We start from the raw sequence: 57,671 nt of genomic DNA, 5'->3' as shown, positions 1-57,671 counted from the left end.
CGTAGGTGTTCTGCGGCTGGCGCTTGTACTGCTCGGGCTCGCACACCGTTTTGATCACCCCGGCCGGCACCAGCGCCTTGATGTGGGCGATCTGCTGCGGATCGAAGCCGGGCTGCTGGCGAATCAGCACCGCGGCATCGGCGCAGGCATGGGTGAAGTGGCAGGCCGGCAGCGGCTTGACCGAGACGTTCTCGATCTCCCAGCGGCGCCCCAGGCCTTCGGTGGCCAGGGTGTAGTCGCAATTTTCCTCGAGCGGCCCGAGGTGGCTCTTGAACAGCCCGAAGCGCCCTTCATAGACCGCCTTCGGGCCGACGAAGCCGTGCCGCGCCAGGGTCGCCGAGGTGATCCCGGCGACGCCGGCCCAGCCCGGGTGCATGCGCTTGGTCCAGGCGCCGTCCTGGAGGAATTCCATGCTGCCGCTGGCGGTGCTCAGCGCGATGCCCTGGGCCATCGCCAGCTGCGCGGCGTTCTGCCCCTGCAGGCGGCCGGCGATCAGGGTACAGGCGAAGGCGCCGACCAGCCCGGTCGGGTGGAAGCCGATCTGGTGGAAGCCGCCCTTGGCCACCGAGCCCAGCCGGGTGCCGATCTCCATGCCGAGCACGTAGGCGGTCAGCAGTTCGCGGCCGCTCAGGCCGAGGTGCGCGGCGACGCCCAGGGCGGTCGGCAGGCAGCTGGCGGTGGCGTGGATGATGCCCGGCCCGTGGGTGTCGTCGAAATCCAGGCCATGCACCAGGATGCCGTTCATCAGCACGGCATCGCGCAGGCTCAGCCTGGCCGAGAACCCGATGACGTCGCTGTCGCCCTGCCCCAGCTCGGTGACCGCCGCCAGCGAGCGGTGGGCGAAGTCGTAGTGGGTCGAAGCATGGGCGATGCCGACACCGTCGAGCATCAGGTGCCTGGCGCGCTCGCGGACTTCTTCGGGGATGTCTTCGTAGCGCAGGTTGGCGGCGAAGTCAGCCAGCGCGCCGGCGATGAGTTGGGTTGCGTTGGATGTGTCGAGTGCGATGTTCATGTCGTTTTCCTCAGCTGATCAGCGCGAGCGAGATGGCCGGAACGAAGGTGATCAGCGTCAGGCCGATCAACCGGACCAGGTAGAAAGGCAGTACGCCACGGGCGACCTCGTGCACCGGCTGCTTGGTGATGCCGCTCATGACGAACAGGTTGAGGCCGATGGGCGGGGTCAGCGTGGCGATCTCCACGTTGGCCACCATGATCACGGCGAAGTGCATGGGGTTGATGCCCAGGTGGGTGGCCACCGGGAACAGCAGCGGCGCGGTGAGCACGATCATCGCCACGCCGTCGAGGAACATCCCCAGCACCAGCAGCAGCAGGTTGGCCAGCAGCAGGAACTGCCAGGGCTGGATGTCCATGTCGGTGATGAAGGACACCAGGCTGGCCGACACCCCCATGCGCGCCAGGGCGAAGCCGACCAGGCTGCCGCCCATGACCACGGCGAAGATCATGGTGGTCTGCAGCAGCGAGTCCTTGGCCACGTCCCAGATGCCGCCGAGGGTGACGCTGCGGTACACCAGCAGGCAGAGGAACACGGCGTAGGCGGCGGCGAAGGCCGACACCTCGGTGGGCGTCAGGTAGCCGGTGTAGATGCTGCCGAGGATCAGCACCGGCATCAGCAGCGCCGCGCCCGCGCTCGGCAGCTTGCGCGAGAAGGCGCCCCAGTCGGCCTTCTGCACCACGCCGCCGTAGCCGCCGCGACGGGAGAAGACCATCACCGCGATCATCAGCAGCGCCGCTTCCATCAGGCCCGGCAGCACGCCGGCGATGAACAGCTTGTCGACCGGCAGCCCGACGATCGAACCGATGAGGATGAAGCCCAGCGACGGCGGGATCATCAGCCCGAGCGTGCCGCCCACAGCGACGATGGCGGCGGAAAAGCGCCGGGGATAGTTCTCCCGATCCAGGCCGCCGACCGTCGAGGCGCCGATGGCCGCCGCCGAACCGACACTGGAGCCGGACACCGCGGCGAAGAACACGCTGGCGATCATCGCGGTCAGCGCCAGCCCGCCGCGGATCGCCCGTACCACGCTGCCGACCAGTTGGATCAGCAGCTCGGCGATGTTGCCCTTCATCATCAGGTTGCCGGCGAGCACGAACATCGGGATCGCCATCAGCGGGTAGCTGTTGACCGACTTGAAGGCGGTCTGCGCGATCACCGTGGTGGGGACGCCGGCGGCGAACAGGATCAGCCCGGTGGTCACCAGCCCGAGCGCCACCGCCACGTGGGTGCCGATGGCCAGGAACAGCAGCATCGTCACCAGAGCAAGCACAATCAGCATGGTGCTCTCCTAGAGGGGCGAACCCTCGGCCTTGTCGGGGTTGGAGAAGGGGTCCTCGCCGCGCCAGGCGCGCACCGTGCAGCCGATGTAGTAGGTCAGGTACAGCAGCGCCCCCAGCGGCATGATGAGGAACAGCAGCCACACCGGCAGGTCGAGGTTCGACTCGGTCATCATCCCCATCGTGTAGTAGCGATGGACCTGCGGCAGCGAGGCGTAGAACAGCAGGCCGCAGAAGGCGATGCCGACCAGGCTGGCGAGCAGGTGGCAGGTCTTGCGCAGGCGCGGGCCGAGGTGGTCGACCAGCAGCTCGGTGCGGATGTGATGCCCGGCGCGGCCGGTGACCCCGAGGGTGAGAAAGAACGCCCAGACCATCAGGTAGCGCACGCTCTCCTCGGCCCAGAACCAGCTGACGTCGAAGATCGCCCGCGACAGGCCCTCGAACAGCATCACCGCGATCGACACCAGGAACAGGCAGGTGGAGACGTTGTGCAGCGCCCGGCTGCCGAGCAGCCGCCAGCCGGTGCGGGCGGGACGCAGGACCGGCTGGGGCACGGGCGCGTGGGCCTTTTTCGTCGGCACGTATTCAATTCCCATTGCCACACCTCTGCGCGAGTTCGTCGACCTTGGGTTGAACCTCCGGATGCGCCTTGGCGAAGCGCTCGAGGTTGCTTTGCGAGAGCTCCTTCCACTTCTGGACGTCTTCCGCCGAGGCGGTGTGGAACTCGGCGCCCTCGGCCACCATCTTGTCGATCAGCTTCTGGTCCTCGACCGCGACCTCCTGCCACTGCCGGGGAATCATCTCGTCTAAAGCCGCCTCGATCGCCTTCTGCTGCTGCTCGGGCAGGCCCTCGAACCAGCCGCGGTCGACCACCACCGCGTAGGTGCTCATGGACAGGTTGGGCACGTAGTAGGCGTACTTGCCGGTCGAGCCGATCATCTCGGCCCAGCCGGCGGCGGAGGTGAACACGCCGTCGATCGCGCCTTGGGCCAGCGCCGTGCTCATCTCCGAGGCGGCCATCGACACCGGGCTGGCATCGACGCTGCGGATGGTGTCGAGGAACACCCGGCCGCCGGTGACGCGGATCTTGCTGCCCTTGAGGTCCTCGAGCTTCTGCACGTTGCGGTCGCTGAAGATGAAGAACAGGTCGGCGGTGCGCAGCAGCCCAAGGATCTTCAGTTGGCGCGGCTCGACGTAGGACGACAGCAGCTCGGTGAGGCCGTCGGCGTAGCACTGGTTGGCCATGCGCTCGGCGTCGAGGGCGAACGGCAGGTTGATGACCCCGGCCCGCGGATCGATGGACTCGACCCGCACCGACACCGGCCAGACCATGTGCACCGCCCCGGTGCCCAACGCGGCGAGCGCGTCCTGGTCGTTGTAGAGCTGCCCGGCGGGGAAGATCTTGACCTCCAGCTCGCCATCGGTGCCCTTGTCCACCGCCTCGGCGAACTCCTTCATGTAGCGGGTCTTCCAGTGGCTGGCGGCCACCTCGCTGGGCAGCACCAGTTCATCGGCGAACAGGCAGGTCGGAAGGGTGGATAACGAACAGCACGCGACCGTGGCCGCGATAAGGCGCTTGAGCTTCATCTGGGTGTCTCCCCGAATTGTTTTTGTTGAGGAAGTGCGTTCTACAGCTGCAGCGTTGTGTCGGGCCGGCACGCGGTGCCGTCGGCTCGGTCAGTAACCGGCCGCTTCGTCGAGCGTATTGCCCTCGCGTTTCTGGATGAGCGCGGTGCGCTCGAAGGTCATGAACACCGTTCCGTCGGCCTTCTTGCCGGTGGTACGCACCCGGACGATGCCCTGGTTCGGCCGCGAGCGGGACTCACGCTTCTCCAGCACCTCGGATTCGGCGTAGAGGGTGTCGCCGCAGAACACCGGCGCGGTGAGCCGGATGTCGGTCCAGCCGAGGTTGGCGATGGCCTTGCCGCTGACGTCCGGCACGGTCATGCCGAGCACCACCGCCACGGTCAGGCCGCTGTTGACCAGCAGCCGGCCGAACTCGCTTTTTTCGGCGTAGGCGGCGTCGCAGTGCATCGGGTGGTAGTTCATGGTCAGCAGCGAGAAGTGAATGTTGTCGGTCTCGGTCAGCGTCCGTCCGGGGCGATGCTCGTACACGTCGCCCACCTGGAAGTCCTCGAAATACCGGCCGATCTGCCCGCGATAACGGTTCTCGCCCACTTGCTTGACGCCCATGGCAGCTCTCCTTCTTGTTTGTGCAGTTGTATGGATGTCATGTTGTCCGGACAAACTATGGTGAGGAAATCCCGGGGCGTCAAATCGAAAATTCAAACGGCAGTTTGGTCAGGTTTTCGGGGGAAACGGGCACTCCCTGCCCTGCCGGCAGTCCATTGCAACGAGCATCGTGAATTCCCGCCGGCTGGACCGGCGCCATCAGGAGGTAGCCATGCGACTGATCCATCTAGCCCCTGCCGCCCTCGGCCTGCTGCTCATCGGCTGCGGTGCGGACGAACCCGACGAACCCCAGACACCCCCGGCACCGACCACCGAGCAGCCGGCTCCGGCCCCCGCGCCGACCACCCCGCCGCCGGCCGGCGGCACCACCGGCGAGACCGGCCCGGCCAGCGGCGACATCCAGATCGGCGAGCCGGTGAGCCCCGGCAACAGCCCCGCCACCGAAGACATGGAGAATTCCACCGGCGGCGCAACCGGCGGCACCACCACGCCCCCGGCCTCCGGCTCCGGCGGCGCCACCCAGTAACGGCGCCTGGCTCAGGTCTCGCCGGGCAGCGCGCCCGGGGGACCTCGCCCGCCGGAAGCAACCGACGCCCCCGGCGGCTTACCCACCCCTAGGCCGAACGTTGGACAATCTTCGTCCAACGTTCGCCATTCCGTTTCAGCCGAGCAGCCCGGCCCAGGCCGACAGCGCCAGCAGCATCGCCATGCCGCGGTTGAAGCGGCGCATCGCCGCCGGTGAACGCAGCACCCGCGCGGCGCCGCGGCCGAGACAGGCCCAGAGCGCCAGGCAAGGCACCGCCACCAGCAGGAACAACAGCGCGTAGAGGGCGTACTGCCGGGGCCCTGCCTGCTCGCCGGCGAACACCCCGACCACCGCCAGGGCCATCATCCAGGTCTTCGGGTTGACCACCTGCAGCGCCGCCGCGCCGCGCAGGCCGAGCGGCGTCGAGGCGCTTTCCGGCGCCTGCCCGGCGCTGCGGTACAGCTGCCAGGCGAGCCAGGTCAGCCAGGCCGCGCCGACCCAGCCCATGACCTGCTGCGCCAGCGGATGGGCCAGCAGCAGCCGGCCGACGCCCAGCCCCACCAGCAGCACCAGGGTGGCGGCGGCCAGGCTGGCGCCGGCGATGATCGGCAGCGTCGCGCGCCAGCCGTAGGCGGCGCTGTTGCCAAGCACCAGCAGGTTGGTCGGCCCGGGCGTGATCGAGGCGACGAAGGCGAACAGCAGGTAGGGCCACAGCGTGTTCATCGCCGGCCGCCCGGGCGCTGGGGTTGGAACGTGACGAACACCGTCGGCGATCTCCTGACTGACTTTGCGCCAGTCTCGCCGGCCCTCCTTCAGGTGTCTGGAAGGTTCTTGCACTGGCGCCGGTAGGCGGCCGGGGTCAGGCCGTAGGCGCGACGGAACCAGCGTCCGAGGTGGCTCTGGTCGGCGAAGCCGAGGGCCGCCGCCACGTCCACCGCGGCGATGCCGGAGGCCAGCAGCTGGCGCGCGCGAGCCAGCCGCAGCTGCACCAGGTAGGCGTGCGGGGCGAGGCCGAAGGCGGCCTTGAAGGCACGCGTCAGGCGAAAGCGATCCACCCCGCAGGCGAGCGCCAGGTCGTCCAGGCCGATGTCCTCGTCCAGCCGCGCGTGCAGCAGCTCGCGCGCCCGCAGCGCCACCTGCGGGATGCGCGGGTCGTCCTGCATGCGCGACTGCCAGGCCAGGTGCCCGACCATCCGCCCGAGCAGCGCATCCAGCGCCGCCTGCCGCAGCATGCGCGGCTCCGGCCCGCGCAACGCGTGGAAGGCATCGGCGATCAGCGGCACCAGGCGCGGGTCGTGGGTGAGGTTGCGGGCGAAGGTGGGCAGGCAGTCGGCGGGCGCGTCCTCGTACAGCGCGCGCAGTTCGCGTTCCAGCCAGTGCGGATCGAGGTAGAGCATCGAATAGGTGAAGCCGCCCTCGGTGGGCGCGTCGCCGTCGTGGATGTCGCCGGGCTCGAGCAGGAACACCTGGCCCGGGGTGCTGTTGTGCAGCACGCGGCGGCAGCGGAACTGCTGCACGCCCTGCTCGGTGAAGCCGATCAGGTAGCTGTCGTGCCAGTGCGGGTCGTAGGCGTGGCCCTTGAAATGGGCACGCAGCGTCTCGATGCCCGTCTCGCCGTCCCGCGCAATGTCGATCCAGTGCTGGGCGCCCATGCCCCGTCCATCCAGAAGAACCTCGGACCGGTCATCTTAGCGCCGGCGACGGCACGATCTGGAACATTCGTGCACGCCGCCGATCACCCTAAAGCTTGGCGATCGAGACCTCGGTGGACTTGACGAAGGCGATCACCTCGCTGCCCACCTGCAGTTCCAGCTCGCGCACCGAGCGGGTGGTGATCACCGAGGTGACGATGCCGGCGGCGGTCTGCACGTCGATTTCCGACAGCACGTCGCCGGTGATGATTTCCTTGATGGTGCCCTTGAACTGGTTGCGGACGTTGATGGCTTTGATGGTCATGGCATTTCTCCTGGGGGTCGAAAAATGAGCTGGAGGCTGGAGGCTGGAAGTCAGCGCTTTCGCTTTCAGCTTCAGGCTTCAAGCTTGCGGCTGCTTTGCGGCTCGGCGCCGGGCTGGGCGAGGACGCGGTCGAGCACCTCGGCCTCGAGCGCGGCCAGCCGCGCCGAACCACGATGGCGCGGGCGCGGCAGGTCGACCGCCAGGTCCAGGCCGATGTGGCCGTCCTCGATGAGGATCACCCGGTCGGCCACCGCCACCGCCTCGGCGACGTCGTGGGTCACCAGCAGCACGGTGAAGCCATGCTGCTGCCATAGGCGTTCGATCAGTTGCTGCATCTCGATGCGGGTCAGCGCATCCAGCGCGCCGAGCGGTTCGTCGAGCAGCAGCAGGCGCGGCTGGTGGATCAGTGCGCGGGCCAGGGCCACGCGCTGTTTCTGCCCGCCGGACAAGGCCGCCGGCCACTCGTTGGCGCGATCGGCCAGGCCGACCGCGGCCAGTGCCTCGCGCGCCCTGGGCCGCCAGTCGCCGGACAGGCCCAGGCCGACGTTGTCGATCACCCGCTTCCACGGCAGCAGGCGGGCGTCCTGGAACATCAGCCGGGTGTCCTCGCGGGCTTCGGCCAGCGGCACATCGCCGCCCAGCAGACGACCGGCGCTGGGCTGGTCGAGCCCGGCCAGCAGGCGCAGCAGCGTGCTCTTGCCGCAGCCGCTGCGGCCGACCACCGCGACGAACTGCCCGGCCGGGATCTGCAGGTCGATGCCCTTGAGCACCTCCCGCGGGCCGAACGCCTTGCCGATCCCCTCGATGTCCAGCGGCAGGCCGCCCGAGGGCGCGCCCTGGCCGATGCTGTGCAGCGCGGTCATTGCGCACCTCCCTTGGTCTGGTAGGCCGGGTGCCAACGCAGCCAGACGCGTTCCAGCCCGCGAGCGGCGAGGTCGGCCAGCTTGCCGAGCACGGCGTAGAGCAGGATGGCCAGCACCACCACGTCGGTCTGCAGGAACTCGCGGGCGTTCATCGCCAGGTAGCCGATGCCGGAGCTGGCGGAAATGGTCTCGGCGACGATCAGCGTCAGCCACATGAAACCGAGGGCGAAACGCACGCCGACCAGGATCGACGGCAGCGCGCCGGGCAGGATCACCTGGCGGAACAGCGCGAAGCCGGACAGCCCATAGCTGCGCGCCATCTCCACCAGCGCCGGGTCGACGTTGCGGATGCCGTGGTAGGTGTTCAGGTACACCGGGAACAGCGTACCCAGTGCCACCAGGAAGATCTTCGCGCTCTCGTCGATGCCGAACCACAGGATCACCAGCGGGATCAGCGCCAGGTGCGGCACGTTGCGGATCATCTGCACCGAGCTGTCGAGCAGGCGCTCGCCCCATTTCGACAGCCCGGTGACGAAGCCCAGCAGCAGGCCGAGGCCGCCGCCGATGGCGAAGCCGATGCCGGCGCGCCAGCCGGAAATGGCCAGATGCGTCCAGATTTCGCCGCTGACCAGCAGCGCGCGCCCGGCCTCGAGCACCGCGCTGGGCGCCGGCAGGATACGGCTGGAAAGCCAGCCGGTGCTCACCGCCAGTTGCCAGGCGGCCAGCAGGGCCACGGGCAGGAGCCAGGGGGCGATGCGCGTAGCGAGTTTTCCGTTGACGGTTGTTGCAATCATCTTCGTATTCCTGGATCGACGGTGCTTGCCGTTGATTGGAGCCCCTCACCCCAGCCCTCTCCCGGAGGGAGAGGGAGCCTGACGGTGTGGTCGGCCAGCTCGGTGCCAAACCGAAGCTTGGCCAGTTCCCCTCTCCCTACGGGAGAGGGGCTAGGGGTGAGGGACGGACCCGACCTCAACTCGCCGACGTCGCCTTCGGCAGTATGTCGCTGGAGATCATTTCGCCGAACGGGCTGACATAGCCGCGGCTTTGCGGGCGTTCCGGCTGGGCGATGTCCAGGTGCGGGAACAGCAGCTCGGCGACGCGGTAGGCCTCTTCCAGGTGCGGGTAGCCGGAGAAGATGAAGGTGTCGATGCCCAGGTCGGCGTACTCCTTCACCCGCGCGGCCACCGTCGGGCCGTCGCCGACCAGCGCGGTGCCGGCGCCGCCGCGCACCAGGCCGACCCCGGCCCAGAGGTTGGGGGCCACCTCCAGCCGGTCCTTGCGACCGCCGTGCAGTGCGGTCATGCGCTGTTGCCCCACCGAGTCGAAGCGCGCCAGCGAGGCCTGGGCGCGGTCGATGGTGTCCTGGTCCAGGTGGCTGATCAGGCGCTCGGCGGCGGCCCAGGCTTCGTCATTGCTCTCGCGCACGATCAGGTGCAGGCGAATGCCGAAGCGCACCGTGCGCCCAAGCCTGGCGGCCTTCTCGCGCACCTGGGCGATCTTCTCGGCCACCGCCGCCGGCGGCTCGCCCCAGGTCAGGTACAGCTCCACCTGCTCGGCGGCCAGGTCCTGCGCGGCATCCGAGGAACCACCGAAGTACAACGGCGGGCGCGGTTGCTGGAGCGGGGGATAGAGCAGCTTGGCCCCCTTCACCTGGATGTGCTTGCCGTCGTAGTCGACTGTCTCGCCCTCCAGCACCCGGCGCCAGATGCGGGTGAACTCCACCGAGGCCTCGTAGCGCTCGGCGTGGCTCAGGTGCAGGCCGTCGCCGGCCAGTTCGTCCGGGTCGCCGCCGGTGACCAGGTTGAACAGCGCCCGACCACCCGACAGCCGGTCCAGGGTCGCGGCCTGCCGCGCGGCCACGGTGGGCGAGATGATCCCCGGGCGCAGCGCGACCAGGAACTTCAGCCGCTGGGTGACCGGGATCAGCGAGGCGGCCACCAGCCAGGAATCCTCGCAGGAGCGGCCGGTGGGAATCAGCACGCCGCCGTAGCCGAGACGGTCGGCGGCCTGGGCGACCTGCGTCAGGTAGCCGTGATCGACGGCGCGGGCGCCTTCGGCGGTGCCGAGGTACTTGCCGTCGCCATGGGTGGGCAGGAACCAGAAGACGTTCAGGCTCATGTACGTTGCTCCGTGGGGTTGCGAGGCTTACTCGGGGTGCGTGTTCATTCCGGGTACTGGGCGAGGTTCTTCGGCGGCGTCCAGATGACGTCGCGCACGCTCAGGGTCCGGGGAATCAGCTTGAGTTCGGTGAAGGTGTCGGCGATCGCCTGCTGCGCGCGCACCACCTCGGGGCTGATCGGCCTGGCGCCGTAGCCCTGGCGGATCACCGCGAGGCGGGTGATGTCGGCCGGCAGCCCGAGCAGCGGTGCCACCTGGGCGGTGGCCTCGTCCGGGTTGGCCTCGACCCAGGTGCCGATGTCGCGGATCTCGTCGATCAGCGTGCGCAGCACCTCGGGATGCCGTTCGGCGAAGGGGCGCGCGGCAAGGTAGAACTGGTGGTTGCTGACCAGGCCCTGGCCGTCGCGCAGGGTGCGTGCCTGCAGCTGCGCCTCGGCGGCGGCCTGGAACGGGTCCCAGATCACCCAGGCATCCACGCTGCCGCGCTCGAAGGCGGCGCGCGCGTCGGCCGGCGGCAGGTAGACCGGCTGGATGTCGCCGTAGGCCAGGCCGGCCTCCTCCAGCGCGCGCACCAGTAGGTAGTGCACGTTGGAGCCCTTGTTCAGCGCGACCTTCTTGCCCTCGAGTTCCTTGACCGAGCGGATCGGCGAATCCTTTGGCAGCAGGATCGCCTCGCCGCTGGGCGCTGGCGGCTCGTGGGCGACGTAGAGCAGGTCGGCGCCGGCGGCCTGGGCGAACACCGGCGGCGTCTCGCCGGTCACGCCGAAGTCGATGGAGCCGACGTTGAGGCCTTCCAGCAGCTGCGGGCCGCCTGGGAACTCGGTCCATTGCACGCTGACGCCCTGCCCCGTCAGCCGCTTCTCGAGCGTGCCGCGGGCCTTGAGCAGCACCAGGGTGCCGTATTTCTGATAGCCGATCCGCAGGATGGTGTCCTGCTTTGATTGGGCCTGTGCCTGGGTCAGAGCGCCGAAGGAAAGGGTCGCGGCAAGCAGGGCGACCAGTCCTCGACGCAAGGTGTTGGTGCGCATGGCACGCTCCTTGAAGTCTGGGTTGGGTTCACGACCTGCTTGCCCGTTGGCGGGCGAGTAAGGGTTTTCTTTTAGCGGCAAGCTACAAGCTGCAAGCGGCAAGAAAAGGCGCCGCCGGTCCGGCTCGAGGCTTGCCGCTCGAAACTTTCAGCTGCTTTCAGATGCTCCATTGCGCGCTGTTCAGGCGCTCCGGCAGGAGGCCCGGATCGATGGGGCCGGGGCGACGCGCCAGCGCCGCGTGCAGTTGTTCCAGCCCCTCTTCCAGCCGCGCACGCAGCTCCGGCTCCAGGCTCGAGGGACGGCCCGGCTCGCCGTAGTGGATCTGCGCGTCGACGGCGTACACGCCCTGCAACATCTCCTGCGCCTTCAGCGCGGCAAGCACCGGCTTGAGCGCGTAATCGACCGCCAGCATGTGGGCCACGCTGCCGCCCGAGGCCATCGGCAGCACCGCCTTGTGCGTCAGGGCACGCTCGGGCAGCAGGTCCAGCAGCACCTTGAGCGCGCCGGCGAAAGACGCCTTGTAGATCGGCGTGGCGATCAGCAGGCCGTCGGCCAGCGTCACGTGCTCGACGAAACGGCGCACCAAGGGGCTGTCGAAGCGGGCGTGCAGCAGGTCCTCGGCGTCGAAGTCGCGAACCCGGTAGCTCACCACCTCGATGCCCCGGCGCTGCAGCCAGTCACGCCCGTGCTCCAGCAGCACGCCCGAGCGGGAGCGCTGGCTGGGACTGCCGGCGAGGGATACGACCAACATCGGTATGTCCTTTTTCGGCTGCCGGATCAGCGGTTCGGTTGCGGGGTCAGGCGCAGGTACGGCTTGACCGCACGGTAGCCCTTGGGGAAGCGCTGTTTGATTTCGTCCTCGTCCTTGAGCGAGGGCACGATCACCACCTCGTCGCCGTCCTGCCAGTTGGCCGGGGTGGCGACCTTGTGGTTGTCGGTCAGCTGCAGCGAGTCGATCACCCGCAGGATCTCGTTGAAATTGCGCCCGGTGCTCGCCGGGTAGGTGATGGTCAGGCGCACTTTCTTGTTCGGGTCGATGACGAACAGCGAACGCACCGTGAGGGTGTCGTTGGCGTTCGGGTGGATCAGGTCGTACAGCTCGGACACCTTGCGGTCGGCGTCGGCGATGATCGGGAAGTTGACGACGGTGTTCTGCGTCTCGTTGATGTCGTCGATCCAGCGGACGTGCGAGTCGACCGGGTCGACCGACAGGGCGATGGCCTTGACGTCGCGCTTGGTGAACTCGTCGCGCAGCTTGGCGGTGAAGCCGAGCTCGGTGGTGCACACCGGGGTGAAGTCGGCCGGGTGCGAGAACAGCACGCCCCAGCTATTGCCCAGCCACTCGTGGAAGCGAATCCTGCCGATGGTGGAATCCTGTTCGAAATCGGGGGCGACGTCGCCGAGGCGAATACTCATGGGTCTTGCTCCTTCAAGGTGTCGGTCGGGGTGGCTCACTATGTGCAGAATCGGACCGGATTAAAAAGAATAAATAACGATTTATTAATAACTGAACAGACTTAAAAAAAGGCCAGGCATCGCCTGGCCAAATCCCCTGTTGCCCGCAACGGTTCATGACGAATGGGAGCGATGCAGCTCGGTCAGAGCCTGCGCGCGCAGCTGCGCCAGCTCGGGGGCACGCCGGTCGCGCGGACGTTCGAGCGGCACCGGCGTCTCGCACTGCACGCGGCTGGGCGTGCCGCGGGCAGCACCGCTTTTCCCTTCTCCCTCGGGAGAAGGTGGCCCGCAGGGCCGGATGAGGGCGATGCGCGGTGCAGGACCGGTTCGCGGCCAAGGCCTGTGTGCGGTCTTGACCGCGAATGGTATCCGGTCGCAGGCAGAGCCTGCTCCTACAGGGGGAGCGTCGTGCCGGTGTGCCGCGGGCAGCACCGCTTTTCCCTTCTCTCACCGGGAGAAGGTGGCCCGCAGGGCCGGATGAGGGTGATACGCGGTGCAGGACCGGTTCGCGGCCAAGGCCGCGGTGCAGGACCGGTTCGCGGCCAAGGCCTGTGTGCGGTCTTGACCGCGAATGGTATCCGGTCGCAGGCAGAGCCTGCTCCTACAGGGGGTCGTCGAAGGCGCGGGCAGCACCGTTTTTCCCTTCTCCCACCGGGAGAAGGTGGCCCGCCGGGTCGGATGAGGGTAATGCGCCGTGCAGGACCGGTTCGCAGCCAAGGCCCGCTTCTACAAGAACGGGTGCCCCTCCCTGGCCGCCGCCCAGCGTCAGGCCAAGCTTGCCGTTCTGCCAATGGCCAGTCCAACGACCAGTACCCCAAACACAAATAATTCTCATTGCCTCATCCGCACTTTCCGCGCATGCTTTCGGGCCAACCGGTACGCCACGCCGACTGACATCCGATTCACGCATCCAAGGAGGAGCCTTTCGATGAACGTCCAGACGTCGACTGCCGCAGGCAACGAGATCTACCTGGCGTGGCAGGTGCTGCTGCGCGAGGAACCGCGGCTGCGGGCCCGCGAGGCCGCCGAGCGCCTGGCGGTGAGCGAGGCGGAGCTGGCCGCCAGCCGCCTGGGCGTGGATGCGGTGCGCCTGCGGCCGGACTGGAAGGAACTGCTGCCGGCACTCGGCGAGCTCGGTTACGTCATGGCGCTGACTCGCAACGAGCACTGCGTGCACGAGCGCAAGGGCCACTACCGCGAGGTGACCATCGGCGGCAGCGGGCAAATGGGGCTGGTGGTTTCGCCGGACATCGACCTGCGCCTGTTCCTCGGCGGCTGGGCCAGCGTCTTCGCCGTCGAGGAGCAAGGCCGGGACGGCGTCCAGCGCAGCATCCAGGTGTTCGACCGCCAGGGCATGGCCGTGCACAAGGTCTACCTGACCGAGCGCAGCACGATCTCAGCCTGGGCGCCGCTGATCGAGCGCTTCCGCGCCGAGCGGCAGAGCGCCGAACTGGACCTGGAACCCCTCGCCACGCGCGAGCCCGTGCGCCCCGACACGGCAATCGATGCCGAGGCACTGCGCCACGGCTGGGCCGGACTGAAGGACACCCACCACTTCTTCGCCCTGCTGAAGCAGCATGGCGCGGCGCGCACCCAGGCGTTGCGCCTGGCCGGCCGCGATTGGGCCGAGCCCCTGCCTCCCGAGGCGCTGCCGATGCTGTTCGAGCAGGCCGCCGCCGACGGCGTGCCGCTGATGGTGTTCGTCGGCAACCGCCACTGCATCCAGATCCACACCGGCGAGGTGCGCAACCTGCGCGTGTTCGGCGAGTGGTTCAACGTGCTCGACGATGAATTCAACCTGCACCTGAAGACCGCCGCGGTGAGCGAGCTCTGGCGCGTGCGCAAGCCGAGCAGCGATGGCATCGTCACCAGCTGGGAGGCCTTCGACGCCGACGGCGAGCTGGTGCTGCAGCTGTTCGGCGCACGCAAGCCGGGCATTGCGGAGCGCGAGGACTGGCGCGCGCTGGCCGAAAGCGTGCCGGCGCAGGAGCGCTGAGCATGGGCGTCACGAACGTGAGCGTCTCGATCGGTAGACGGCGGCTCGGTCCGGCGCTGGCGCTGCTCGCCGCCCTCGCCTGGCTACCGGGCGCGCGGGCGGACGACGCCCTGCCGCAGCGCTGGGTCAGCGCAGGGGGTTCCATCAGCGAATGGGTGGTGGCGCTGGGCGGCGAGGACCGGCTGGTCGGAGTCGATACCACCAGCCTGCATCCGGCCTCCCTGCAGGAGCTGCCCAGCATCGGCTACCAGCGCCAGCTGGCTGCCGAGGGCATCCTGGCGCTGCGCCCGGACCTGCTGCTGGGCAGCGAGGAAATGGGGCCGCCGCCGGTACTGGAGCAGCTGCGTGCCGCCGGCGTGCGCCTCGAGACCCTGTCGGCCCAGGCCGACCTCGCCACGCTGGAGGACAACCTGACCCGCCTCGGCGCCCTGCTCGGTGAGCCGCAGCGCGCGCGGCAGGCGCTGGCCGCCTTCCGCTCCCGGCTCGAGGCGCAGGAGGCCTGGATCGCCCAGGCGCAGCGCAGCCAGGAGGCCCCCGGCGTCCTGCTGCTGCTCGGACACCCCGGCGGCAGCGCCATGGCCGCAGGCCCCGACACGGCCGCCGCCTGGCTGATCGAACGGGCCGGCGGACGCAACCTGACCACCCACAGCGGCTACAAGGCGCTGTCCAGCGAGGCGCTGCTGGCATTGGACCCGGACGTGGTGATCTTCACCGACCGGCGGCTGCTGGAAGCCGACGAGGCCCGCCAGGCGCTGCTGCGACAGAACCCCGCGCTGGCGTCGACCCGCGCCGCCCGCGAGGGGCGCCTGGTCGCGCTGGACCCGACCCTGCTGGTCGGCGGCCTCGGCCCGCGTGTGCCGGAGGGGCTGGCAGCCTTGTCGGCAGCCTTCTATCCTGCCAGCTCGCCATTGCCCGCCGAAACCACGCCCGCCCGATGACCCCTGCCCTACGACCGCGCTCACTGTTCATCGCACTGGGCCTGCTGCTCGCGCTCGCCCTCTGGGGATCGCTGGCCCTCGGCCCGGTCAGCCTGCCGCTGGGCGAAACGCTGCAGGCCGCGCTGCGCCTGCTCGGCCTGCCGCTGGGCGGCAGCGAGCTGAACCAGGCGCAGCTGATCGTCGGACAGATCCGCATGCCGCGCACCCTGCTCGGCCTGGCGGTCGGCGCGGTGCTGGCGCTGTGCGGCGTGGCGATGCAGGGGCTGTTCCGCAACCCGCTGGCCGACCCCGGTCTGATCGGCGTGTCCAGCGGCGCGGCCCTGGGTGCGGCCATCGCCATCGTCGGCGGTGCCGCGTTCGGCGGCATTCCGGAGGCGATCGCGCCCTACCTGCTGTCGCTGTGCGCCTTCGTCGGCGGCCTCGCCGTCACCGCGCTGGTCTACCGCCTGGGCCGGCGCGACGGCCTGACCAGCGTGGTCACCATGCTGCTGGCCGGCATCGCGCTCAACGCGCTGGCCTTCGCCTGCATCGGCCTGTTCACCTACCTGGCCGACGACGCCACCCTGCGCACCCTGACCTTCTGGAACCTGGGCAGCCTCAACGGCGCCAGCTACGCCCGGCTCTGGCCGCTGCTGCTGGTGGCCTTCGCCGTGGCGCTCTGGCTGCCACGCCGGGCACGGGCGCTGAATGCCCTGCTGCTGGGCGAATCCGAAGCACGTCACCTGGGCTTCGAGGTCGAGCGACTCAAGCGCGAGCTGGTGTTCTGCACCGCGCTCGGCGTCGGCGCCGCGGTGGCCGCGGCCGGCATGATCGGCTTCATCGGTCTGGTGGTGCCGCACCTGGTGCGCCTGCTGGTCGGGCCCGACCACCGCGTCCTGCTGCCGGCCTCGATGCTGGCCGGCGCCAGCCTGCTGCTGCTCGCCGACCTGGCGGCGCGGCTGGTGCTGGCGCCGGCGGAGCTGCCCATAGGCATCGTCACGGCGCTGATCGGCGCGCCCTTCTTCCTCTACCTGCTGATACGGGGGCGCTGATGCTGCAGGCCGAAGCGCTGTCGATCCACCGCGGCGGACGCACGGTGCTGGAAGGCGTCGACCTCGCCCTGCAGCCCGGTCGGGTGCTCGGCGTGCTCGGGCCCAACGGCGCCGGCAAGAGCACCCTGCTCGGTGCCCTGAGCGGCGAACTGGCGCCGGCCCACGGCCATGTCCGCCTGCACGGGCGGCCGCTGGAGCAGTGGTCGGGCAGCGAGCGCGCGCGCTGCCTGGCGGTGCTGCCGCAGAGTTCGACGCTGAGTTTCGGCTTCCGCGTCGAGGAGGTGGTGGGCATGGGCCGCCTGCCCCATGCCACCGGCCTGGTGTGCGATCGGGAGATCGTCGAGGCGGCGCTGCGCGCGGCGGACGCCGCGCACCTGTTCGGTCGCAGCTACCTGGCGCTGTCCGGCGGCGAACGCCAGCGCGTGCACCTGGCGCGCGTGCTCGCCCAGCTGTGGCCGGGCGCGCAAGGGCAGACGCTGCTGCTCGACGAGCCGACCTCGATGCTCGATCCGCTGCACCAGCACAGCATCCTGCAGGCCACCCGCGCCTTCGCCGCCCAGGGCGCGGCGGTGCTGGTGATCCTCCACGACCTCAACCTGGCGGCGCGCTACTGCGACCGCCTGCTCCTGCTGCAGGACGGCCGTCCCCAGGCGCTGGGGTCACCAGACGAGGTCCTCCGCCCGGAACCGCTGAAGCAGGTGTTCGGCCTCGATGTACTGATCCAGCGGCATCCGGAACAGGGCCATCCGCTGATCGTGGTGCGCTGAATCCGGCCCTGCCCTGCCAGTGCCCCCTCGAAGGGGGGCCTGCCAGGATCCGGGATGGCGTCGGCTCAGGCCACCTTGAACCGCCCGACCAGCTGTTGCTGCTGCTCGGCCAGCCGGGCCAGCTCCAGGCTGGTGGCGGCGGTCTGTTCCGCGCCGGCGCTGACCTGGATGACCACGTCGTTGATCTCGGTGACGTTGCGGTTGATGTCTTCGGCGACGGCGCTCTGTTCTTCGGCGGCGGAGGCGATCTGGATGTTGCGGTCGCTGATGCCGGCGACGCCTTCGGCGATTTCGGCCAGCAGGTCGCCGGCGCGCACGATGTTGTCGGCGCCGGCCTGCACGGTGCTCAGCGTTTCCTGCATGGAGCGCGCGGCGCGGTCGGAGCCGGCCTGCAGGTTGGCGATCATCTGCTGGATGTCGCCGGTGGACTCCTGGGTCTTCTGCGCGAGCACGCGCACTTCGGAGGCGACCACGGCGAAGCCGCGCCCGTGGTCCCCCGCCCTCGCCGCTTCGATCGCGGCGTTCAGCGCCAGCAGGTTGGTCTGCTCGGCGATGCCGCGGATGACGTCGAGCACCGAGGAGATCGAGTCGCTCTCGCGCTTGAGGTCGCCGATGATCGCGGCGGTCTGGTCGGCCTGGCTGGACAGCTGGCGGATCAGCTCGACGGTGCCGTCGATCTCGCTCTTGCCCTGGGCGGTGCTGCGGTTGACCCGCTGCGACAGCTCGGCCGCGTCGCTGGTGCTGCGCGCCACCTCCCTGACGGTCGCGCTCATCTCGTTGATGGCGGTGACCACCAGCTCGGTGCCCTCGCGCTGGCGCTCGACGCTCTGGCTGGTCTGGACGGTGACCGCGGAGCACTCCTCGGCGGCGGTCGCCAACTGGCCCGTGGCATTGCCGATGTCCTGGACGACGTGGGTCAGTTCCTCGGCCATGGCGTTCAGGTTGAGGGTGATGACGCCGAATTCGTCCTTGCCCTGGTACGAGGTTCTGGCGGTCAGGTCGCGCGCGGAAAGGGCGACCAGCGCACGGTTCACGTCGTCGACGGCGAGGTTGATGTTGCGGATGATGAGGTAGGAGAGAGCCGACACCGCCGCCAGGGCGAGCAGCGACAGCGAGACGGTCAGCCAGAGGGCCAGCCGCGCCTTGTCCCGCGCCAGGGCCGCCAGGCTGCCGACGCTCTGGCTGAGCGCGTCCTCCACCTGGCCCATCAGGTCGATGCGGCGGGTGGCGGTCTCGAACCAGGCTTCGGGCCGGACCCCGAGCGACTCGCCGAGCGGCACGTCGAACGCCAGTCGCTGCAGCCTGGCCACTTCCTGGGCGCTGGGCTGTTGCAGCGTCTGCTCGAGCTGACGCACGAAGGGCTCGGACGCCGCACGCTCGAAGCTGTCCAGGTAGGCGGAGAACTCGCCCAGGTTGCGGCTGAAAGCGGACAGCAGGGCGGCGTCGAAGCGGTCCTGGTTGAACACCACGCCGAGCATCGCGCGCTCGCGGCCGGCGCGCTCCTTCATCTCGATGAACTGGTTCAGCGAGCCCAGCAGCCGGGACAGCTCGACGTCGCTGACGCTGAGTTCCAGCTGGTAGGTGAAGCCGATCAGGGCCTGGATGATCTCGGTGAAGCGCGCGCCCGAATCGCGACCGCTGATGCTCAGGGCGTCGATCTGGCTACGGGTCGCCTGCAGGCCGCCCAGCGCGGCGACGGCCTTGTCGATCTGGTCGTTGCCTTGCGAAAGCGCGCGCACGGCCTCGAGGGCCTGATCGGTGTCGCGCCGCATGCCTGGCAGGCGGTCCTGCATGGTCTTGCCCTGGCTGCCCAGGTAGACGCCGCTGGCGCCACGCTCGCGTTGCAGCGTGGTGATCAGTTGGCTGACCTTCTGCGCGGCGGCGCTGGCCGCGACGGTGTGCTCCATGTTGCGCAGCGTCCGGTAGCTGTCGGAAACGGATACCCCCGCAAGCCAGAGAAAGCCGATCGAAGGGAGCAGGAGGATCAACACCAGCTTGAAACGCAGTGGGATATTTCTGAGCACGTCGTATATAACCTCGTTCGCTGACGCTGGCGTCGTGCAGCCATCGCCGAATGCCGTTTTGCCCGCCCGTCTTCGTCTCGGGTGGGCGAATGGAAACGCAGGCATGCACCGATGCCTGCGCCACATTGCATATCGACGGCATGCGGCCTTTGGTTAAGGCCGTTTGGTTGATCTGCGTCAATGAACGTGTCGATCCGCGACGGTCGGTCGAAGGCGCCCCGTCTCAGGTCAGCTTCCCGGCGTTCCGTGCGCCTCTTCGAAGAAGTAGTCCTGCCAGGATCCGGCCTTGTTCTTCAGCACGCCCAGCCCGTGCAGTTCCTCGGCGTAGACGTAGGTGCGCTGCGGGGTGATGGTGAAGTCGATCTCCGGGTCCTCGACGATCCTGCGCACGAAGTCCAGCGGCAGCCTGGAGTTCTCCACCCGGATGTAGGCCTCGGCGGCGGCCGCCTTGTCGGCCTTGATGATCCGCTCGGCCTCGGCCAGGGCGTCGTAGAAGGCGCGGTAGGTCCTGGGGTTCTCGTCGTGGAACTTCTCGGTGGCGTAAAGCACGTTGAAGGTGGCCGGGCCGCCGAGGATGTCGTAGCTGCTGATGAGCTTGTGCACCCGGGGATTTTCCAGCGCCTGGTACTGAAACGGCGGGCTGGAGAAGTGCGCGGTGATTTCCGAGCCGCCCTTGGTCAGCGCGACGGTGGCGTCCGGGTGCGGCAGGCTGACGGAGATCCGGTCGAAGCGCTGGAAGTCGTCCTTGCCGAACAGCCTGGCGGTCTCGATCTGCAGGGTGCGCGACTGGAAGCCGACGCCGGCGGCCGGCACGGCGATACGGTCCTTGTCGGAGAGGTCGTGCAGGGTCTTCACCTCCTCGCGATTGCTCAGCAGGTAGTTGGGCAGCGAGCCGAGCGCGGCCACCGCCTTGACGTTCTGCCGGCCACGGGTGCGGTCCGACACGGTGAGCATCGGCGGCACGCCGGCGGAGACCACGTCGATGGCGCCGGCCAGCAGCGCCTCGTTCATCGCGGTGGCGCCGGAGATGGTGCGCCAGTCCACCTCGATGTCCAGGCCCTGGGCCTTGCCATGTTTCTCGATCAGTTGCTGGTCCTTGACCACGTGCAGGATCAGGTAGCCGATGCCGAATTGCTGCGCGATGCTGATCTTGCCTTCGGCCTGGGCGGCCAGCGGCAACGTGAGGGCGCCGAGCAGGCCGAGGGCCGCGCCGAGACGGGACTTTTTCATGGGTATATCTCCTCCGTGCCCGGCCATACATGGTCGGGCGGTTCCTTGGGTGATTGGATCGAAAAGAGGGTGGGCTTCAGCCCACCAATCGTGGCCCCGGATGGTGGGCTGAAGCCCACCCTACGACCTGAGCTTGCCGTCCCCTACCGCTGCATGCCCCAGCGCTTGACGGTTACCCGCTCGACGCTGGCGAACACGAGGTTCTCCACCAGCAGGCCGATGAGGATCACCGCCGCCAGGCCGGCGAAGACCTTGTCGGTGTAGAGCTCGTTGCGGTTCTGGAAGATGTACCAGCCCAGCCCGCCCTTGCCGCTGGAGGCGCCGAACACCAGCTCGGCGGCGATCAGCGTGCGCCAGGCGAAGGCCCAGCCGATCTTCAGGCCGGCGAGGATCGACGGCAGCGCCGCCGGGATCAGGATGAACAACACGAACCGCAGACCCTTGAGGCCGTAGTTGCGCCCGGCCATGCGCAGGGTGTCGGAAACGCCGAGAAAGCCCGCGTAGGTGTTCAGCGCCAGCGCCCAGAGCACCGAATGCACCAGCACGAAGATCAGGCTGTTCTCGCCCAGGCCGAACCACAACAGCGCCAGCGGCAGCAGGGCGATGGCCGGCAGCGGGTTGAACATCGAGGTCAGCGTGGACAAGAGGTCACGGCCGAGCTGGGTCGACACCGCCAGGGTGGTCAGCAGGAAGGCCAGGCCGATGCCGATCAGGTAGCCCTTGACCAGCACCGACAGCGAAATCGCCACCTTTTCCAGCAGCTCGCCGCTGCCGATGCCCTCGACGAAGGCGCGGGCCGTCTGCAGGAAGCTCGGCAGCAGCAGGTCGTTGCCCTGGTAGCGCGCGGCCAGCTCCCAGACCAGCGCGAGAACCAGCAGGATCAGCGACTTGCGCAGCCAGCCCCGCTGCCAGAGGCGCTGGCCCAGCGACAGCTCGCGCTCCAGCGGCAGGTCGGTGAGCGTCTCGAGCAGGTTCTCGTACTCCGGGCGCCGCGCGGGTAGAACGTTCATGTACATCACTCCGTAGCGAAAAGGTCGGTGCCGCTCAGTAGGCGAGGCGCACGTCCTGGAAGGCCAGCTCCGCGCCGGCGTCCTCCGTCCGTCCCTCGAACAGCAACTGATGAATGCGCAGGGCGGCCTGCTGGAAGTCGGCGCCGCCGAGGCTGTGCAGGTCGAACGCATGGGCGCCGACCTCCGCCCTCACCCGCCCGGGGTGCGGCGACAGCAGCAGGATGCGGTTGCCCACCACCAGCGCCTCTTCGATGGAATGGGTGACGAACAGCAGGGTGAAGCGCACCTCGTCCCACAGCTCGAGCAACTCCTCCTGCATCTTGCGCCGGGTCAGGGCGTCCAGCGCGGCGAAGGGCTCGTCCATCAGCAGGATCTTCGGCTGCATGGCCAGCGCCCGGGCGATAGCCACGCGCGCCTTCATGCCGCCGGACAGGGTGTGCGGATAGGCATCGGCGAAGGCGGCGAGGCCGACCTTTTCCAGGTAGTGCAGCGCGCGTGCCTCGGCCTCGCGGCGGCCCAACGTGCGCGAGGCCAGCAGCGGGAACATGACGTTCTGCTTCACCGTCTTCCACGGCGGCAGCTGGTCGAACTCCTGGAACACTACGATGCGGTCCGGGCCCGGCTCGCGCACTGTCTGGCCGTCCAGGCGGATGCTGCCGGCGACCGGCTCGATGAAGCCGGCCACCGCCTTGAGCAGGGTCGACTTGCCGCAGCCGGAAGGGCCGAGCAGGACGAAGCGATCGCTGCGGTCCACCTCGAAGCTGACTTCGTGGGTGGCCCGCACCACGCGCTGCGGGGTGCGGTATTCGAGGCTGACCCGGTCCACCTCGAGGACGGTGTCGAAGGCGGTCGTATTCAGATTGCTGGCCGTGTGGCCTTGCAGAGGCGCATTCATGGATTCAGCTTCCCTGGCCGATGGCGGCGTCTTCGAAGAAGTAGTCCTGCCAGGAGGCCGGCCTGTTTTTGATGGCGCCGACGCGGTGGAGGAAGTCCGCCAGCGGGTAAGTGTTGGTGGGGGTGACGGTGAACTGGAACTGCTCGTTGTCGATGATCTCCAGCAGCTCGTCGCGGCCGATCTTCGCCCCGGTCACGCGGATGTAGGTGTCGGCCGCCGCGCCCTTATCGCTCTGGGCGAAGGCCGCCGCCTCGGCCAGCGCGGCGACGAAGGCCTTGTAGGTCTTCGGGTTGTCCTTACGGAATTTCTCGGTCGAATACAGCACGGTCGGCGAGTTCGGCCCGAGCAGCTCGTAGGTGTCCAGCACCACGTGGACGTTGGGGTTCTCCAGCGCCTGGTTCTGGAACGGCGGGTTGGAGAAATGCCCGGTCAGCTCGGTGCCGCCCGACTTCAGCGAGGCGGTGGCGTCGGGGTGCGGCAATGCCACGGTGTACTTGTCCAGACGGTCGTACTGGTCGTCGCCCCACTGCCCGGCGGCGGCGTACTGGAGGAAGCGCGACTGCACGGAGACGCCCACCGCCGGCACGGCGATGCGATCCTTCTCGGTGAAGTCGGCGATGGTCTTGACGTTGGGGTTGTTGCTCACCAGGTAGTAGGGGAAGTTGCCCAGCGAGGCCACGCCCCTGACGTTCTGCCGGCCCTGGGTACGGTCCCAGACGGTCAGCAGCGGGCCGATGCCGGCCCCGGCGATGTCGATGGCGCCGGACAGCAGCGCGTCGTTCACCGCCGAACCGCCGGACAGCTGCTGCCAGTCGACCTTGATGTCGAGGCCCTCCGCCTTGCCGTGCTTCTCGATCAGTTGCTGGTCGCGCACCACGTTGAGCAGCAGGTAGACGATGCCGAACTGCTCGGCGATGCGGATCCGCCCTTCGGCGTGGGCGACCTGGGTGGTGACCAGGGTGCCGGCCAGCAGGCCGAGGGACAGTCCGATGCCGCCGGCCAGCCGGGCCACGCGGTTATTCAGGAAGCGCTCACCTAGAGACATCTCGAAACTCCATGTACGGGTTGCCGGGATCGGCGAAGGTCAGAACGGGGCGTCGCCCTGGATGGTGGTGCGGTGCATGCGACGGCGCAGGTGACGCGGGCAACCGGTGGCCAGGTGGATCAGCGCGCGGTTGTCCCAGAACACCATGTCGCGGGGCTGCCACTGGTGGCGGTAGACGAACTCGGGGCGGGCGCTGTGGGCGAACAGCTCGGCGAGGATCTGCCGGCTCTCGTCTTCCGGGATGTCGAGGATGTGGGTGGTGAAGTTCTCGTTGACGAACAGGCCCTTGCGCCCGGTCTCCGGATGGGTGCGCACCACCGGGTGCACCACCGCCTTGACCTCGGCCAGCTGGGCGGGCGTCAGGCGCGGCCGCTGGATGCCCTCGAAGACCTCGTCGGCATAGCGCGCGATGTAGGAATGCGCGGCGCGCCTGCCGTCGATGGCCGCGCGCAGCTCGGCCGGCAGCGTCTCGTAGGCCAGCTGCTGCTGGGCGAACAGGGTGTCGCCACCCTCTTCCGGCAGCTCCTGGGCGTAGAGCATCGAGCCCAGGCTCGGCAGCTCCTTGTAGGACAGGTCCGAATGCCAGAACTTGCCGGCATCGCCCAGGCCGATCGGCTGACCGTTCTCGACGATGTTGGAAATGATGAAGATCTCCGGATGTCCGGCCAGCAGGAACTGCTTGAGCACATGGATCTGCAACTCGCCGAAGCGGCGACTGAAGGCGATCTGCTGCTCGGGCGTGATGTGCTGGTCGCGGAAGACGAGCACGCCGTGATCCAGATGCGCCTGGTGGACGCGGGCGAAGTCCTCGGCGTTCAGCGGCGTGCCGAGGTCGATGCCGAGGATCTCGGCTCCCAGCGGGGCGTCGAACGGGCGAATCTCGAACGCCTGCGAAGCGGAGGACGACTGGCGAAGGGATGAAACTGCAGGTGCCGACATGGGAGCTCCATGGAATGCGCCCATACGGCGCGGTCACTGGTTACGGGCGATGAGCCCATGCTTAGTGCGGCGCGCCGATTGGTCGGCAGGTACGCAGGCGATCAATCTAATGGAATAAAAAATCCCAGTTAACTACTTTTATTGAATAAGCTTATTGCCGGGTGATGGAGCATCTTCCGGCGCCATCGAAAAAGCATCGCCCCGAGGGCGTAATGCCGTTCACTTAGGCAAGCTCGCCCCGAGGTCGGGCCTCCCACGAAAGCGGAGTTGCCCGCCGAGCCCTGTGGGAGGCCGCGCCCGTTCCCGACGGGCTTGCGGCATCCACCACATCCCTGTGGGAGGCGCGCCCTCGCGGCGATGCAGGCCGTAGGCCTGCCCGAGGCCAAGGGTCTATCACTTAAGTGAACAGCATTGCGCCCCGAGGGCGGGCCTCCCACACCCGGTGTCCGGGCCGGTCCTTGGTGCCCATGATGCAACCAAGGGTGGGCCGGGCGGCGTTCCGCGTCAGCCCACCAGTGGACACAAGAAAGGTGGGCCGGAGCGGAGCACCACCCGCCCCGCCCTGCCTAGAGCGGTGAAAGCGCGGAGCCATTCGCGAGCAAGCTCGCTCCTACGAGACGACGGGGCGTTCGGCTAGCGTTCGTGATCGGCTATGGTCGGGCGTCCACGCGCACCCGCTGCACTTCCTCCAGTGCCCTTCGCAACATCCCCTCCAGTCCTTCCAGCGACGCGCCGTCAGGTGACCGCAGCTGGCTGTCGAGCTGGCGCTGCAGCGCCTGCAGCGCATCGCGCTCGGGCAGGTTCAGGTGCTCGGGCTCGATCACCCTGCCGTCGCTGACCAGCAGGGCGAAGTGGATGACGTTCTCCAGCTCGCGGGTATTGCCCGGCCAGGCGTGCGCTTCCAGCAGCCGCTGTGCGGCCGGGCCGATGGTCGGGACGGGCAGGCCGAGCCGGTGTGCGTAGACGCCGAGGAAGTATTCGGCCAACGGCAGCAGGTCGCCGGGGCGCTCGCGCAGCGGCGGCAGGCTGACGCGGCCGTCGATCAGGTAGCGATACAGCGGCTCGCTGAACTTGCCCGCCTGCACGGCCTTGCCCAGGTCGATGCTGGTCGCGGCCACCAGGCGCACGTCCACCGGCACGCCCTGCGCGGCGCCGACGCGCAGCACCTCGCCGGTCTCCAGCGCGGCCAGCAGGCGGGCCTGCAGGGGCAGCGGCAGGTCGCCGATCTCGTCGAGGTAGAGCGTTCCGCCATTGGCCGAACCGAACCAGCCGGCGCGGCTGCTAGGGCCGGCGCGGCGTTCGCCGGGGCCGTAGCCGAACAGCTCGGCCTCGGCATGCGCGACGCTGATCGCACCGCAGTTGACGCTGACGAACAGGCCCGCACGCCCGCTCTCGCGGTGCACGTGGCGGGCCAGCAGCTCCTTGCCGGTGCCGGGCTCGCCCTCGATCAGCAACGGCAGGCGTTGCCCGGCCAGGCGCGCGACCTGGTCGCGCAGTCGCCGCGAGCGCGGGTCGATGAACACCAGGGCCCTGGCACGAATGCTCAGTGGCCTGCGTTCGGCGTCGGAAAAGGTCAGCGGCGGTGGATGGTCGAGGCGGTGGTCAGGCATGCGAATCCTCTTCGGTCGGGCCCCGCCCGGTCCATTCCGCCGAAGCGCTGGCTTCAGGCGGTTTCGCGGGCGCGTTGTTCGATGTGGTGCTGCAGGCGGTACAGGTAGGCGAAGCCCTGGTCCCAACGGCGGTGCCCGGACTTGACGTTGATGTGGCCGGCGCCGGCGAGGATGGCGGTCTCGCGGCTACCCCAGGCGCGGCCGAGCGCGATGGCGCGCGCCGCGCTGGCTGCGGAGTCGTTGTCGGAACCCACCAGCAGGCTGGCGAACGGCAGCGGCCGCATGGGGATCGGCGCGAAGTTGCGCAGCGCCTCGGGGCAGTTCGCGCGCTCGACGTCGGCCGGCGCCACCAGCAGGGCGCCGCGCACCCGGCGCAGCATCCCGGGCGAGGCCTGCGCCGCCCAGTGCGCCACGGTGACGCAGCCGAGGCTGTGGGCAACCAGGATGGTCGGCTGGGGGCTGGCCGCGAGGCTGCGCTCCAGTTCCGCCACCCAGTCGGCGCGGCGCGGCGCCAGCCAGTCGCGCTGCTCCACCCGCGCGGCGTTCGGCAGGCTGCGCTGCCAGTGGCTCTGCCAGTGCTCGTCGGGCGAGCCCTGCCAGCCGGGCACTATCAGATAGCGGATCGCTTCGCTGCGCATGGCGCACCTCCTCTCGTTCGATCGGCGCAGTCTAGGCCAGCCGCGATACACCAAAAAAGAATAAGAAATTATTTAGTTATAACCACAGATAAGCCACAGCCTCGAACCGGAAAGGCGTATATCTTATTTCTAAATAATATATAAATGTTCTGAAACAGTATTTTAAAGAATAACCTGACCTTACCTACTATCGGCTCCACGCCTCCCTGGCTGACATGGAGGCTTTACCCAGGAGACAAGAAGAAATGACCGCGCCCCTTCGCCACCTCGAAGGTCAGGACGAAGCCAGCATCCTGCGCGAGATCCAGAGCGCATTGAGCGGCCTGAAGTTCGGCTCGGTGGAGATCACCGTGCACAACGGCCAGATCGTGCAGATCGAACGCAAGGAAAAGTTTCGCTTGCAGCCCAACGGCAAGAACGCCTGACCCAACCGAAAAACACAGCCCGACTGGACCACCGGAGGGCGTGCCATGAGAACGAGAACGACCATGAACACGCACCGGTACTGCAGCTGTCGCCCGCGAATGCGGAGCTGATCGCCCTACCTCCTACATAAGCCAATACCCGAAACAGGATTTTCAGGAGCTGCATCCATGTCCATTCGTCGCTTTGCGCTGGCCGCCCTGGCCGGTGCGCTGATTTCCGGCCCCGTCGCCGCCGCGCAAACGCTGCTCAACGTGTCCTACGACCCGACACGCGAGCTCTACGTCGACTACAACGCCGCCTTCAACAAGCACTGGCAGGCCCAGGGCCACGAGCCGGTCACCATCCAGCAGTCGCACGGCGGCTCGGGCAAGCAGGCCCGGGCGGTGATCGACGGCCTGCGCGCCGACGTGGTGACCCTCGCCCTGGCCGGCGATATCGACGAGCTGCACCGTATGGGCAAGCTGATCCCCGAGGACTGGCAGACCCGCCTGCCGGATGCCAGCACGCCCTACACCTCGACCATCGTGTTCCTGGTGCGCAAGGGCAACCCCAAGGACATCAAGGACTGGGACGACCTGGTCAAGCCGGGCGTGGAAGTCATCACCCCCAACCCGAAGACCTCCGGCGGCGCCCGCTGGAACTTCCTCGCCGCCTGGGCCTGGGCCCAGCAGCAGTACGGCAGCGAGGAGAAGGCCAAGGAATACGTCGCCCAGCTCTACAAGCAGGTACCGGTGCTGGACACCGGCGCCCGCGGCTCGACCATCACCTTCGTCAACAACAAGATCGGCGACGTGCTGCTGGCCTGGGAGAACGAGGCCTTCCTCGCGCTGAAGGAAGAAGGTGGCGACGAGCTGGAAATCGTCGCGCCCTCGCTGTCGATCCTCGCCGAGCCGCCGGTGGCGGTGGTGGACAGGAACGTCGAGCGCAAGGGCACCCGCGAACTGGCCGAGGCCTACCTGAACTACCTGTACAGCGAAGAAGGCCAGCGCATCGCCGCCAAGCACTTTTACCGGCCGCGCAACCAGTCGGTCGCCGCCGAGTTCGCCCAGCAGTTCCCGGAGCTCAAGCTGGTGACCATCGACGACGACTTCGGCGGCTGGAAGCAGGCGCAGCCGAAGTTCTTCAACGACGGCGGCGTGTTCGACCAGATCTACGAGGCGCGCTGAAGCGCGCCTCTGAGGCTTGAAGCTTGAAGGCTTGAAGGCTTGAAGGCTTGAAGGCTTGAAGGCTTGAAGGCTTGAAGGCTTGAAGGCTTGAAGGCTTGAAGGCTTGAAGGTTGGACGGGTTTGGCCGCGCAGGTTCAACACCGTTCGGCTTTTCGTTCAGCCTTCCAGCCTCCAACCTCCAGCCCATTTCTGCCCAGTCCGCCCCTATTGAGGTTTCTATGTCCCGCCCCTCCCCCGTCATACCCGGCTTCGGGCTGACGCTGGGCTACACCCTGGTGTACCTCAGCCTCCTGGTGCTGATTCCCCTGGGTGCGCTGTTCATCAAGAGCACCGAGCTCACCTGGGAGCAGTTCGTCGCCATCGTCAGCGCGCCGCGCGTACTCGCCGCGCTGAAGCTGTCCTTCGGCGCGGCGCTGGCGGCCGCCCTGCTCAATGGCGTGATCGGTACGCTGCTGGCCTGGGTGCTGGTGCGCTACCGCTTCCCCGGACGCAAGGTGATCGAGGCGATGATCGACCTGCCCTTCGCCCTGCCCACGGCGGTGGCCGGCATCGCCCTGACCGCGCTCTACGCGCCGAATGGGCCGATCGGCCAGTTCGCCACCGAACTCGGCTTCAAGATTGCCTACAGCCCGCTCGGCATCGCCCTGGCGCTGACCTTCGTCACTCTGCCGTTCGTGGTGCGCACGCTGCAGCCGGTGCTGGCGGACATTCCGCGCGAGGTCGAGGAAGCCGCCACCTGCCTCGGCGCGCGGCCCTGGCAGATCGCCCGTCACGTGCTGCTGCCGGCGCTGCTGCCGGCCTGGCTGACCGGCTTCGCGCTGGCCTTCGCCCGCGGCGTCGGCGAGTACGGCTCGGTGATCTTCATCGCCGGCAACATGCCGGGCAAGACCGAGATCCTGCCGCTCTTGATCATGGTCAAGCTGGACCAGTACGACTACGCCGGCGCCACCGCCATCGGGGTGCTGATGCTGGTGGTCTCGTTCGTCCTGCTACTCGTCATCAACCTGCTGCAGCGCCGTATCGCGCGTGGCTGAGGAGGCCTCCATGAATACCGCTACCCTCGCCGCCGCGGGCGTCTCCCGCACCCGCCGCGGCGCCCCCTGGGGTCGACGCCTGCTGATCCTGGCCGCCTGGCTGGTGTTCGTCCTGTTCCTGCTGCTGCCGCTGCTGATCGTGATCAACGAGGCGCTCAAGCAGGGCTTCGGCACCTTCTTCGCCGCCATCCTCGAGCCCGACGCGGTGGCCGCGCTGAAGCTGACGCTGATCGCGGTCGGCATCTCGGTGCCGCTGAACCTGGTGTTCGGCGTCGCCGCCGCCTGGTGCGTGAGCAAGTACGAGTTCCGCGGCAAGAGCATCCTGGTCACGCTGATCGACCTGCCGTTCTCGGTGTCGCCGGTGATCGCCGGCCTGATCTACGTGCTGCTGTTCGGCGCCCAGGGCTGGTTCGGCCCCTGGCTGATGGACCGCGACATCCAGATCGTCTTCGCCGTGCCCGGCATCGTGCTGGCGACCCTGTTCGTCACCGTGCCCTTCGTCGCCCGCGAGCTGATCCCGCTGATGCAGGAACAGGGCACCCAGGAAGAGGAAGCCGCGCGCCTGCTCGGCGCCAGCGGCTGGCAGATGTTCTGGCATGTCACCCTGCCGAACATCCGCTGGGGCCTGATCTACGGCGTGGTGCTCTGCACCGCCCGGGCGATGGGCGAGTTCGGCGCGGTGTCGGTGGTCTCCGGACACATCCGTGGGCTGACCAACACCCTGCCGCTGCACGTCGAGATTCTCTACAACGAATACAACCACGTCGCCGCCTTCAGCGTCGCCAGCCTGCTGCTGGCCCTGGCACTGCTGATCCTGTTGCTCAAGCAGTGGAGCGAGGCCCGCATCAACCGTCTGAAAGCCGCCGCGGCGCAGGAGTGAAGCCATGAGTATCGAGATTCGCCAGGTCAACAAGCGCTTCGGCACCTTCCAGGCGCTCAAGGACATCGATCTGACCATCGAGAGCGGCGAGCTGGTCGCCCTGCTCGGCCCCTCCGGCTGCGGCAAGACCACCCTGCTGCGCATCATCGCCGGGCTGGAAGCGCCGGATACCGGACGCATCGCCTTCCATGGCGAGGACGTCTCCAGCCGCGAGGTGCGCGAGCGCAACGTCGGCTTCGTGTTCCAGCACTACGCGCTGTTCCGCCACATGACGGTCTTCGACAACGTCGCCTTCGGCCTGCGCATGAAGCCGCGCCGGCAGCGCCCCAGCGAAGCGGTGATCGCCGAGAAGGTGCACGAGCTGCTGAACCTGGTGCAGCTGGACTGGATCGCCGACCGCTACCCGGAACAGCTCTCCGGCGGCCAGCGCCAGCGCATCGCCCTGGCCCGCGCGCTGGCGGTGGAGCCCCGCGTGCTGCTGCTCGACGAACCCTTCGGCGCGCTGGACGCCAAGGTGCGCAAGGAACTGCGCCGCTGGCTGGCGCGGCTGCACGAGGAAGTGCACCTCACTTCCGTGTTCGTCACCCACGACCAGGAAGAGGCGATGGAAGTGGCCGACCGCATCGTGGTGATGAACAAGGGCGTGATCGAGCAGATCGGCTCGCCCGGCGAGGTCTACGCCAACCCCGCCAGCGACTTCGTCTACCACTTCCTGGGCGACGCCAACCGGCTCGACCTGGCCGGCCAGGCGGTGCTGTTCCGCCCCCACGAGATCTCGCTGTCGCGCCAGGCCGAAACCGGCCACCTGCCCGCCGAGGTTCGCGACATCCGCCCGCTGGGCGCGCTGACCCGGGTGACGCTGAAAGTCTCCGGCCAGGACGACCCGATCGAGGCGGAGGTGGCCAAGAACCACGTTACCCTGGCCGGCCTGAGCCGTGGCGAGACGCTCTATTTCAGGCCGAACGCCGAGCAGCCGGAGCCATGGGAGGAACGCGGGCTTTGATCCGGTGTCTCAGGGCGCCGCGCGCACCGAGTGCGGTGAGCGACCTGGTGGGCTGAAGCGGAGCGCCGCCCGGCCCACCCTACGGTGCTCGGCGTGCAGCGCGGCGAAGCCCGATATGCCGGCGCCCCCGTCAGGCCCGCACCGTCTCAGGGTCCGCTGGCTGGGCGTGGTGGGCTGAAGCCCACCCTACGGGCGAGGGTTCACCAGGGTGGGCTTCAGCCCACCAATGGCTCAAGCCCCGCGCCACAAGCCTCAGACCAGCACGCCCTGGCTGCGCAGGTAGTCGTCGTAGCTGCCGGAGAAGTCGGTGACGCCGTCTTCCGACAGCTCGATGATGCGCGTGGCCAGCGAGGACACGAACTCACGGTCGTGGCTGACGAAGATCAGCGTGCCCGGGTAGTTCTCCAGCGCCAGGTTGAGCGCCTCGATCGACTCCATGTCGAGGTGGTTGGTCGGCTCGTCCATCACCAGCACGTTGGGCTTCTGCAGGATCAGCTTGCCGAACAGCATGCGGCCCTGCTCGCCGCCGGAAATCACCTTCACCGACTTGCCGATGTCGTCGTTGGAGAACAGCATGCGGCCGAGGGTGCCACGCACCAGCTGCTCGCCGCCGCCGGTCCATTGCCCCATCCAGTCGAACAAGGTCATGTCGGCCTCGAAGTCCTCGGCATGGTCCTGGGCGAAGTAGCCCACCTCGGCGCTTTCGGTCCACTTCACCTCGCCGCTCATGGCCGGCATCTCGCCGACCAGGGTGCGCAGCAGGGTGGTCTTGCCGATGCCGTTCGGGCCGATGATCGCCACCCGCTCGCCGGCCTCGATCTGCAGGCCGAGACGCTTGAACAGCGCCACGCCGTCGTAGCCCTGGCTGACGTTTTCCAGCGTCACCGCCTGGCGGTGCAGCTTCTTGGTCTGCTCGAAACGGATGAACGGGCTGACGCGGCTGGACGGCTTGACTTCCTCGAGCTGAATCTTGTCGATCTGCCTGGCGCGGCTGGTGGCCTGCTTGGCCTTGGAGGCGTTGGCCGAGAAGCGGCTGACGAAGGTCTGCAGTTCGGCGATCTGCGCCTTCTTCTTGGCGTTGTCCGAGAGCAGGCGTTCGCGGGCCTGGGTCGCCGCGGTCATGTATTCGTCGTAGTTGCCGGGAAACAGCCGCAGCTCGCCATAGTCCAGGTCGGCCATGTGCGTGCAGACGCTGTTCAGGAAGTGGCGGTCGTGGGAAATGATGATCATGGTGGAGTTGCGCGCGGTGAGCACGCCCTCCAGCCAGCGGATGGTGTTGATGTCCAGATGGTTGGTCGGCTCGTCGAGCAGCAGCACCTCGGGATCGGAGAACAGCGCCTGGGCCAGCAGCACGCGCAGTTTCCAGCCGGGGGCCACCGCGCTCATCGGACCGAAGTGCTGGTCCAGCGGAATGCCCAGGCCCAGCAGCAACTCGCCGGCGCGCGACTCGGCGGTGTAGCCGTCGAACTCGGCGAACTCGACTTCCAGCTCGGCGACCTTCATGCCGTCGTCCTCGCTCATTTCCGGCAGCGAATAGATGCGGTCGCGCTCGGCCTTCACCGCCCACAGCTCGGTGTGGCCCATGATCACCGTGTCGATCACGCTGAAGTCTTCGTAGGCGAACTGGTCCTGGCGCAGCTTGCCCAGGCGCACGTTGGGTTCGAGCATCACCTGCCCGGCCGAAGGCTCCAGCTCGCCGCCGAGGATCTTCATGAAGGTGGACTTGCCGCTGCCGTTGGCGCCGATCAGGCCGTAGCGGTTGCCGTTGCCGAACTTGACGGAAACGTTCTCGAACAGCGGCTTGGCGCCGAACTGCATGGTGATGTTGGCGGTGGAGATCAAGAGCTTTGTCCTGCGGGCGTTATGTACGGTGGTGGATGGCCTTGCACCCTCTCGCGTACCCGCCATTTCGATTCTGGCAGGCCGCTTTTCGGGCTCGCTCCGGTCGGAGGCCGAGCCCGGCCAGCGCATGGGTTGAGAGCGACGGGCGATGAATGCGGGTTCGCGCCAGTCATCGGGCAGGTGGTTGCGTAAGTATGTCGGGCTTCATATTGCCGGCGCTTACGGAAACCAAGGCATCCAGCGCCGCATGAAAGTGTTTGATGGTAACACTCAGCTCCCTGGTTCACAGCCGGCCCTTTCCTGGTGGGAAAAACGAACAGGGCCTTGACACAGGCCTTCTTCCTGAGTCGGCGATGTCGCTAGAGCGCGTCCAATGCTCGCTCATGGAAAACCTGACGTTCGTGCATCCCCCGTTTTCTCTTGCCCACGACCGTACGTCGCACTCTCTGCCTTGTGGATAAAGGAAAAACCGAGCGTGCCGACAATCAACCACAAGGCGGTTTTTCTGGAGCAGGCCGTCATGCGAGCCCATAATCTGGCGCCAATGAAGCGTCGGGCGCAGCCCAAGGCAAAAAGTTAGTTTTCAACTGCACAGGAGCGCAATTGAATGAGTTCCACTGAGTTGCTGCGTGCCCTGACTGAAAATATCGGCCTTGGGGTCATCGTGCTCGATGCCGAGCTCCGCGTCGAACACTGGAACACCTTCATCACGCAGCGGAGCAGGAGCGAACTCGATCAGGCGCGTGGACGACTGTTTCTCGAAGTCTTTCCGGAAGCAGGTGCTGCGCGCTTCGAGCGGATGGTGGCGCTGGTACGTGACAAGGACAGGCATGTGTACAACCACTGGCTGGAATCGCCCCCGCTAGTGGAGCTATCGGCTACGGACGCCGACGAGCAAAGCTCATTGCAGAGCACCCTGCTTTTCCCTTTTCCGACTGCCGACGGTCTCGTCCATTATGCGCTGGTCATGTATGACACCAGCGCAATCGCCCGCTCCAGCGCGCAACTCGAAGCTGCCTTGAGCGCATTGAGCAAAAAACAGGCTGAGCAGCACCAACTGCTGAAAAAGCTCGAAACCGCCAACAGCCAGCTGCTTCAGTCGGAAAAGCTCGCCGCCATCGGGCAACTGGCCGCCGGTGTCGCGCATGAAATCAATAACCCCATTGGTTACGTGTTTTCCAACCTGAAATCATTGGGCGGCTACGTACGCGACATGCTGCGCATCATTGACGCCGTGGACAGCGCCAGCAGCCTGGATGAATTGCGTCAGCTGAAGATAAATCTCGAATATGAATACATCCGCGGCGACGTGGAGGCGCTGATTACCGAATCGGAAGACGGCATCGACCGAGTAAAACGAATCATCAGCGCACTCAAGGATTTTTCTCATATCGAGGAAGAAGAGTTTCGCCTGGCCGACCTGCACCGGGGCCTCGATACCACCCTCAACGTCGTCAACAACGAGCTCAAGTACAAGGCCGAGATCGTCAAGGAGTACGGCGAGCTACCCGATGTGGAGTGCATCCCGTCGCAGATAAACCAAGTAGTGATGAACCTGCTGGTCAATGCTGCGCATGCCATCGAGCAATTCGGCCGGATATCCCTTCGCACCGCCAGCGACGATGACTGGGCCTGGATAGAAGTCGAGGATACCGGCCTGGGAATCGATCCGAAGCTGATGAATCGCATCTATGAGCCCTTCTTTACGACCAAGCCGGTCGGGAAGGGTACTGGCCTCGGCCTGGCCCTTTCCTACAGCATCGTGCAGAAGCATCATGGGCGCATTGAAGTCCAGAGCGAGCTTGGCAAGGGTACGCGCTTTCGCGTCTGGCTCCCCCTAAGACAGCCTGCCGCGCAAGGTCTGGGGGGTTGAGCACGACCATGGCCATGTTGGAAAACGGACCTGTGGCGACTCTCCTGCTGGTCGACGACGAGGAAAACATCCTCAATAGTCTTCGTCGCGTGCTACGCCACGAACCCTATCGCCTGCTCCTCGCCACCAGTGGCGAGGCCGCACTGGATGTCTTCGAGCAGCAGCCGGTCGACCTGGTCATCTCCGATGCCCGCATGCCTGGCATGGACGGCGCGAGCCTGCTGGCGACCATTCAACGGCGCCGGCCGGAATGCCTGCGTATCCTGCTGACCGGCTATGCCGACATCGGCACGACCGTCAAGGCGATCAACGAAGGCCAGATCTACCGCTATATAAGCAAGCCTTGGGAAGATGACGAGTTGCGCCTCATCATCCGCCAGGCGCTGGCCTTCCAGAACTCCGAGCGCGAACGCGAGCGACTGGAACAGCTGACCCGGCAGCAGAACGCAGCCCTTCAGGAGCTCAACTCGACCCTGGAGGAGCGCATCCAGTCCCGCACCGCGGAGCTTGAAGAAACCGCAGACATGCTCGATCTAGCCTATGCCGAGCTACGCCGGAGCTACGTCACCGCCACCGAGGTGTTCGCCAACCTCGTCAACCAGCGGCTGAGCAAGGACCGGCAGACCAACACCCAGGTGGTCGCGCTCATCAAGGGGTATGCCGAACACTACGGGCTCGACGAGCGCACCAGCAACGATCTGGCGATGGCGGCCGCGCTCTACAACCTGGGCAAGCTGACCTGGGACGATCGCCTCCTCGCGATGCCCTCCGATGTCCTTTACAAGGAGGACCGGGCGCGTTACCGCGAATATCCGCAACTCGGCGAAAGCCTGCTGATGGCCCTGGAACCGGTCCAGAACGCCAGCAGCCTGATTCGTCATCACCAGGAGCGCTGGGACGGCAACGGATTTCCGGACAAGCTCGAAGGCGAGGCCATTCCCTTCGGCTCGCGCCTGCTCAAACTGGCCGTGGATTTCATCGAACTGCAGCGCGGCATGATTCTGGAGCGCCGCCTGAATCGTGACGAAGCCCTGCTGCTGCAGAAGAAATTCGCCGGGCGACTCTACGACCCCGAGCTCTGCACGCGCTTCATGGAAGTTTGCACCACCCTCGCCCCGGACCTCGCGCTGGCCGACGCGAGCATTCTCATCCTGGATACCCGTCGAGTGGAGCCGGGGATGGTCCTGGCGCGCAACCTCCACGCCGAAAACGGGATGCTGCTGCTCAATGAAGGCAAGGCACTCACACAGCCCCTGATCAACAAACTGATCGCCTTCGAATCGTCGGAGGGCGCCCGTTATACCCTGTTCGTGCGCAAGCCCGACGCGACGGCCCAAGTTGGAATTCTCAAATGATCAAAATCCAGTTGGTTGACGACGAACCGCACATCCTGAGCGCACTGCAGCGTGTATTACGCCCGCATGGCTGGACGGTGCACGGCTTCAGCGATGCCCAGTCGGCGCTGGACGCACTCTCCGAGCATGAATATGCGGTGATCGTTTCCGACTATCAGATGCCGAGCATCGATGGCGTCACGTACCTGCAGTTCGCCAAGCAGCGCCAACCGCACGCCATGCGCATGGTGCTCAGCGCACACGGCGATCGCCAGGCGATGATGAATGCGATCAACCGAGCGGAGATTTACCGTTTCCTTTCCAAGCCCTGGGAAGACTACGAGATCGAGGCCGCGCTTCGTGCGGCCATCGACCTCTACCTGATGAAGATTCAGAACCAGCGCCTGCTATCCCAGCTGGAACGCCAGCAGACAGCATTGCAGCGCCAGCAGCAGGAGTTGTTGCGCCTGGAAACCGAGCACCCGGGCATCACGCGAGTCAGGCGCGACATCGATGGCGCCGTGCTGATCGATTTCGAGGGGCAGGCGGACTATGGCTGATTATCTGCCGCACGAGCGCAAGCTCACGCTCAAGGTGGTCTATTACGGTCCGGCCTTAAGCGGCAAGACCACGAACCTGATGCAGCTGCATACGCTGCTGCGACCACAGCGCAAGGGCGAGCTGATGGTGCTGGAGACCCGCGACGATCGCACGCTGTTCTTCGACGTGCTGCCGATCGGCCTGCGCGGCGAGCATGGCCTGGACTTGCGACTCAAGCTCTATACCGTGCCCGGACAGGTGCAGCACGACAGCACGCGTAAGGCGGTGCTGTCGCGCGCCGACGGGGTGATCTTCGTAGCGGACTCGCAACCACCGCAGCAGGACAACAACGCCAACGCGTTCGATAACCTTGCCGACAACCTGCAGAAGCTGGGCATGGACATAGAGCAGTTGCCGATCGTCGTGCAGTTCAACAAGCGCGACGTGCCCGGCGCGGTCGACGAAGCCGAGCTGCAGAGGCGCTGGCGCCAAACCCCATGGGCACCGCTCTGCATGGCAGCGGCAATAAATGGCGAGGGAGTGGTCGAGAGCTTCCGGCTGTTGCTCAAGCGCCTTTATCCAGTGCTCGACCGGGAATTCCACCTCGCCGCCGACGAAGGCATCAGTGAGGATGACTTCGTCCGCCGACTCAGCGCCCTGGATGCGGATCATGCGTAGTTTCGAGGACGATCCGACCCTCTCCGAGCTGCTGCCCGGCGACCGCCAGCAACAGCTGTTGCAGTTGCTGCAGGTTTTGAGCGGGCGCCCGCTGGTCTTGAGCGAAACACCGCTGACCGGCGCCCAGGCGATCGAATTCAACCTGGAGACGCTTGGCTGGCTGCATTGTCCCGAGCAGCCCCGGGTGCAGCAGGCAGCTGCCCGACTGCTGGAGTTCGTGCTGTTCTACGTCGGCAAGTACCGTCTGGCCGCCAACCTTCATCACGACAGCACCGAAGCGAGCTTTGCCGAGCTGCAGCGCAAGCACGCCGCGCTACAGGAGTCGGAGGCCCGCTACAAGGCCCTCGCCGAGCAACTCCAGGCACGCGTGCAGGAGCAGGTCCAGGTCATCGAAAAGACCCAGCAGCAGTTGTACGAAACGGCACGCCTGCGCGCGATCGGCCAGTTGGCCGCCGGCGTCGCACACGAAATCAACAACCCGATCGGCTTCATTGCCAGCAATCTGCGGGTCGCTGGGGACTATCTCGGCGAGCTGGAGCAAAAGCTGCCGGCAGACCAGGGCACTGCCTTCCTTCTGGAGGACTTCCGGGCCTTGCTCAGCGAGTCGGCCAGCGGTACCCGCCGGATCGAGACGATCGTCAACGACCTCAAGACTTTTTCCAACATCGATCAGGCCGACTTCGTGCCTTGCGACCTGAATGGTCTGCTGGCCACCACCTGCCACCTGCTGCAAACCGAAGGTCAAGCGCTGGATATCCAGCTCAGACCGGGAACGCTGCCGCGTCTGTCAGGCTATCCGGCCAAGTTGTCGCAGGCCTTCTACAACGTGCTGGACAATTCAGCGAAGTCACTCGGCGAACAGGGCTGCATCCTCGTCAGTACCCGGCAGCTCGAGGACGGAACACCGGAAGTGGTCATCGAGGATAACGGCTGCGGTATTTCCGAGACGGACCTTCCACGCGTGTTCGATCCGTTCTTCACGACCCGGCCGGTCGGCTCCGGCACCGGGCTGGGTCTTACCGTGGCGCGGGATATTCTGATCGCGCATCGAGGCGAAGTTCTGCTGAACAGCCGCCAGGGCGTAGGCACCTGCGTGCGTCTGCGCTTTCCTCGCCGATAAGGAGTCATCGTGGCGAAACGGTATGCATCGCTGTTCGTGGGGGACGAGCCGGCCACAGACAAGGGAGAGACGGCGCCCAGCGCCCCCTATCGCCTACTGCTGGTGGACGACGAACCCAACATTCTCGCGGCGTTACGCCGGGTGCTGCAGCGGGAAAACTACGACGTGCATTTCGCCCGTAACGGTTTCGAAGCACTGAGGATCCTGGAAACCAAACCGATCAACCTGATCATCAGCGACTTCATGATGCCCGGCATGAACGGGAGCGAGCTGCTCGCCAAGGTGCGCGAAGGCTGGCCCGAGATCATCCGCATCATGCTCACCGGGCATGCCAACACCGAGGCGGTGATGGGCTCGGTGAAGGACGGCGCGGTGTATCGCTTCATCCTCAAGCCATGGAACGACGACGATCTGCGCCTGACCATCGCCCTCGCGCTGGAACAGTACGCGCTGCTGCAACGGACTCGCGCGCTGGAGCAGGAAAACCGCAAACAGCACCGCGACCTGGATACGCTGGCCAAGCTCGGCGTCACCAATCGCAGCCAGCTGGCGATCATGTTGCACAAGAAGGGACTGCTCAACGCTCAGCAGATCCAGCTGCTGCACAAGGAGATGCAGTCGCACAAGACGCCGGTCATGCGTCAGCTGATGCAGCACGACTGGGTCGACAGCGGCAAGGTCTTCGAGCTGCTGCGCAAGGACCTGATGTTCGAAGAGGTCGACCTGCGCGAGTTCCAGCTCGACCCCGCCCTGCTCGCCCTGCTTCCGCAGGCGGTCTGCGTCCGTCAGTTGGTGCTGCCGTTGCGCGTGGTCGACCAGCGCTTGCGCCTGGTCATGGCCGATCCGATGGACATGGGGCTGATCGAAGAACTCGGCTTCATGACCGGCTACAGCATCCACCCGCTGCTCTGCGAGCTCGGGCAGATCCAGGCCAAGCTCAACGAACTGTTCGGCGAACCCGGCAAACAGCTGGAAGACCTCGCCACGGTAGTCGGCTCCAGCGATCCTTACGAAGGCATCGAAATCGTCATCGAGGATGAAGGCGGCAGTGAAAGCCTCGAGCAGTTGCTCGGAAGCTCCGAAGAGCCGCCGGCCATCCGACTGGTCAACGCGATCATTCTCGAGGCCCTGCGGCTGGGCGCGAGCGACATCCACATCCATCCGCGAACCAAGCACGTGGTGGTGCGCTATCGCATCGACGGCGTGCTGCAGGACAAGATCCAGATTCCGACTGCCCAGCTGATGTCGCTGGTGTCGCGGATCAAGGTCATGGCCGAGCTCGACATCACCGAGCGCCGTCGGCCGCAGGACGGCCGTATCACGGTGAAAACGCCGATGCGCATCGTCGATCTGCGCATTTCGACGCTGCCGACGATAAATGGCGAGAAGGTGGTCATGCGCGTGCTGGAGCGCCAGTCGGCAGCGCAATCGCTGGAAGACCTCGGGCTGTCGGCGCACAACCTGCGGCGGCTCATGTACGTGGTGAACAAGCCGCAGGGCATCGTTCTCGCCACGGGCCCGACCGGCAGCGGCAAGACCACCACGCTGTTCGCCCTGCTGCAGCACGAAGCCTCGTCCGAGAAGAACTACGTCACCATCGAGGACCCGGTGGAATTCCATGTGGATCTGGCCGGACAGGTCCCGGTGCGCGAACGCATCGGCTTGAGTTTCGCCAGCATTCTGCGGGCCATCCTGCGGCAGGACCCGGACGTGATTCTGCTGGGCGAGATCCGCGACGAGGAAACCGCCGATGTGGCCTTCCATGCGGCGCTGACCGGGCACCTGGTGTTCTCCACCCTGCATACCAACTCGGCGGCGGCGACCATCGCCCGGCTGTTCGATCTCGGCCTGAAACCCTATGTGCTGGCCTCGGCACTCGAGGCGATCATCGCCCAGCGGCTGGTGCGGCGGATCTGCATGAACTGCCGGGAACCGGTCACCCCCCCGCAGGAGCGTCTGCGCAGCCTGGGTCCAGGCTTCCTGGACCCGAACCTCCGCTTCTTCCACGGTCGCGGCTGCAGCCAGTGCCATCAGGGTTACAAGGGGCGTGTCGGGGTGCATGAGGTGCTGACCATGAGCGATGCCCTGCGCGATGCCATCTCCCAGGGAGCCAGCGCCATGCACTTGCAGACCATGGCCCGCGAGGAAGGCATGACGACCCTGCTCGACGATGCACGGGAGAAGATCGATCTCGGCCTGACCACGATCGACGAGGTGCTTCGCCTGCTGGGCCCTCAGGATTTGCAGCCATAATGACGTCGCCGCGCCACCTGGTTTACCAGGCGTACCTTTACGCGCTGGCCTTTACGCTGATCGGCATGGGCGTGGTCGGCCTCGCCGGCTCACTGCGTATCCAGCATTCGGCTCTGCATGCGCTGGTACTGAATCCTGACAGCATGCTGCTCTCCCCTCTGCTCGGCGCCGCGCTCCTCGCCGCCGTGCGGCATCGTGTCAGGGTGCTGCGAATCATCTGCGCGGCGCTGTTGGCGATGACGCTCTACAGCATTCTGGATAACGCCCTGGCCGGCCATTCGGGGGACACCTCCTGGCTCAGCGACAGTCTGCATGCACGCAGCGGACTGGCGCTCACCGGCTTGCTGCTGACGATCGCGATCTGGCTCGTGACCGAGCAACCGCGAATCAGGTGGTTGGGTCAGGTGCTTGGCCTGAGCGCGGCTCTGGTCGACCCCGCAGCCCAAATCATGGGCTGGACACCGATACTCGAGAGCGCCGGCACCCTGTCTTCCGCTTCCAGCCCGGTTGGCATACTGACTGTGCTGCTCGCCATGGCGGTCGTCTTGCTCGCATGGTTGCCGTACAAACGGGAGCGCGAACTGGACAGGCAAGCCATTGTGGCAGGAGCCATCGGCACCCTGCTCACCTGCCTGAGTTTGTATCTGCTGAACCTGCAGACGATCGAATCGGTCAGTCGCGAGAGCGAACTGCTGCTGGAGAAGGTGCAGAGCACCGTCGAGCGCAACGTGCAGGAGCGCCTTGCGCTCATGCAGCGGATGGCCGAACGCTGGCAGGCACTCGGAGCGCTACCCGAGCCCGTGCTCTGGCAGCAGGAGGCCCGCAGTTATCTACGTGACTACCCAAGTCTGCAAGCACTTGCCGTACTTGATGAGAATCTGCGGCCGCTATGGGTCGAGGCTCGTGATGACCAACAGGAGTACTGGCTCGAGCAGTTTCTTGCCGGAACCGGGCAATGGTTCATGCATGTACGCGAGGAACACTTTCCTCACCTGAGCGAACCGCATCGTCTGGCCGATGGACAGAGTCAGGTGCTGGTAGCCGCACCGATATGGTTACCGACATTGCCCAACGGGTTCCTGGTAGCCAGCCTCGATATTCAGAGATCCTTTTTCGAAGCGTTGGCCCCAGACCTGAGCGGCTTTGGGGTTCGCGCTTATGATGGCGGCACCCTGGTCTTCAGTTCTCTGGGCCATGGAGACCTGTCCGTGGGCACGCGCGAACTCCCGCTCCACCACGATGTCAACCTGCTGCTGCAGACCTATGTCGCCAGTCCGGGGGAGCTCTACGCGTCCACGCATTTCTCCACGCTGGTCATGCTGTGCGGTTTGAGCCTCAGTTTTCTACTGATACTCAGCCAGCGCCTGGCTTCATTGGCCAGAATTCGAGCCCGCCGCCTCAAGGCCACCAGCCTCGAACTTGGAAAAAGCCTCGATCGTCAGCTGCGCCTGCAGGCTTTGAACCAGCGGATCATCGACTTCTCCCTCGACGTAGTGTGCTCTGTCGACCGCCAGGGACGCTTTTGCGATCTCAGCCCCGCCTGCGAGGCGGTACTCGGTTACCGCGCGGAGGAACTGATAGGTCGCCCGTTCATCGACTTCGTATTACCAGAGGACCGCTCGCGCACCCGCGAAGAAGCAGCCGCCATCATGAGCGGCCGTGCGACGCGCAGCTTCCATAACCGCTATCGACGCAAAGACGGACGCATCGTCCATATTCTCTGGTCTGCCGGCTGGTCTCCGGAAGAAGAGGTGATTTTCGCAGTTGCGCATGACATCACCCACATGATGCAGTACGAGATGTTCGCCGAGCACCAGAGAGACATCCTCGGCATGGTGACCAGCGACCGCTCGCTGACGCAAACCCTGGAAGCCATATGCCTGATGGTTCAGGCACAGGAACCCAAAGCCCTGGCCTCCGTGCTTCTTGCCGCCGAAGGCGAGCGTCTGGTCACCGGTGCTGCACCAGACCTGCCAGCCGACTACAGCCAGGCCATCGATGGCCTGAAAATCTCGGATGCGCGCGCGTGTGCCGCAGCGGCGTTTCACCGCCGGCTGGTCGTGTCCGAGGATCTGGCTCAGGACCCGCTCTGGCAAGATTTTCGCAGCCTGACGCTAAAGCATGGCCTGCGTGCCTGCTGGGCCTTGCCGCTGATGTCGCATCACGGCACGGTGCTGGGCACGCTTGCCGTATACATGCCAGCGATCCAGACGCCGAACGAGGATCAGATCGGACTCATGGAAGCCGCCGCGCAGCTGGCGGCAATAGCCATCGTGCGAAAGCGCGATCGGCAGCGGCTGCAGGAAAGCGAACAACGGTTCCGCTCGCTTTTCGCCTTCAATCCGGACCCGGTGGTGTCCTTCGACCTTGCAGGCAGGATCCAGAGCATCAATGACGCTGGACTGGCGCTGTCGGGATATGACGCCGGCGAACTCGACGGCCAGCACTTCTCCGGGTTCGTCGCCGACGACGATCGGACTCGTGTCACCCAGCATTTCGCGGCGGCCTGCGCCGGAAAGCCGCAACGCTACGAGCTGCTGGGCCGCGACCGGCAGCACAATCCGCGGATGCTCGACATGACCAATCTGCCGATCGTGGTCGATGGACAGATTGTCGGCGTGTTCGGGATCGCCAAGGACATCAGCGAGCGCAAGCAGGCACAGCAGGAAACACTTCGGTTGGCGGAACGCCTGACCATCACGCTGGAAAGCATCAGCGATGCCTTTCACACCTTCGATAACGACTGGCGATTCACCTTCGTCAACAGCGAGTCCGCGCGCCTGCTCGGCATGTGCGTCCAAGACATGCTCGGTGCCGAAGTCTGGTCGGCCTTTCCCGGCTCGCGGGAAAGTGAAGTCGGCGAGCGCTTCCTGCGCGCGGCCGAACGCCAGGAGGCGGAGCACTTCGAAACCTTCTACGAACCACTGGGACTCTGGCTTGAGGTACACGCCTACCCTTCGGAGGAAGGGCTGGCCGTTTACTTCCAGGACATTTCGGAGCGAAAGCGCACCGAGCATGCTCTGCAAACCACACTCGAAGAGCTCGAACGCAGCAACCGCGAGCTGGAAGAGTTCGCCTTCGTCGCATCCCACGATCTGCAGGAACCGCTGCGCAAGATCCAGGCATTCTCGGAGCGCCTGGAGGCACGAGCTTCCGGACTCGACGACGTCAGCCACGACTATCTCAGGCGCATGACCTCCGCTGCCGCGCGGATGCAGGCGCTGATCATCGACCTGCTCGACTACTCACGGGTCAATACGCGTGGCCAGCCCTTCCAACGGCTGCAGCTCGGAGAAATCGTCAAGGAGGTGCTGCAAGACATGGAAACCACACTGGAACAGTCCCGGGCGCAGATCGAGTGCGCCTGGCTGCCAAGCGTGATGGGCGATCCATCGCAAATGCGACGAGTCGTTCAGAACCTGCTGAGCAACGCCGTCAAGTTCCAGCCCCCCAAGGCCCGTCCGGTAATCCGCATTTATGCCGAGCGCGAGAGCGCCGACGCCTGGACACTCTGTGTCGAGAACAATGGCATCGGCTTCGACGAAAAGTACCTCGACCGCATCTTCAACCCGTTCCAGCGCCTGCATGGCCGCGACGCCTATGCCGGCACCGGCATCGGACTGGCCATCGTCAAGAAGATCGCCGAACGCCATGGTGGAGGTGTGACCGCGAACAGTTCTCCGGGGAGGGGAAGCGTGTTCCGTCTCATCTTCCCGAATATCGATGAGGCTTGCGCATGACTGAACGGCAGCCCATGCACGTGTTGATCGCCGACGATGATCCGGACGATTGTCTGTTGGTACGCGAAGCATTCAGGGAGTGCGGGATCACCAATCCCGTCCGTTTCGTGCATAACGGCCAAGAGCTGCTGGACTATCTTCGGCAGCATCCCCCCTATGACGACCAACGACAATATCCTTTGCCTGGCCTCATTCTTCTGGACCTCAACATGCCACTGAAGGACGGGCGCGAAGCGCTGATCGAAATCAAGTCGGACGCACAGCTGCGTGCCATACCGGTGGTGGTAATGAGCACCACTTCCGCCGACGAAGACATCGTCGGCAGCTACCGCCTCGGCAGCAATTCCTTCATCACCAAGCCGGCCAGCTTCAACGGGCTGCTCGATGTGGTGAAAGTGCTCGGCCGCTACTGGCTGGGGACCGTCAAACTGCCAGGCAATGGGAGCCAAGCATGAGTCCAGCTGCCCGCATGTTGCGCCTGTTGCTGATCGATGACGACGAAGACGATTTTTTCATCACCCGGGCTCTGTTGCGTCAGGCCAGCAGCCAGGCCTTCGAGCTGGAATGGCAGAGCGAATATACGCAGGCGTTGGAAACCGTCGTGAGCCAGGCTCACGACCTGTACCTGGTGGATTACCGGCTGGGCCTCGAGTCGGGGCTGGAACTCATCGGCCAGGCACTGAAAGCCGGCGTCAACAAGCCCTTCATCCTGCTCACCGGCCAGGGAGACGCCCGGCTGGATGCCAGTGCCATCGAACTGGGAGCGGCGGATTATCTGGTCAAGGGGCAGTTCGATAGCCACCAGTTGGTGCGCAGCATTCGGTACGCGGTGGAGAGGCACCAGGCCACTCTCCGCCTGGCCGACAGCGAGATGCGCTACCGGCTGCTGTTCGAATCCAACCCCGAACCCATGTGGGTGTTCAGCAAGGAAACGCTGTGCTTTCTCGCGGTGAACGAGGCGGCCGTTAGCTTTTTTGGCCATCCGAAAGACGAGTTATTGCGAAAGACGCAACTGGACATCCGAGGCCCCGAAGAACAGGCCCGCTTTCTCGCCTGCCTGGCCCCTTCACATCCGTCGTCGATTTCCCAGCCCAATATCGGCATTTGGAAATATCGCCACAAGAACGGTAACGAAATCTTCGCCGAGGTCCTGGCGCACGACATCGACTTCGACAATCAGCCCTGCCGACTGGTACTGGCCACCGATGCCACCGAGAAGGAAAGAGCCAGACTGGAAGCCAGACAACGCGAAAGAAGCTTCCGCAAGCTGCTCGACGATACGCGCGACGCGGTACTGGTAGTGGATGGCCTGGGCACCATCCACTACGCCAACCCCGCTGCCGAAAGTCTGTTTCGTGCCGGTCAGCAGGCGCTTCGACAACAACGGCTCGAGTTGCCCCAGGGGAGCGGCAATCTCTACGAATGGAGCATCCCGACGCCTGACGGCGAGCACGTACAGGTGGAAATCCATCTGTCGGAGACCGACTGGGAGGGGCGCCAGGCGAGCCTGCTGTCGCTACGCGACATTACCGAGCGCAAAGCGTCGGAAGAGCAGTTGCGCCTGCTCAAGCGCAGCCTGGAAGCCAGTTTCAATGGCGTGGTGATCACGGACGCACTCGCACCCGATCACCCCATCATCTACACCAACCCCGCTTTCGAGCGGATCACCGGCTACGCGGAAACGGAAGTGCTGGGTCGCAACTGCCGCTTCCTGCAGGCGGCCGACCGCGAACAGCGAGGGCTCGAAGATATCCGCCAGAGCCTGCCCCAGGAGCGGGAAGTGCATCTGGTATTGCGCAACTACCGCAAGGACGGCACGCCCTTCTGGAACGATCTATACATATCGCCGGTATTCAGCGGCTCCGGCAGGATCACCCATTTCGTCGGCGTGCTGAACGATATCAGCGAGCAGAAGCGCTATGAGAGCGAACTCAGCTTCAACGCCGGGCACGATTCCCTGACCGGCTTGCCGAATCGCTCCCTGCTCGAGGACCGCCTGCTGCAAGGGTGCCAGATCAGTCAGCGCTACAATCGCAACCTCGCGGTGATGTATATCGACCTCGATGGGTTCAAACCGATCAACGACTCGATCGACCACCATTTCGGCGACCGGTTGCTGGTCGAGGTCGCGCAGCGCATGAGCCAACAGGTTCGGCCCGGGGACACGGTGGCACGCATGGGGGGGGACGAGTTTGTCGTGGTCTTGCCCGACCTGGCCCGCGAAGCGGACGTGTTGCAGGTAGCCGAACGCCTGATCAGCAGCATTGCCCAGCCGTATCGCGTGCAGGGCATCGACCTGCATGTCACCGCGAGTATCGGTATCACCCTCAGCGACGGACACACTGACCAGCCGTTGCAGCTCATCCAGCAGGCCGACCTGGCCATGTACAAGGCCAAGCAGGAGGGGCGCAACAATTACCAGTGGTACACCCATGATCTCGATCGGCGGGTCAATGAAAGCGTCACACTGCGCAACGAGCTTCAGAAGGCCATCGAGAACCAGACGTTCATCCTGCACTACCAGCCGCAGATCGACGGTCGCAGCGGCCGCATCATCGGCCTGGAGGCCCTGCTGCGCTGGCAGCACCCGGAGCGGGGCCTGATCCAGCCGGACAAATTCGTACCGATCGCCGAGGACACCGGGCAGATCATTCCGCTGAGCCTGTGGGTACTCGACACGGCCTGCCGGCAGATCCGTCAGCTCGGAGCGCAAGGTATGAGCGGCCCGACGATCGCAATCAATATTTCGCCGACGCATTTCCAGCGCAGCAATTTCGTCGAAAGCATCCGGGCGGCCCTGCACAAGCACGAAATCAGCGCCCAGACACTCGAGCTGGAACTCACCGAGACGGTACTGATGAACAACCCGGAGCGTGCCATCGAAACCATGCATCAGCTCAAGCAGCTGGGCGTCAGGATCGCCATCGACGACTTCGGCACCGGATATTCGAGTCTCAGCTACCTCAAGCGCCTGCCGATCGACAAGGTGAAGATCGACCGCTCCTTCATCAAGGAAATTATCAGCGATCATCACGATGCGGCAATTACCCAGGGCATCATCTCCATGGCCCATCACCTGAGGCTCACGGTAATCGCCGAGGGTGTGGAAACCGAACCGCAGCTTGCCTTCCTGAAGAAAAGTCACTGTGACGAATTTCAGGGCTATTACTTTGCCAGGCCGATGCCCTATGCCGAACTCGAGAGTTTCCTGCGCTCGCGTTTGCTGGTATGCGAACCTGCACTGGCGAAACTGGAGCAGGGGAACCAGATCCAGACGCTCTTGTTGCTCGACGACGAGGAAAACATTCTTCGCGCCCTCGCCCGGGTTCTACGCCGTGACGGCTACCGGATTCTCATCGCCACCCGTGCACAGGACGCCTTCGAGCTGCTGGCCAAGCACGATGTGCAGGTCATCCTCTCCGACCAGCGCATGCCGGAAATGAACGGTACCGAGTTCCTCAGCCGGGTGAAGGACCTGTATCCCGAGACCGTGCGCATGGTGTTGTCCGGTTACACCGACCTGAAATCGGTGACGAACGCCATCAACGAAGGCTCGATCTACAAGTTCCTGACCAAACCATGGGACGACGAGCAGCTCAGGCTGCACATCGCCCAGGCGTTCCGTGAATACGTCGCGGCACAGAGCCGGGAGCCCTGAGGCCGGGGCGTCCCGACCGCTCTCCTCGCTTGCCAGGGGGCTTTGCGCGGCACCGCGGCGGCGATCAGGCGTTATGCTGCATCGAGCCCGGCAGGTTGCCTTCCAGTTGCAGCCGCATGCGCATGTTGTCCCGAACCAGCTCGCGCTGTCTGAACGCTTCGCGAAGCTGCACACGCAAATCCTCGACCTCCCAGGGCTTGGTGATGAAGCGGTAGATCACACCTTCATTGACCGCCTTGAGGATGTGGCTGACCTCGGTGGAGGCACTCAGCACGACACGAATGACATCCGGGTAGAGAACCCTGATCTGCCTGAGCAGCTCCACTCCGCCCATCTGGTGTAGCCGAAGGTCGGTCAGCACCACATCCACCGGATAGGACGCCAGCAGCGACAGCGCCGTGCGCGGGCAGGTGGCGGTCAATATCCGGTAGTTCTCCAGACGCAGCTCGCGCTGCAGCGCATTGAGAATGCTTCGCTCGTCGTCGACCAGCAGCAGGTAGCGTTCATGCTCGGCCAGCATGTGCAGGGGCAGACGCAGGTTCGACTGGCTGGAGACGAAGGCCATGCACTGCTCGGGCGGCAGAGGGCGGGAATAATAGAACCCTTGCAGTTCGTCGCAACCGGCGCGCTGGAGAAAGCCCAGCTCCTCCGCGGTCTCCACGCCCTCGGCGATGACCTTGATACCCAGGTCGTGACCGATGGAAATCATCGAGCGTGTCAGTGACGCACTGTCAGGATCCAGATGCACTTCGTTGATGAAACTCCGGTCGATCTTCAACTGGCTGAAGGGAAAGCGCTTGAGGTAGCCGAGCGATGAATAGCCAGTGCCGAAGTCATCGATGGAAAATTGGATGCCGAGCTCGCATAACGCGGTCATCTTCTCCAGCACCTGATTGGCATCGGCCATGAGGGAGGTTTCGGTCACCTCGAGCTTGAGCAGACCTGGTGTCACCTGGTGCAGGCTTAGCGTGCGCTGGACCCGTTCGACGAAATCCGCATCCATCAGCGTGAGCGCCGAGATGTTCACCGCCATCCCAACGCCCTGCATCACGCCTTCCCAAAGCTTGAGCTGCCGGCACACAGCGTCGAGTACGAAGAAGTCTATGCCCACGATCAGCCCGGTTTCCTCAGCCAGCGGGATGAATTCATCCGGCGCGACCACCTGGCCCTCGCGCTGCCAGCGCACCAGCGCCTCGAAGCCACACAGCCGTCCGCAGGCCAGATCGAGCTGCGGCTGATAAACCACACGGAATTCAGCATTGTGCAGCGCATGGCGGATTTGCCTCTCCAGGAGTAGGCGGCGCTGTATCTGTTCGTTCATCTCCGGAGCGAAGGCACAGACACGGTTGCGCCCCAGGCTCTTCGCCCGGTACATCGCCGTGTCGGCATTACGCAGAAGCGTAACGACATCCCGTCCATTCTCCGGGTAACAGCTGAAGCCTATGCTGCAACTGACCACCAGTTCATGGTCGTCGAGCACCAGGGGCTCGGCAACGCGCTCCTGCAGGCGCTCGAGCCAGCCGAGCCGCTCGCCACACATGCCACTATCGGTCAGCAGAATGACGAACTCGTCGCCGCCGAGCCGAGCGAGCGTATCGGTCTGCCGGGTGCATGCCTGAAGGCGCCTGGCGATCAGTTGCAGCAGACGGTCGCCGACGTTGTGGCCGAGACTGTCATTAACCACCTTGAAGCGATCCAGGTCGATGAAGACGAGCGTAAAGGACTCCTGATTGCGCTCGGCAAAGGCGATCGCCTGCTGGATGCGGTCGTTCAACAGGTTGCGGTTGGCCAACCCGGTCAGCCCGTCGTGGTTGGCCTGATGCTCGAGTTCGCTCTGATACCGCTTGGCCTCTGTGATGTCGTGCAGGATGCCAACGAAATGGCTGACCTTGCCACGGTCGTTCACCACCGGCGATAGCGTCAGTTCATTCCAGAATTCGGAGCCATCCTTACGGAAATTGCGCAGGACCGCGGAGCCTTCCTTTCCGGTCCGCAGGGCCTCGCGGATACCCAGCAGGGCGGCCTGATTCCTGTCTTCGCCCTGCAGGAAGCGGCAGTTCCTCCCCAGCACCTCGTCACTGGTATAACCGCTGATACGCTCGAAAGCCGGGTTGACGTAGACGATCGGCTGGCCGGGTTGCAGGTTGTCGGTAATGACGATCGCATTGACACTGGCTTCCACCGCGCGGGTGCGGATGCGCATTTCGATATTGCGTCGGCGCTCCTGGCTGATGTCCTGGAACACCGAGATCGATCCGAGCGCCTTCCCCGACTCGTCGCGGAAGGGCACCGCCGAGGTCAGGATCGTCTTCTGCTCCCCATCGAAAGCCTCGACGTCGATCACCTGATTGCGCAAGGCCCTGTCTTCCCGGGCGGCGACAAGCAGCGGCCAGTCCTCTTCGCCAAGCCGTTCGCCGGTTTCTGCCCAAACGCCCTGCAAACGGGCCTTGTCGCTCTGGCGAAGCCCGTCGCCGGCATTCCAGATGCGCGCACTCTCCGCATTGCTCATCACCAGCTGGCCTTGCTGATCGGCGACCACCACGCCCACGGGCAAACTCTCGAGAACACCTCGCAGCAGCGACTCGCTGCGGGCCAGCGCCAGAGTGCGCAGCTTGACCTGCTGCTCCATGCCGGCGAACAGCCGCGCCCGCCCGAGCGCCATGGATAACTGCTGGCCGATCGAGGTCAGCGCGTTCAGCGCCTCTTCCGCCCAGTTCGCGCCGTCGTGGCGCAACACGTTCAGCATGCCGATGGTCATGTCGCCGAGCATGAGCGGTATGCAGGCGTGCGAACTGCCACCGGGACGGTCCTGCAGCGCCGGACAAGAAGCCATGTTCGCCGGCGAATACAGACGCCGATTACGCCAAGCCTGCACGCACGGGCAGTCCGCGGCACAACGCTGGAGAAGCTGCGACATCTGCGCCAGACCGTATCCGCGCGCGCCCGCCAACCGTATCGACTGTCGCTCGTCCTCCTCCGCGACCGCCAGCAGCAGCCAGGCACCGCTCGCCTCCGGAAAATCGAGGATATGTGCCAGCGCGGCGTCGACCACGTCTTGCTCGCTCCTGGCATCGCTCAACCCTGCGGTGAAATCGAACAGGCAGTTGAGCAGCAGATTGCTCCGTGCCAGTTCGTCATGCTTGCCTTGCAGCTGGTGGTTGAGCAGGATGCCCTGCTCATAGGTGGAAATGAGCAGATCGAAGATCTGCTGGCGGTCGGCGGTAATGAAGTGCCGCTCGCCCTCCAGCAGGATCTCGACCCCCATCTGCATCCGTTCCCGTGTACGCAACTCCAGATTCACCAGGAAATAGCGGATGCGCGACATCAGGTACTTTTCGTCATAGGGCTTGACGATGAAGTTGTCCGCCCCCGACGCCAGGCCATGGACGACGTCTCGGGCGTCGCTCAGGTGAGTGACGAGGATCAGCGGAATACTGGCGGTTTTCGGGTCGTTCTTGAGATGCCGACAAAGCGTATAGCCATCCATCTCCGGCATGACGATATCGCTGATCACGACGGTCGGCGGCTGCTCGGCGACCAGCGCCAGCGCCTCGATGCCATTGGTGGCGACACGCACCCGGCATCCGGCAGCTTCGAGCAGATATTGCAGTTCGAGCGCCTGTGTGGGGCTGTCCTCGACGATCAGAATGTCAGCGGTATCGTACATGACGCATTCCTGGCGTTTCTCTTTACGACGCTAATTGCTCAGCTATCGAATTGATCATTTCGGCGATACCTCCTGAGGGCAGAACCTCGCAGGCGGCTTGCAGGTCGATGGCTGCACGCGGCATCGAATCGATGACGGCATCGCCGGGATCCTGAACCAGGGTCATCGCGCCTGCCCGCCGAAGCTCGCTCAGACCGGCGGCGCCGTCGCGGCCCATGCCCGACAGCTGGATGCCAATGGCCTGTTTGCCCAGCGCCTTGGCCACCGAAAAAAACAGATCGTCCGCAGACGGGCAAAAGGTCTGCTCCAGCCCGCATTTTTCCAGGCGCATCCGGCAACTCCCGGCGACTCCGGCCTGCCAGCCTTCTGGCGCCAAATAGAGGACGCCAGGATGTAGCACTTCGCCATCACTCGCAATACGCACCGACATCGACGTGACGCTTTCCAGCCATTGAGCGAAACTCGCGAGGAAGCCGGGCGCGATGTGCTGTACCAGGATCAACGGCCAGGGTTGATTCGGCCGCAAACGCTGGAGGAACGTCTTGAGTGCTGCCGGTCCGCCGGCGGAAGCGGCGATGGCCACCAGCCTCGGCGTCGTTGCGATCGCCGCGCCGATCCGCCCGGCGGGGGCCGGCACGATGCGCTGCGCGCTCGATCGGGGGCGGCGAACCACCTTGACCTGCGACATGACGCGCAGGGTTCGCAACAACTCATCGGTACGCTGATCGAAATCGGGCGCGTCGGGGCCTGCCGGTTTCTCCAGCACCGCCACCGCGCCGACTTCCAGCGCCCGCATCGCGGTTGCCGACTCGGAGAGGTTCGTACTGGCAGTGAGTACGACTACTGGCAGGGCGTACTGCTTGAGGATCAGTGAAGTCGCGGTGTACCCATCCATGCCCGGCATGTGCACGTCCATGGTGACGATGTCGGGCGCATAGCGACCGAGGATTTCGAGCGCCTGTGCGCCGGACACGGCCACGCGCACCTCGGCACCGCTGCTTTCGAGCATGGCGCGAAGCAACATGCACACGACCGGTGAATCGTCGACGACCAGCACTCGCATGTTGTGTGCCCTCACTCAAATCAAACGGCGAATGGTGTCGAGCAGGCTGTCTTGCGCGAAGCCGCTTTTCACGAGATAGGCGTTGGCGCCCGCCTCCAGCCCCCTGGCCCGGTCTTCCGCGGATTCCAGTGCCGTTACCAGTATCACCGGAAGACGGGCCAGCTCGGGATCGGCGCGTACGCGATCGGTCAAGGCGAAGCCATCCATTCGAGGCATTTCCACATCGGATACGAGGAGATCGAAGGCTTCCTGCTTCAGCGCGTTCCAGGCTTCCAGGCCATCGTTGGCGGTGGCCACCTGATAGCCGGCCGCTTCCAGGATCGCCTTCAGCAGCCCGCGGGAAGTGAAGGAATCCTCCGCGATCAGCAACCGCTGCGCACGCTTAGCGGAGCGCTCGACACTTGAATGTGCGAGGGTGCTGACGTCCGTTGCCAGGGCGCTCCGATAAAGATCGACCGGGTGAAGGATAGGCACCAGACGGCCATCGCCGAGCACGGTAGCGCCGAGCAGGTTACGCACGCGACGCAACTGCAAGCCGAGGCTCTTGACCGTGATTTCCTGATCGCCGAGCAGCTCGTCGACCAGCAGCACGAAGCGCTCGCCACGCACGTGCAGCAACAGCAACGTCAGCTCGTCCCGGTCCGGCGCCAATCGACCGAGGCCGAGAACGTCGGCCAGCGGCCAGACCGGCAGCACCTGCCCCTCCCACACCAGCGACGGGCGGTTTTCCAATGTCCGTACCGCACTGGGGGGCAACCGCAGGCAACGCTCGACAGCCAGGGCGGGAACCGCAAAGATCCGCTCGGCGTTACGCACGATGACCGCGCGAAAGGTCGACAGGCTGAGCGGCAGGTCGAGCCTGAAATCGACCCCTTGCCCAGGTAGCGAAGCCACCTCGATACGCCCACCGATGCGCTCGATCGCTTCCTGCACGATAGGCATGCCCAGGCCACGGCCGGACAGCTCGGTGATCATCGCGCTGGTCGACAGGCCGGAAGCGAAAATCAGCTTGTACGCCTCGGCTTCACTCAAGGCCTCGGCTTCGTCCTCGGTCAACAAGCCCATGGCCAGCGCCCGCGCTTTCAGGACAGCGATATCGAGGCCACAGCCATCATCGCGCACGCACAGGCTGAAGCGATCCGCCGACTCCTGAACGAGCTCGATGTGCACCCGCCCTGCCGGCGGCTTGCCCACCGCCTCACGCTGACTTGGGCTTTCCAGCCCGTGATCGATGGCATTGCGCACGAGATGGGTCAGGGGCGCGCGCAGCTCGTCGAGGATACGCTTGTCGATCTGCAGCTCGGTGCCGTTTACTCGCAGCTCTACACGCTTGCCAGCCTGGCTGGCGAGGTCCTGGGCCATCGCAGGAATGCCCTCCACCAGATTGCCAGCCGGTAGCAAGAGCACCGCCAGCATCTCCGTGGCATGACCATCCGACAGTTGTGAAAGGCCCATGGCCAGTTGCCGGCTGGCCTTCTCCAGATTGATCGCCTGGAAATGCAGGCGGTCGAGCTGCGCCTGACCCCAGTCCAGATAATCGAACAAGCCCTTGAGCAGGTCGCGGCTCGCCAGTGGCAACGCTTCGAGCTCCTCACGCAACTGCCTCCAGCCATGAATGCCGGGCAGGGACCTGCTGCGCGGGATTTCGAAGCCCTGCGCATGCTCGCGCAGGCGCTGCGCCAGGGCACGGGCCTCGAGCTTGTGCTGCAACAGGGTTTCGCCGTGGAACAGCAGCGCATCCAGGCTCTTCGCCGGCACCCTGACGATGCCGGACTCGGTCACGGGCGAAGCCTTGTCGAGCACGCTCGGTGCCGGCTCCACCCTCTCTCCGCGCGAGGCCGCCTCGAGCTGGGCGATCAGCTGGCGCTGAGCATCGGGATCCAAGGGCTGCCCGGCGTTGAGCATCTGCACGGCGGCAAGCGCCTGCCGGCAGATGTCCACTCGTTCGGGCGTCAACGGGAGATCACCGCCACGCACGGCGCTGAGCAGACTTTCCCAGGCGTGGCAGATCCGCTCGATCGAGCTCAGGCCGACAGACCGCGATGCGCCTTTCAGGCTGTGCACCTCGCGGAACAGCGACTCGACGGACGCCTGGTCGGCAATAGCCTCGCGCCATCGGGCGAGGCCATCGGCGAGCACGAGCAGGCGCTCACGCGCCTCGGCCCGGAAGCCCTCCAGCAACCGTTGCTGCAATGCGGCGCGATCCAGACTCATATGTCTACAGCCTGAAACGGCTGGTCAGGGCCTTGAGCTTGAGACCGACCTCATGCAGATTGCGCGCCGCCACGTCGACCTGGCGGGTGCCGCCGACGTTGTCCTGGCTGGCCTGGCGGATGTAATCCATAGCGCTGGAGATCTGATCCATACCGGCCATCTGCTGCTGGCTGGTAGCGGCGATCTGCATGGCCACGTCGCTGGACTCCTCGATGTTGCCGCTGAGCGTTCGGATCGATTCGCCGCTGACGCGCGCGCGCTCGTAACCGGTCTCCACCGCCTTGCTCCCCTGCTCGGCGAGCATCACCGCCTTGGTCATGGCCTTCTGGATCTCGCCGAGGATGCCACGCACCTGACCGGTCGCCTGCTTCGACTGATCCGCCAGCGCCTTGACCTCCTGTGCCACCACCGAAAAGCCTTTGCCCGCCTCGCCGGCCTTCACGGCCTCGATCGAAGCATTCACCCCGAGCAGGTTCGACTGCTCGGCCAGATCCCCAACAGCCGCGACGATCTCGCCAATGGCTTGTGTCTGATCACCCAGGCGCATGATGCTTTCGGCCACCGCCTGCATCTGCTCACGGATCTGCTGCATGCCCTTGAGGGCTTCGTCCACTGCCTGAAAACCGCTCTGGGCGACCTGCCGGGTGCGCTCGGCGCTCTCGCTGACGATTTTGGACTTGGTGTTGGCCAGCACCGCTGTCTGCTTGACCTCCTCCACCGTAGTGGCGATCTCGCTGATGGCGGTGGCGGTTTCCTGCGTGCTCGAGGCCGCCTGGCTCGTGGCGGCGAGAATTTCTTCGCTGGAACTGGCCAGCACTGAAACGCCCTCGTTGATCTCCTGCACCATGTCCCGCAGGTACTGGCTCATGTCGGCGAATGCCTGAGCCAGACTGCCCACCTCGTCCTGACGCGAAGTGGTCGCGACCTGACGAGGGATCTCGCCACGGCCGATCCGCTCGGCCATATCGGTCAGCCAGGCCAGTGGCTTGGCGATGTGGCGGCTGAGGAACCAGGCAAGCAGACCGCTGACGAGCACCAGCAGCAGGCTCAGCTGGAAGGTGTTCGCACGCGCGGTCTCGAGCTGCTGATGCGAGATGACGAGCGCCTCGTCGATGCGCTTGTCGGTCAATTCGGTGAGCCGGGCGCCAAGCTCGTTGATCCGATCGAACCGCTCGGCCTGCTCCTCCGTTTTCCACAGGCGCGCCGCCTCTACGTCGCCGGCCCGGATCATTTCCAGTTGCTGCGTGCGTACTCCCACAAGCGCTGTGCGCAAGGCCACGATCTGATCGATGATCTCCGAAATTTCCGTGTCGTTGCGCGCATCGCCCTGAAGGCGCCTGATGATCCGATCGTTCGCAGCAGCACCTTCGGCAATGGAGCCCTGTAGCGTCTCCTGGTCCGCCGGCGTGCCGACACTCAAGGCCTGCCAAACGTCCCCACGCATATCGGCGAGGTTGATACGCAGCTCGTTGACATGACCCACCCGCTCGTAGTGACTCTGGAACTGCTCTTCCTCGGCTTCCTGCAAACTGACGAAACGGTTCAATGTCGCGAACAACAGACCGCCAAAACCCAGAATCAATACGGCAAACGCCGCCATCAATTTGCTGCCGATGTTGAATCGCAACGCGTGCCCCATGCCGCTTGTCTCCTTATTCGACGATGACGCGCATACCCGGATCGTCGAGCAACCGCGCGCCGTCCAGGACCGTCCACTGACCGGCAGTGACGCCGAGCAGATAGGCAGACCGGATCCCCGTTAAATTCGCCACCTGCTTCTGCAGCGCGTCGCGGTGGATATGCCGGATACCCAGCACCCGGTCGATCAGCAAACCGAACTCCATCTCTGGCCCTTGCAGGATCGCCAGGAAGTTCTTGTCCGAAAGCCCCTCGTTCGGCAATTCGAAAAGCACCCGCAGATCCAGCACCGAAACGATGCGGCCGCGCACATTGACGATGCCCAGCACATACGGCGGGGTCCCGGGCAAGGGGGTGTACTGCGACAGAGGCATCACCAGAGCGACATGCTCGCTCGCAACCGCATAGGTTTCGCCACCCAGGTTGAAGGCAAGCACCTCGAGCCAGCCGTCCGGCTGCTCGGCCTCCGGCGCCACGGCCCACGCTCGCGTGCGTTCGAGCAGTCGCTGGTCGCGCTCCTCGGCCGCCGGGGCGAAGCCGCCTTGCAGGCGCCGGTCGAAATCAGCCAGCCGCCGCAGCATGTCGGCCCAGCGCTGGTCGTCGCTCTCCGAGCCGTTCATGCCAGGCTCTCCTGCTGCAGCTGTTCACAGAGGCGCAGCAGCTGCGCGCAACTCATGCCATCGGCATGTGGCACCGGGCTGTCCGCGGCCTGCCCGGCCAGCAGCTCCCGGCAGACCCGCAGAGACTTGGCGCTGGCCTGCACCTGCCCTTCGGCCCTCAGCAGGCGAGCCTGCAGGAAGTAACCGAGGATGAAGTCCGGCTCCAGGTAGAAGGCCTTCTGCAGGGCCCTGAGCGCCGCCGGACTATTGCCACCCTGCTGCTCCAGCAGGGCCTGCAGCCAATAGGCGGACGCAGAGGTGTCCAGGCTCAGGGCCTTGCACAACCACTCCCATGCGGGCTGGACCTGCTGCTCATCGGCCAGGCTGCG

General features: G+C 65.7%; 48 protein-coding genes (2 of these 48 cut by a window edge). 19 read left to right on the top strand and 29 right to left on the bottom strand.

Annotated features, from left to right (window positions below; genetic code table 11):
- The 5 genes from H610_RS0111850 to H610_RS0111830 all read right to left on the bottom strand — a co-directional run.
- Positions 1 to 1,012: the 5' portion of an MmgE/PrpD family protein gene (locus tag H610_RS0111850; protein ID WP_028239867.1), read on the bottom strand. The gene continues 398 nt to the left of window position 1, outside the view; 1,012 of the gene's 1,410 nt are visible here — the first part of the coding sequence; its start codon is at positions 1,010 to 1,012; the stop codon falls past the left edge of the window.
- A gap of 10 nt (positions 1,013 to 1,022) precedes the next feature.
- On the bottom strand, positions 1,023 to 2,294 hold the full coding sequence (locus H610_RS0111845; protein WP_028239866.1) for a TRAP transporter large permease: 1,272 nt from the start codon (positions 2,292 to 2,294) through the stop codon (positions 1,023 to 1,025).
- A gap of 9 nt (positions 2,295 to 2,303) precedes the next feature.
- Complete coding sequence (locus H610_RS0111840; protein WP_236614290.1) at positions 2,304 to 2,873, bottom strand: TRAP transporter small permease; 570 nt, start codon at positions 2,871 to 2,873, stop codon at positions 2,304 to 2,306.
- A 4-nt stretch (positions 2,874 to 2,877) separates the two neighbouring features.
- A complete protein-coding gene (dctP, locus tag H610_RS0111835) occupies positions 2,878 to 3,879 on the bottom strand; it encodes a TRAP transporter substrate-binding protein DctP (protein WP_028239864.1) in 1,002 nt (333 codons plus the stop codon).
- Between the two features lie 90 nt (positions 3,880 to 3,969).
- Positions 3,970 to 4,485: a MaoC family dehydratase gene (locus H610_RS0111830; protein ID WP_028239863.1), complete on the bottom strand. Its 516-nt coding sequence runs from the start codon at positions 4,483 to 4,485 to the stop codon at positions 3,970 to 3,972.
- Between the two features lie 211 nt (positions 4,486 to 4,696).
- Between H610_RS0111830 and H610_RS0111825 the strand changes: the two genes are divergently transcribed.
- Positions 4,697 to 5,011 carry a hypothetical protein gene (locus H610_RS0111825; protein WP_028239862.1) on the top strand — a complete coding sequence of 105 codons (315 nt, stop codon included), beginning with the start codon at positions 4,697 to 4,699 and terminating at the stop codon, positions 5,009 to 5,011.
- A 135-nt stretch (positions 5,012 to 5,146) separates the two neighbouring features.
- Here the strand turns inward: H610_RS0111825 and H610_RS0111820 are convergent, their stop codons facing one another.
- The 9 genes from H610_RS0111820 to H610_RS0111780 form a co-directional block, all read right to left on the bottom strand.
- Positions 5,147 to 5,734: a LysE family translocator gene (locus H610_RS0111820; RefSeq protein WP_028239861.1), complete on the bottom strand. Its 588-nt coding sequence runs from the start codon at positions 5,732 to 5,734 to the stop codon at positions 5,147 to 5,149.
- Positions 5,735 to 5,823: 89 nt separating this feature from the next.
- Positions 5,824 to 6,663, bottom strand: coding sequence for an AraC family transcriptional regulator (locus H610_RS0111815; RefSeq protein ID WP_028239860.1), 840 nt, complete (start codon positions 6,661 to 6,663; stop codon positions 5,824 to 5,826).
- A gap of 88 nt (positions 6,664 to 6,751) precedes the next feature.
- Positions 6,752 to 6,967, bottom strand: coding sequence for a TOBE domain-containing protein (locus H610_RS0111810; protein WP_028239859.1), 216 nt, complete (start codon positions 6,965 to 6,967; stop codon positions 6,752 to 6,754).
- 71 nt (positions 6,968 to 7,038) lie between these two features.
- Positions 7,039 to 7,830, bottom strand: a complete 792-nt coding sequence (ssuB, locus tag H610_RS0111805) for an aliphatic sulfonates ABC transporter ATP-binding protein (protein WP_028239858.1) — start codon at positions 7,828 to 7,830, stop codon at positions 7,039 to 7,041.
- Positions 7,827 to 8,624: an aliphatic sulfonate ABC transporter permease SsuC gene (ssuC, locus tag H610_RS0111800; protein WP_043238384.1), complete on the bottom strand. Its 798-nt coding sequence runs from the start codon at positions 8,622 to 8,624 to the stop codon at positions 7,827 to 7,829. Before ssuC ends, ssuB begins: the two co-directional genes overlap by 4 nt.
- 175 nt (positions 8,625 to 8,799) lie before the next feature.
- Positions 8,800 to 9,948 (bottom strand): FMNH2-dependent alkanesulfonate monooxygenase, encoded by a 1,149-nt coding sequence (ssuD, locus tag H610_RS0111795; RefSeq protein WP_028239856.1) that lies wholly within the window; start codon positions 9,946 to 9,948, stop codon positions 8,800 to 8,802.
- 44 nt (positions 9,949 to 9,992) lie between these two features.
- Positions 9,993 to 10,976 carry a sulfonate ABC transporter substrate-binding protein gene (locus H610_RS0111790; RefSeq protein WP_028239855.1) on the bottom strand — a complete coding sequence of 328 codons (984 nt, stop codon included), beginning with the start codon at positions 10,974 to 10,976 and terminating at the stop codon, positions 9,993 to 9,995.
- 157 nt (positions 10,977 to 11,133) lie between these two features.
- Positions 11,134 to 11,727, bottom strand: a complete 594-nt coding sequence (gene ssuE, locus H610_RS0111785; RefSeq protein WP_028239854.1) for an NADPH-dependent FMN reductase — start codon at positions 11,725 to 11,727, stop codon at positions 11,134 to 11,136.
- Between the two features lie 26 nt (positions 11,728 to 11,753).
- Positions 11,754 to 12,392 carry a peroxiredoxin gene (locus H610_RS0111780; protein WP_028239853.1) on the bottom strand — a complete coding sequence of 213 codons (639 nt, stop codon included), beginning with the start codon at positions 12,390 to 12,392 and terminating at the stop codon, positions 11,754 to 11,756.
- A 967-nt stretch (positions 12,393 to 13,359) separates the two neighbouring features.
- On the opposite strand from H610_RS0111780, the gene H610_RS0111770 reads away from it, so the two are divergent.
- The 4 genes from H610_RS0111770 to H610_RS0111755 are packed head-to-tail and all read left to right on the top strand — an operon-like array spanning position 13,360 to position 17,163.
- A complete protein-coding gene (locus tag H610_RS0111770; RefSeq protein WP_028239852.1) occupies positions 13,360 to 14,427 on the top strand; it encodes a hemin-degrading factor in 1,068 nt (355 codons plus the stop codon).
- Positions 14,428 to 14,429: 2 nt separating this feature from the next.
- Entirely contained in the window at positions 14,430 to 15,365 is a 936-nt protein-coding gene (locus H610_RS0111765; RefSeq protein ID WP_084166441.1) for a heme/hemin ABC transporter substrate-binding protein, read from the top strand.
- Positions 15,362 to 16,396 (top strand): FecCD family ABC transporter permease, encoded by a 1,035-nt coding sequence (locus tag H610_RS0111760; RefSeq protein ID WP_028239850.1) that lies wholly within the window; start codon positions 15,362 to 15,364, stop codon positions 16,394 to 16,396. The genes H610_RS0111765 and H610_RS0111760 overlap by 4 nt, the downstream gene beginning before the upstream one ends.
- On the top strand, positions 16,396 to 17,163 hold the full coding sequence (locus tag H610_RS0111755; RefSeq protein WP_028239849.1) for a heme ABC transporter ATP-binding protein: 768 nt from the start codon (positions 16,396 to 16,398) through the stop codon (positions 17,161 to 17,163). Before H610_RS0111760 ends, H610_RS0111755 begins: the two co-directional genes overlap by 1 nt.
- 65 nt (positions 17,164 to 17,228) lie before the next feature.
- Here the strand turns inward: H610_RS0111755 and H610_RS0111750 are convergent, their stop codons facing one another.
- From H610_RS0111750 to H610_RS0111715, 8 genes are all read right to left on the bottom strand, one after another.
- Positions 17,229 to 19,187 (bottom strand): methyl-accepting chemotaxis protein, encoded by a 1,959-nt coding sequence (locus H610_RS0111750; RefSeq protein WP_028239848.1) that lies wholly within the window; start codon positions 19,185 to 19,187, stop codon positions 17,229 to 17,231.
- A 228-nt stretch (positions 19,188 to 19,415) separates the two neighbouring features.
- A complete protein-coding gene (locus H610_RS0111745; protein WP_028239847.1) occupies positions 19,416 to 20,417 on the bottom strand; it encodes an ABC transporter substrate-binding protein in 1,002 nt (333 codons plus the stop codon).
- 143 nt (positions 20,418 to 20,560) lie between these two features.
- The gene (locus H610_RS0111740) at positions 20,561 to 21,427 is read right to left on the bottom strand and encodes an ABC transporter permease (RefSeq protein WP_028239846.1); all 867 of its coding nucleotides are present in this window, start codon (positions 21,425 to 21,427) and stop codon (positions 20,561 to 20,563) included.
- A gap of 34 nt (positions 21,428 to 21,461) precedes the next feature.
- Entirely contained in the window at positions 21,462 to 22,322 is an 861-nt protein-coding gene (locus H610_RS0111735) for an ABC transporter ATP-binding protein (protein ID WP_028239845.1), read from the bottom strand.
- Between the two features lie 4 nt (positions 22,323 to 22,326).
- On the bottom strand, positions 22,327 to 23,367 hold the full coding sequence (locus H610_RS0111730) for an ABC transporter substrate-binding protein (protein WP_028239844.1): 1,041 nt from the start codon (positions 23,365 to 23,367) through the stop codon (positions 22,327 to 22,329).
- A gap of 39 nt (positions 23,368 to 23,406) precedes the next feature.
- Positions 23,407 to 24,306: a TauD/TfdA dioxygenase family protein gene (locus H610_RS0111725; RefSeq protein ID WP_028239843.1), complete on the bottom strand. Its 900-nt coding sequence runs from the start codon at positions 24,304 to 24,306 to the stop codon at positions 23,407 to 23,409.
- 650 nt (positions 24,307 to 24,956) lie between these two features.
- Positions 24,957 to 25,916 carry a sigma 54-interacting transcriptional regulator gene (locus H610_RS0111720; protein WP_028239842.1) on the bottom strand — a complete coding sequence of 320 codons (960 nt, stop codon included), beginning with the start codon at positions 25,914 to 25,916 and terminating at the stop codon, positions 24,957 to 24,959.
- 53 nt (positions 25,917 to 25,969) lie between these two features.
- On the bottom strand, positions 25,970 to 26,554 hold the full coding sequence (locus H610_RS0111715; protein ID WP_028239841.1) for an alpha/beta hydrolase: 585 nt from the start codon (positions 26,552 to 26,554) through the stop codon (positions 25,970 to 25,972).
- Positions 26,555 to 26,799: 245 nt separating this feature from the next.
- On the opposite strand from H610_RS0111715, the gene oscA reads away from it, so the two are divergent.
- The 5 genes from oscA to H610_RS0111690 all read left to right on the top strand — a co-directional run bounded on the left by oscA (position 26,800) and on the right by H610_RS0111690 (position 31,063).
- Positions 26,800 to 26,979 carry a sulfur starvation response protein OscA gene (gene oscA, locus H610_RS0111710; RefSeq protein WP_028239840.1) on the top strand — a complete coding sequence of 60 codons (180 nt, stop codon included), beginning with the start codon at positions 26,800 to 26,802 and terminating at the stop codon, positions 26,977 to 26,979.
- A gap of 168 nt (positions 26,980 to 27,147) precedes the next feature.
- A complete protein-coding gene (locus H610_RS0111705; protein ID WP_028239839.1) occupies positions 27,148 to 28,146 on the top strand; it encodes a sulfate ABC transporter substrate-binding protein in 999 nt (332 codons plus the stop codon).
- Positions 28,147 to 28,364: 218 nt separating this feature from the next.
- Positions 28,365 to 29,180 carry a sulfate ABC transporter permease subunit CysT gene (gene cysT / locus H610_RS0111700; RefSeq protein ID WP_028239838.1) on the top strand — a complete coding sequence of 272 codons (816 nt, stop codon included), beginning with the start codon at positions 28,365 to 28,367 and terminating at the stop codon, positions 29,178 to 29,180.
- 10 nt (positions 29,181 to 29,190) lie between these two features.
- The gene (gene cysW, locus H610_RS0111695) at positions 29,191 to 30,060 is read left to right on the top strand and encodes a sulfate ABC transporter permease subunit CysW (RefSeq protein ID WP_028239837.1); all 870 of its coding nucleotides are present in this window, start codon (positions 29,191 to 29,193) and stop codon (positions 30,058 to 30,060) included.
- Positions 30,061 to 30,064: 4 nt separating this feature from the next.
- Positions 30,065 to 31,063: a sulfate/molybdate ABC transporter ATP-binding protein gene (locus H610_RS0111690; protein WP_028239836.1), complete on the top strand. Its 999-nt coding sequence runs from the start codon at positions 30,065 to 30,067 to the stop codon at positions 31,061 to 31,063.
- 252 nt (positions 31,064 to 31,315) lie between these two features.
- Here the strand turns inward: H610_RS0111690 and H610_RS0111685 are convergent, their stop codons facing one another.
- Positions 31,316 to 32,905 (bottom strand): ABC-F family ATPase, encoded by a 1,590-nt coding sequence (locus H610_RS0111685; RefSeq protein WP_028239835.1) that lies wholly within the window; start codon positions 32,903 to 32,905, stop codon positions 31,316 to 31,318.
- Positions 32,906 to 33,512: 607 nt separating this feature from the next.
- Between H610_RS0111685 and H610_RS0111680 the strand changes: the two genes are divergently transcribed.
- From H610_RS0111680 to H610_RS26120, 9 genes are read left to right on the top strand one after another with little or no spacing between them, the layout of a single operon-like run.
- Entirely contained in the window at positions 33,513 to 34,778 is a 1,266-nt protein-coding gene (locus H610_RS0111680) for an ATP-binding protein (protein ID WP_043238378.1), read from the top strand.
- Between the two features lie 8 nt (positions 34,779 to 34,786).
- A complete protein-coding gene (locus H610_RS0111675) occupies positions 34,787 to 36,133 on the top strand; it encodes an HD domain-containing phosphohydrolase (RefSeq protein ID WP_152529094.1) in 1,347 nt (448 codons plus the stop codon).
- Entirely contained in the window at positions 36,130 to 36,672 is a 543-nt protein-coding gene (locus H610_RS0111670; protein ID WP_028239832.1) for a response regulator, read from the top strand. Before H610_RS0111675 ends, H610_RS0111670 begins: the two co-directional genes overlap by 4 nt.
- Entirely contained in the window at positions 36,665 to 37,330 is a 666-nt protein-coding gene (locus H610_RS0111665) for a GTP-binding protein (RefSeq protein ID WP_028239831.1), read from the top strand. Before H610_RS0111670 ends, H610_RS0111665 begins: the two co-directional genes overlap by 8 nt.
- On the top strand, positions 37,323 to 38,450 hold the full coding sequence (locus tag H610_RS0111660; protein ID WP_028239830.1) for a sensor histidine kinase: 1,128 nt from the start codon (positions 37,323 to 37,325) through the stop codon (positions 38,448 to 38,450). The genes H610_RS0111665 and H610_RS0111660 overlap by 8 nt, the downstream gene beginning before the upstream one ends.
- A gap of 9 nt (positions 38,451 to 38,459) precedes the next feature.
- The gene (locus H610_RS0111655; RefSeq protein WP_028239829.1) at positions 38,460 to 40,703 is read left to right on the top strand and encodes an ATPase, T2SS/T4P/T4SS family; all 2,244 of its coding nucleotides are present in this window, start codon (positions 38,460 to 38,462) and stop codon (positions 40,701 to 40,703) included.
- Positions 40,703 to 44,443 carry a PAS domain S-box protein gene (locus tag H610_RS25985; protein WP_051231695.1) on the top strand — a complete coding sequence of 1,247 codons (3,741 nt, stop codon included), beginning with the start codon at positions 40,703 to 40,705 and terminating at the stop codon, positions 44,441 to 44,443. Before H610_RS0111655 ends, H610_RS25985 begins: the two co-directional genes overlap by 1 nt.
- Positions 44,440 to 44,898, top strand: a complete 459-nt coding sequence (locus H610_RS0111645; protein ID WP_028239828.1) for a response regulator — start codon at positions 44,440 to 44,442, stop codon at positions 44,896 to 44,898. The genes H610_RS25985 and H610_RS0111645 overlap by 4 nt, the downstream gene beginning before the upstream one ends.
- A complete protein-coding gene (locus H610_RS26120) occupies positions 44,895 to 48,101 on the top strand; it encodes an EAL domain-containing protein (protein WP_028239827.1) in 3,207 nt (1,068 codons plus the stop codon). The genes H610_RS0111645 and H610_RS26120 overlap by 4 nt, the downstream gene beginning before the upstream one ends.
- A 64-nt stretch (positions 48,102 to 48,165) precedes the next feature.
- Here H610_RS26120 and H610_RS0111635 read toward each other — a convergent pair whose 3' ends face one another.
- The 6 genes in view from H610_RS0111635 to H610_RS23785 are tightly spaced (at most 22 nt apart) and all read right to left on the bottom strand, a layout consistent with a single transcriptional unit that may run on beyond the window.
- A complete protein-coding gene (locus H610_RS0111635; RefSeq protein ID WP_028239826.1) occupies positions 48,166 to 51,768 on the bottom strand; it encodes an EAL domain-containing protein in 3,603 nt (1,200 codons plus the stop codon).
- Between the two features lie 22 nt (positions 51,769 to 51,790).
- Positions 51,791 to 52,831 (bottom strand): chemotaxis protein CheB, encoded by a 1,041-nt coding sequence (locus tag H610_RS0111630; protein ID WP_028239825.1) that lies wholly within the window; start codon positions 52,829 to 52,831, stop codon positions 51,791 to 51,793.
- A 15-nt stretch (positions 52,832 to 52,846) separates the two neighbouring features.
- Entirely contained in the window at positions 52,847 to 55,045 is a 2,199-nt protein-coding gene (locus H610_RS0111625; RefSeq protein ID WP_028239824.1) for a hybrid sensor histidine kinase/response regulator, read from the bottom strand.
- Positions 55,046 to 55,049: 4 nt separating this feature from the next.
- A complete protein-coding gene (locus H610_RS0111620; protein WP_028239823.1) occupies positions 55,050 to 56,684 on the bottom strand; it encodes a methyl-accepting chemotaxis protein in 1,635 nt (544 codons plus the stop codon).
- 13 nt (positions 56,685 to 56,697) lie between these two features.
- Positions 56,698 to 57,303: a chemotaxis protein CheW gene (locus H610_RS23790; protein ID WP_043238375.1), complete on the bottom strand. Its 606-nt coding sequence runs from the start codon at positions 57,301 to 57,303 to the stop codon at positions 56,698 to 56,700.
- On the bottom strand, positions 57,300 to 57,671 hold the final stretch of the coding sequence (locus H610_RS23785; protein ID WP_161630469.1) for a CheR family methyltransferase. Its footprint extends 1,017 nt past the window's final position; only the last 372 of its 1,389 coding nucleotides appear in the window; the start codon falls outside the window, past its right edge; it ends in the stop codon at positions 57,300 to 57,302. The genes H610_RS23790 and H610_RS23785 overlap by 4 nt, the downstream gene beginning before the upstream one ends.

The sequence above is a fragment of the Stutzerimonas azotifigens DSM 17556 genome (assembly GCF_000425625.1).
GTDB lineage: Bacteria > Pseudomonadota > Gammaproteobacteria > Pseudomonadales > Pseudomonadaceae > Stutzerimonas > Stutzerimonas azotifigens.
This window is presented reverse-complemented; position numbering and strand designations above follow the sequence as displayed.

Coding starts and splice junctions, on each gene's coding strand:
- H610_RS0111690 (WP_028239836.1), top strand. CDS start 30,065: ATGAGTATCGAGATTCGCCAGGTCAACAAGCGCTTCGGCACCTTCCAG.
- H610_RS0111670 (WP_028239832.1), top strand. CDS start 36,130: ATGATCAAAATCCAGTTGGTTGACGACGAACCGCACATCCTGAGCGCA.
- H610_RS25985 (WP_051231695.1), top strand. CDS start 40,703: ATGACGTCGCCGCGCCACCTGGTTTACCAGGCGTACCTTTACGCGCTG.
- H610_RS0111730 (WP_028239844.1), bottom strand. CDS start 23,367: ATGTCTCTAGGTGAGCGCTTCCTGAATAACCGCGTGGCCCGGCTGGCC.
- H610_RS0111680 (WP_043238378.1), top strand. CDS start 33,513: ATGAGTTCCACTGAGTTGCTGCGTGCCCTGACTGAAAATATCGGCCTT.
- H610_RS0111745 (WP_028239847.1), bottom strand. CDS start 20,417: ATGAAAAAGTCCCGTCTCGGCGCGGCCCTCGGCCTGCTCGGCGCCCTC.
- oscA (WP_028239840.1), top strand. CDS start 26,800: ATGACCGCGCCCCTTCGCCACCTCGAAGGTCAGGACGAAGCCAGCATC.
- H610_RS0111625 (WP_028239824.1), bottom strand. CDS start 55,045: ATGAGTCTGGATCGCGCCGCATTGCAGCAACGGTTGCTGGAGGGCTTC.
- H610_RS0111790 (WP_028239855.1), bottom strand. CDS start 10,976: ATGCGCACCAACACCTTGCGTCGAGGACTGGTCGCCCTGCTTGCCGCG.
- H610_RS0111645 (WP_028239828.1), top strand. CDS start 44,440: ATGACTGAACGGCAGCCCATGCACGTGTTGATCGCCGACGATGATCCG.
- H610_RS0111620 (WP_028239823.1), bottom strand. CDS start 56,684: ATGGGGCACGCGTTGCGATTCAACATCGGCAGCAAATTGATGGCGGCG.
- H610_RS26120 (WP_028239827.1), top strand. CDS start 44,895: ATGAGTCCAGCTGCCCGCATGTTGCGCCTGTTGCTGATCGATGACGAC.
- H610_RS0111735 (WP_028239845.1), bottom strand. CDS start 22,322: ATGAATGCGCCTCTGCAAGGCCACACGGCCAGCAATCTGAATACGACC.
- cysT (WP_028239838.1), top strand. CDS start 28,365: ATGTCCCGCCCCTCCCCCGTCATACCCGGCTTCGGGCTGACGCTGGGC.
- H610_RS0111715 (WP_028239841.1), bottom strand. CDS start 26,554: ATGCGCAGCGAAGCGATCCGCTATCTGATAGTGCCCGGCTGGCAGGGC.
- H610_RS0111815 (WP_028239860.1), bottom strand. CDS start 6,663: ATGGGCGCCCAGCACTGGATCGACATTGCGCGGGACGGCGAGACGGGC.
- H610_RS0111740 (WP_028239846.1), bottom strand. CDS start 21,427: ATGAACGTTCTACCCGCGCGGCGCCCGGAGTACGAGAACCTGCTCGAG.
- H610_RS0111810 (WP_028239859.1), bottom strand. CDS start 6,967: ATGACCATCAAAGCCATCAACGTCCGCAACCAGTTCAAGGGCACCATC.
- ssuB (WP_028239858.1), bottom strand. CDS start 7,830: ATGACCGCGCTGCACAGCATCGGCCAGGGCGCGCCCTCGGGCGGCCTG.
- H610_RS0111760 (WP_028239850.1), top strand. CDS start 15,362: ATGACCCCTGCCCTACGACCGCGCTCACTGTTCATCGCACTGGGCCTG.
- H610_RS0111660 (WP_028239830.1), top strand. CDS start 37,323: ATGCGTAGTTTCGAGGACGATCCGACCCTCTCCGAGCTGCTGCCCGGC.
- H610_RS0111725 (WP_028239843.1), bottom strand. CDS start 24,306: ATGTCGGCACCTGCAGTTTCATCCCTTCGCCAGTCGTCCTCCGCTTCG.
- H610_RS0111845 (WP_028239866.1), bottom strand. CDS start 2,294: ATGCTGATTGTGCTTGCTCTGGTGACGATGCTGCTGTTCCTGGCCATC.
- H610_RS0111630 (WP_028239825.1), bottom strand. CDS start 52,831: ATGCGAGTGCTGGTCGTCGACGATTCACCGGTCGTGTGCATGTTGCTT.
- H610_RS0111720 (WP_028239842.1), bottom strand. CDS start 25,916: ATGCCTGACCACCGCCTCGACCATCCACCGCCGCTGACCTTTTCCGAC.
- H610_RS0111665 (WP_028239831.1), top strand. CDS start 36,665: ATGGCTGATTATCTGCCGCACGAGCGCAAGCTCACGCTCAAGGTGGTC.
- H610_RS0111770 (WP_028239852.1), top strand. CDS start 13,360: ATGAACGTCCAGACGTCGACTGCCGCAGGCAACGAGATCTACCTGGCG.
- H610_RS0111765 (WP_084166441.1), top strand. CDS start 14,430: ATGGGCGTCACGAACGTGAGCGTCTCGATCGGTAGACGGCGGCTCGGT.
- dctP (WP_028239864.1), bottom strand. CDS start 3,879: ATGAAGCTCAAGCGCCTTATCGCGGCCACGGTCGCGTGCTGTTCGTTA.
- H610_RS0111825 (WP_028239862.1), top strand. CDS start 4,697: ATGCGACTGATCCATCTAGCCCCTGCCGCCCTCGGCCTGCTGCTCATC.
- H610_RS0111820 (WP_028239861.1), bottom strand. CDS start 5,734: ATGAACACGCTGTGGCCCTACCTGCTGTTCGCCTTCGTCGCCTCGATC.
- H610_RS0111780 (WP_028239853.1), bottom strand. CDS start 12,392: ATGAGTATTCGCCTCGGCGACGTCGCCCCCGATTTCGAACAGGATTCC.
- cysW (WP_028239837.1), top strand. CDS start 29,191: ATGAATACCGCTACCCTCGCCGCCGCGGGCGTCTCCCGCACCCGCCGC.
- H610_RS0111705 (WP_028239839.1), top strand. CDS start 27,148: ATGTCCATTCGTCGCTTTGCGCTGGCCGCCCTGGCCGGTGCGCTGATT.
- H610_RS23790 (WP_043238375.1), bottom strand. CDS start 57,303: ATGAACGGCTCGGAGAGCGACGACCAGCGCTGGGCCGACATGCTGCGG.
- H610_RS0111830 (WP_028239863.1), bottom strand. CDS start 4,485: ATGGGCGTCAAGCAAGTGGGCGAGAACCGTTATCGCGGGCAGATCGGC.
- H610_RS0111635 (WP_028239826.1), bottom strand. CDS start 51,768: ATGTACGATACCGCTGACATTCTGATCGTCGAGGACAGCCCCACACAG.
- ssuC (WP_043238384.1), bottom strand. CDS start 8,624: ATGATTGCAACAACCGTCAACGGAAAACTCGCTACGCGCATCGCCCCC.
- ssuE (WP_028239854.1), bottom strand. CDS start 11,727: ATGTTGGTCGTATCCCTCGCCGGCAGTCCCAGCCAGCGCTCCCGCTCG.
- H610_RS0111675 (WP_152529094.1), top strand. CDS start 34,787: ATGGCCATGTTGGAAAACGGACCTGTGGCGACTCTCCTGCTGGTCGAC.
- H610_RS0111755 (WP_028239849.1), top strand. CDS start 16,396: ATGCTGCAGGCCGAAGCGCTGTCGATCCACCGCGGCGGACGCACGGTG.
- ssuD (WP_028239856.1), bottom strand. CDS start 9,948: ATGAGCCTGAACGTCTTCTGGTTCCTGCCCACCCATGGCGACGGCAAG.